General features: G+C 62.8%; 48 protein-coding genes and 1 pseudogene (1 of these 49 running past the window's edge). 30 read left to right on the top strand and 19 right to left on the bottom strand.

Features of this window, described 5'->3' with window-relative positions; translation table 11 throughout:
- A protein-coding gene (locus BLU85_RS13115; RefSeq protein ID WP_003200706.1) for a LysR family transcriptional regulator crosses the window boundary here: on the bottom strand, nt 1-747 show its 5' portion. It extends 144 nt beyond the left edge of the window; only the first 747 of its 891 coding nucleotides appear in the window; it begins with the start codon at nt 745-747; the stop codon falls past the left edge of the window.
- Nucleotides 748-915: 168 nt separating this feature from the next.
- Between BLU85_RS13115 and BLU85_RS13110 the strand changes: the two genes are divergently transcribed.
- From BLU85_RS13110 to BLU85_RS13090, 5 genes are all read left to right on the top strand, one after another.
- A complete protein-coding gene (locus BLU85_RS13110) occupies nt 916-1998 on the top strand; it encodes a 4-oxalomesaconate tautomerase (RefSeq protein WP_092203580.1) in 1083 nt (360 codons plus the stop codon).
- A gap of 42 nt (nt 1999-2040) precedes the next feature.
- Nucleotides 2041-3366, top strand: coding sequence for a C4-dicarboxylate transporter DctA (gene dctA / locus BLU85_RS13105; RefSeq protein ID WP_092203582.1), 1326 nt, complete (start codon nt 2041-2043; stop codon nt 3364-3366).
- 142 nt (nt 3367-3508) lie between these two features.
- Complete coding sequence (locus BLU85_RS13100; protein ID WP_060742757.1) at nt 3509-4813, top strand: CitMHS family transporter; 1305 nt, start codon at nt 3509-3511, stop codon at nt 4811-4813.
- 93 nt (nt 4814-4906) lie between these two features.
- The gene (locus BLU85_RS13095; protein ID WP_092203584.1) at nt 4907-6160 is read left to right on the top strand and encodes an OprD family porin; all 1254 of its coding nucleotides are present in this window, start codon (nt 4907-4909) and stop codon (nt 6158-6160) included.
- Nucleotides 6161-6526: 366 nt separating this feature from the next.
- The gene (locus tag BLU85_RS13090; protein ID WP_092203656.1) at nt 6527-7783 is read left to right on the top strand and encodes an MFS transporter; all 1257 of its coding nucleotides are present in this window, start codon (nt 6527-6529) and stop codon (nt 7781-7783) included.
- A gap of 171 nt (nt 7784-7954) precedes the next feature.
- On the opposite strand, the gene BLU85_RS13085 is transcribed toward BLU85_RS13090, so the two are convergent.
- The 3 genes from BLU85_RS13085 to BLU85_RS13075 form a co-directional block, all read right to left on the bottom strand.
- Nucleotides 7955-8173 (bottom strand): tautomerase family protein, encoded by a 219-nt coding sequence (locus BLU85_RS13085; RefSeq protein WP_003200762.1) that lies wholly within the window; start codon nt 8171-8173, stop codon nt 7955-7957.
- Nucleotides 8174-8310: 137 nt separating this feature from the next.
- The gene (locus BLU85_RS13080; protein ID WP_092203586.1) at nt 8311-10095 is read right to left on the bottom strand and encodes an IlvD/Edd family dehydratase; all 1785 of its coding nucleotides are present in this window, start codon (nt 10093-10095) and stop codon (nt 8311-8313) included.
- A 47-nt stretch (nt 10096-10142) separates the two neighbouring features.
- Entirely contained in the window at nt 10143-11324 is a 1182-nt protein-coding gene (locus BLU85_RS13075) for a fumarylacetoacetate hydrolase family protein (RefSeq protein WP_092203588.1), read from the bottom strand.
- 115 nt (nt 11325-11439) lie between these two features.
- On the opposite strand from BLU85_RS13075, the gene BLU85_RS13070 reads away from it, so the two are divergent.
- The 4 genes from BLU85_RS13070 (at nt 11440) to BLU85_RS13055 (ending at nt 15680) form a co-directional block, all read left to right on the top strand.
- Nucleotides 11440-12378, top strand: a complete 939-nt coding sequence (locus BLU85_RS13070; protein ID WP_092203590.1) for a LysR family transcriptional regulator — start codon at nt 11440-11442, stop codon at nt 12376-12378.
- A 306-nt stretch (nt 12379-12684) separates the two neighbouring features.
- Nucleotides 12685-14064, top strand: a complete 1380-nt coding sequence (locus BLU85_RS13065) for an MFS transporter (RefSeq protein WP_092203592.1) — start codon at nt 12685-12687, stop codon at nt 14062-14064.
- Nucleotides 14061-14801, top strand: a complete 741-nt coding sequence (locus tag BLU85_RS13060; protein ID WP_092203594.1) for an SDR family oxidoreductase — start codon at nt 14061-14063, stop codon at nt 14799-14801. The genes BLU85_RS13065 and BLU85_RS13060 overlap by 4 nt, the downstream gene beginning before the upstream one ends.
- A 30-nt stretch (nt 14802-14831) precedes the next feature.
- Complete coding sequence (locus BLU85_RS13055) at nt 14832-15680, top strand: ureidoglycolate lyase (protein ID WP_092203596.1); 849 nt, start codon at nt 14832-14834, stop codon at nt 15678-15680.
- A 206-nt stretch (nt 15681-15886) separates the two neighbouring features.
- Here the strand turns inward: BLU85_RS13055 and BLU85_RS13050 are convergent, their stop codons facing one another.
- From BLU85_RS13050 to BLU85_RS31700, 4 genes and pseudogenes are all read right to left on the bottom strand, one after another.
- Complete coding sequence (locus tag BLU85_RS13050) at nt 15887-18982, bottom strand: efflux RND transporter permease subunit (RefSeq protein WP_092203598.1); 3096 nt, start codon at nt 18980-18982, stop codon at nt 15887-15889.
- Between the two features lie 3 nt (nt 18983-18985).
- On the bottom strand, nt 18986-20155 hold the full coding sequence (locus BLU85_RS13045; protein ID WP_092203600.1) for an efflux RND transporter periplasmic adaptor subunit: 1170 nt from the start codon (nt 20153-20155) through the stop codon (nt 18986-18988).
- Nucleotides 20156-20256: 101 nt separating this feature from the next.
- A complete protein-coding gene (locus BLU85_RS31705; RefSeq protein ID WP_371914237.1) occupies nt 20257-21012 on the bottom strand; it encodes a methyl-accepting chemotaxis protein in 756 nt (251 codons plus the stop codon).
- Between the two features lie 102 nt (nt 21013-21114).
- Nucleotides 21115-22308, bottom strand: a pseudogene (locus tag BLU85_RS31700) (HAMP domain-containing protein); the annotation flags it as partial.
- Between the two features lie 370 nt (nt 22309-22678).
- Between BLU85_RS31700 and BLU85_RS13035 the strand changes: the two are divergent.
- The 4 genes from BLU85_RS13035 to BLU85_RS13020 all read left to right on the top strand — a co-directional run bounded on the left by BLU85_RS13035 (nt 22679) and on the right by BLU85_RS13020 (nt 28400).
- The gene (locus BLU85_RS13035) at nt 22679-24127 is read left to right on the top strand and encodes an APC family permease (RefSeq protein ID WP_092203603.1); all 1449 of its coding nucleotides are present in this window, start codon (nt 22679-22681) and stop codon (nt 24125-24127) included.
- A gap of 82 nt (nt 24128-24209) precedes the next feature.
- The gene (locus BLU85_RS13030) at nt 24210-25631 is read left to right on the top strand and encodes an aldehyde dehydrogenase family protein (protein WP_092203605.1); all 1422 of its coding nucleotides are present in this window, start codon (nt 24210-24212) and stop codon (nt 25629-25631) included.
- 11 nt (nt 25632-25642) lie between these two features.
- Nucleotides 25643-26992: an aminotransferase class III-fold pyridoxal phosphate-dependent enzyme gene (locus BLU85_RS13025; protein ID WP_092203607.1), complete on the top strand. Its 1350-nt coding sequence runs from the start codon at nt 25643-25645 to the stop codon at nt 26990-26992.
- 82 nt (nt 26993-27074) lie between these two features.
- The gene (locus BLU85_RS13020) at nt 27075-28400 is read left to right on the top strand and encodes an alginate export family protein (RefSeq protein WP_092203609.1); all 1326 of its coding nucleotides are present in this window, start codon (nt 27075-27077) and stop codon (nt 28398-28400) included.
- A gap of 215 nt (nt 28401-28615) precedes the next feature.
- Here BLU85_RS13020 and BLU85_RS13015 read toward each other — a convergent pair whose 3' ends face one another.
- Complete coding sequence (locus BLU85_RS13015) at nt 28616-29368, bottom strand: IclR family transcriptional regulator (RefSeq protein WP_092203611.1); 753 nt, start codon at nt 29366-29368, stop codon at nt 28616-28618.
- Nucleotides 29369-29642: 274 nt separating this feature from the next.
- On the opposite strand from BLU85_RS13015, the gene BLU85_RS13010 reads away from it, so the two are divergent.
- From BLU85_RS13010 to BLU85_RS12965, 10 genes are all read left to right on the top strand, one after another.
- Nucleotides 29643-31184, top strand: a complete 1542-nt coding sequence (locus tag BLU85_RS13010; RefSeq protein WP_092203613.1) for an acetolactate synthase large subunit — start codon at nt 29643-29645, stop codon at nt 31182-31184.
- Nucleotides 31185-31194: 10 nt separating this feature from the next.
- Entirely contained in the window at nt 31195-32685 is a 1491-nt protein-coding gene (locus BLU85_RS13005) for an aldehyde dehydrogenase family protein (RefSeq protein WP_092203615.1), read from the top strand.
- Between the two features lie 26 nt (nt 32686-32711).
- Nucleotides 32712-33506, top strand: a complete 795-nt coding sequence (locus BLU85_RS13000) for an SDR family NAD(P)-dependent oxidoreductase (RefSeq protein WP_060742718.1) — start codon at nt 32712-32714, stop codon at nt 33504-33506.
- A gap of 12 nt (nt 33507-33518) precedes the next feature.
- Nucleotides 33519-34559 carry a VPS10 domain-containing protein gene (locus BLU85_RS12995; RefSeq protein ID WP_092203617.1) on the top strand — a complete coding sequence of 347 codons (1041 nt, stop codon included), beginning with the start codon at nt 33519-33521 and terminating at the stop codon, nt 34557-34559.
- 11 nt (nt 34560-34570) lie between these two features.
- Complete coding sequence (locus BLU85_RS12990) at nt 34571-35020, top strand: VOC family protein (RefSeq protein WP_060742716.1); 450 nt, start codon at nt 34571-34573, stop codon at nt 35018-35020.
- Between the two features lie 13 nt (nt 35021-35033).
- Entirely contained in the window at nt 35034-35636 is a 603-nt protein-coding gene (locus BLU85_RS12985) for an amino acid synthesis family protein (protein WP_092203619.1), read from the top strand.
- A gap of 26 nt (nt 35637-35662) precedes the next feature.
- Complete coding sequence (locus tag BLU85_RS12980; RefSeq protein WP_092203621.1) at nt 35663-36526, top strand: alpha/beta fold hydrolase; 864 nt, start codon at nt 35663-35665, stop codon at nt 36524-36526.
- A 2-nt stretch (nt 36527-36528) separates the two neighbouring features.
- Nucleotides 36529-38136, top strand: coding sequence for a bifunctional 3-(3-hydroxy-phenyl)propionate/3-hydroxycinnamic acid hydroxylase (locus tag BLU85_RS12975; protein ID WP_092203623.1), 1608 nt, complete (start codon nt 36529-36531; stop codon nt 38134-38136).
- Entirely contained in the window at nt 38133-38894 is a 762-nt protein-coding gene (locus tag BLU85_RS12970) for a 2-keto-4-pentenoate hydratase (protein ID WP_092203625.1), read from the top strand. The genes BLU85_RS12975 and BLU85_RS12970 overlap by 4 nt, the downstream gene beginning before the upstream one ends.
- Before the next feature lie 208 nt (nt 38895-39102).
- A complete protein-coding gene (locus BLU85_RS12965) occupies nt 39103-40044 on the top strand; it encodes a helix-turn-helix domain-containing protein (RefSeq protein ID WP_092203658.1) in 942 nt (313 codons plus the stop codon).
- Between the two features lie 117 nt (nt 40045-40161).
- On the opposite strand, the gene BLU85_RS31390 is transcribed toward BLU85_RS12965, so the two are convergent.
- The gene (locus BLU85_RS31390) at nt 40162-40284 is read right to left on the bottom strand and encodes a hypothetical protein (protein ID WP_256326622.1); all 123 of its coding nucleotides are present in this window, start codon (nt 40282-40284) and stop codon (nt 40162-40164) included.
- Between BLU85_RS31390 and BLU85_RS12960 the strand changes: the two genes are divergently transcribed.
- From BLU85_RS12960 to BLU85_RS12940, 5 genes are all read left to right on the top strand, one after another.
- The gene (locus BLU85_RS12960) at nt 40283-40951 is read left to right on the top strand and encodes a GntR family transcriptional regulator (protein WP_060742710.1); all 669 of its coding nucleotides are present in this window, start codon (nt 40283-40285) and stop codon (nt 40949-40951) included. The genes BLU85_RS31390 and BLU85_RS12960 overlap by 2 nt on opposite strands.
- A 76-nt stretch (nt 40952-41027) precedes the next feature.
- Nucleotides 41028-41834: an ABC transporter substrate-binding protein gene (locus BLU85_RS12955; protein ID WP_092203627.1), complete on the top strand. Its 807-nt coding sequence runs from the start codon at nt 41028-41030 to the stop codon at nt 41832-41834.
- 12 nt (nt 41835-41846) lie between these two features.
- The gene (locus tag BLU85_RS12950) at nt 41847-42623 is read left to right on the top strand and encodes an amino acid ABC transporter permease (RefSeq protein WP_060742708.1); all 777 of its coding nucleotides are present in this window, start codon (nt 41847-41849) and stop codon (nt 42621-42623) included.
- A 2-nt stretch (nt 42624-42625) separates the two neighbouring features.
- The gene (locus BLU85_RS12945; RefSeq protein WP_092203629.1) at nt 42626-43405 is read left to right on the top strand and encodes an amino acid ABC transporter ATP-binding protein; all 780 of its coding nucleotides are present in this window, start codon (nt 42626-42628) and stop codon (nt 43403-43405) included.
- A gap of 63 nt (nt 43406-43468) precedes the next feature.
- Complete coding sequence (locus tag BLU85_RS12940; RefSeq protein WP_092203631.1) at nt 43469-45079, top strand: gamma-glutamyltransferase family protein; 1611 nt, start codon at nt 43469-43471, stop codon at nt 45077-45079.
- Nucleotides 45080-45099: 20 nt separating this feature from the next.
- Here the strand turns inward: BLU85_RS12940 and BLU85_RS12935 are convergent, their stop codons facing one another.
- From BLU85_RS12935 to BLU85_RS12925, 3 genes are all read right to left on the bottom strand, one after another.
- Nucleotides 45100-46116 carry an NADP-dependent oxidoreductase gene (locus BLU85_RS12935; protein ID WP_092203633.1) on the bottom strand — a complete coding sequence of 339 codons (1017 nt, stop codon included), beginning with the start codon at nt 46114-46116 and terminating at the stop codon, nt 45100-45102.
- Between the two features lie 99 nt (nt 46117-46215).
- A complete protein-coding gene (locus BLU85_RS12930) occupies nt 46216-47004 on the bottom strand; it encodes an SDR family NAD(P)-dependent oxidoreductase (protein ID WP_060742704.1) in 789 nt (262 codons plus the stop codon).
- Nucleotides 47005-47080: 76 nt separating this feature from the next.
- Entirely contained in the window at nt 47081-48175 is a 1095-nt protein-coding gene (locus BLU85_RS12925) for an alkene reductase (protein WP_092203635.1), read from the bottom strand.
- A 166-nt stretch (nt 48176-48341) separates the two neighbouring features.
- Here BLU85_RS12925 and BLU85_RS12920 point away from each other — a divergent pair, with 166 nt between their 5' ends.
- A complete protein-coding gene (locus BLU85_RS12920) occupies nt 48342-48929 on the top strand; it encodes a TetR/AcrR family transcriptional regulator (RefSeq protein ID WP_092203638.1) in 588 nt (195 codons plus the stop codon).
- 16 nt (nt 48930-48945) lie between these two features.
- Here the strand turns inward: BLU85_RS12920 and BLU85_RS12915 are convergent, their stop codons facing one another.
- The 6 genes from BLU85_RS12915 to BLU85_RS12890 all read right to left on the bottom strand — a co-directional run bounded on the left by BLU85_RS12915 (nt 48946) and on the right by BLU85_RS12890 (nt 55781).
- Nucleotides 48946-49938, bottom strand: coding sequence for a LacI family DNA-binding transcriptional regulator (locus BLU85_RS12915; protein WP_092203640.1), 993 nt, complete (start codon nt 49936-49938; stop codon nt 48946-48948).
- 75 nt (nt 49939-50013) lie between these two features.
- The gene (locus BLU85_RS12910; RefSeq protein ID WP_170847620.1) at nt 50014-51516 is read right to left on the bottom strand and encodes a glycoside hydrolase family 32 protein; all 1503 of its coding nucleotides are present in this window, start codon (nt 51514-51516) and stop codon (nt 50014-50016) included.
- A complete protein-coding gene (locus BLU85_RS12905) occupies nt 51513-52652 on the bottom strand; it encodes an ABC transporter ATP-binding protein (RefSeq protein WP_092203644.1) in 1140 nt (379 codons plus the stop codon). Before BLU85_RS12905 ends, BLU85_RS12910 begins: the two co-directional genes overlap by 4 nt.
- A gap of 31 nt (nt 52653-52683) precedes the next feature.
- Nucleotides 52684-53526 carry a carbohydrate ABC transporter permease gene (locus tag BLU85_RS12900; RefSeq protein ID WP_092165535.1) on the bottom strand — a complete coding sequence of 281 codons (843 nt, stop codon included), beginning with the start codon at nt 53524-53526 and terminating at the stop codon, nt 52684-52686.
- Complete coding sequence (locus BLU85_RS12895; protein ID WP_092203646.1) at nt 53523-54485, bottom strand: carbohydrate ABC transporter permease; 963 nt, start codon at nt 54483-54485, stop codon at nt 53523-53525. The genes BLU85_RS12900 and BLU85_RS12895 overlap by 4 nt, the downstream gene beginning before the upstream one ends.
- Before the next feature lie 21 nt (nt 54486-54506).
- Complete coding sequence (locus BLU85_RS12890) at nt 54507-55781, bottom strand: ABC transporter substrate-binding protein (protein ID WP_092203648.1); 1275 nt, start codon at nt 55779-55781, stop codon at nt 54507-54509.
- A gap of 169 nt (nt 55782-55950) precedes the next feature.
- Between BLU85_RS12890 and BLU85_RS12885 the strand changes: the two genes are divergently transcribed.
- The gene (locus BLU85_RS12885) at nt 55951-57507 is read left to right on the top strand and encodes a carbohydrate porin (RefSeq protein ID WP_092203650.1); all 1557 of its coding nucleotides are present in this window, start codon (nt 55951-55953) and stop codon (nt 57505-57507) included.
- The last annotated feature ends 164 nt before the right edge of the window (nt 57508-57671 follow it).

Below are 57671 nucleotides of genomic sequence, written 5' to 3'. Positions count from 1 at the left end.
GGCCGGCATGGCCAGGCTGGGCATCGCCGACACGCCCAGGCCGGCCTCGACCAGTCCCAGCGACGTAGACAAGTGCTGCACTTCGTAGAACCACTGTGGGCGCCAGCTCAGGCCCGACAGCGCGTGGTCCAGCAGCATGCGGTTGCCGCTCAGGCGCCCGACCCCGATCAGCCGGTAGTCGCTGAGTTCCGACCAGGTGACCGCACTGCGTTCAGCCAGTTCATGGTCGCGTCGGCAGGCCAGCACAAAGGGTTCGTTGACCAGGGGCACGAATTCGATGTCCGGGTGCTGGCCGCTCATCATATTGATGCCGAAGTCGGCTTCGCCGCGCAGCACGGCTTCAAGCCCTTCGTTGGCGCTGAGGTCGAGCAGGCGGATGCGGATTTTCGGGTAGCGCTCGTTGTAGAGGCGGATCACCGAAGGCAGGAAATAGAACGCCGCCGTGGGGATGCACGCCAAGGTCACCCGGCCGATCTGCCGCTCCGCCAGCTCGCGGATGTTGAGAATCGAGTCGTCGAAATCATCCAGCAGGCGCCGCGCCTTGGGCAGGAAGTCACGGCCGACACTCGTCAGGCTGACCTTGCGGGTCGTGCGATCAAGCAAAGCGGTTCCCAGGCCTTCCTCGAGTTTTTTCATCCGTCGGCTCAGGGCCGGTTGTGACAGATGCAGCGCATCGGCAGCTTCGTGGAAACTGCCCAGTTCGGCGATTTTCACGAAAGATCGTATGTCCTGGAGCTCATATTCCATGTTCTACCTCACCGGAGAGGGGGATGCGCGGTGCAAATCATCGTAAATTAATTCATTTGTTAAACGCAATAATCTCTCTGATCTTTGCATTGGAAACACTTTTCAAATTTTGCCACTCTTGTGTCCAGAGCATCAATTATTCAGATTGATCAACAAGAGTTAGTGAACATGCAGCGAATTCCTTGTGTGCTAATGCGCGGCGGTACATCCAAAGGCCCGGTGTTTCTCGCCTGGGATCTGCCGGTCGCCATCGCCGAACGTGACGAGCTGCTGCTCAACCTGATGGGCTCCGGCCACGAGCTGGAAATCGACGGCATCGGTGGTGGCAGCCCACAAACCAGCAAAGTGGCGATCGTCAGCCCATCGCTGCACCCAGACGCGGATGTCGATTATTTGTTCGTCCAGGTCATGGTTTCCCAGCGTCGTGTCGATACCGCCCCCAACTGCGGCAACATGCTCTGTGCCGTCGGCCCCTTTGCCATCGAGCAGGGGCTGGTCAAGCCTTCTGGCAATCTGACCCGGGTGCGCATTCGCAACCTCAACACCGGGACTTTCGTGAATGCCGAAGTGCAAACCCCGCAAGGCAAGGTCAGCTATGAAGGCGACACCGCCATCGACGGCGTGCCTGGCACCGCCGCTCCGGTACAACTGACGTTTCTCGATGCGGCGGGCAGCAAGACGGGGAAACTCTTCCCGACCGGGCAGACCCAGGACCTGATCGACGGTATCCCGGTGACCTGCATCGACATGGCGATGCCGATGATGATCGTCGAGGCCAGCCAGCTCGGCAAACGCGGTGACGAAAGCCCTGCCGAACTGGACGCCGATAAAGCCTTCCTGCAGCGGCTGGAGTCCTTGCGGCTGAAAGCCGGCCTGGCGATGGGCCTGGGTGATGTCAGCGACAAGGTCATTCCCAAGCCGGTGCTGGTGTCTCCGGCCAAGTCTGGTGGGACGATCCAGGTGCGCTACTTCATGCCGCACAACTGTCACCGCGCCCTGGCGATCACCGGCTCCATCGGCCTGGCCACGGCGTGCGTAACCGAAGGCAGCGTCGTTGCACAGTTGCTCGGCAACGTCAGTAAACCGCGCTTGCAACAGGTTCGGATCGAACACCCAAGCGGCGGTATTGATGTCGTACTGTCCTACACGGGTGAAAAGGGTGAGACCATTCAGGCTTCGGTAGTACGTACCGCGCGCCGGCTTTTCTCGGGTTACGTCTACGCCACGGCGTCCCAACGTCTGGCCGGATAGCCCTGGGCCGCCAGGGTCTTTTGCATCAGAACAATTCTAAAAATGGGTGATGCCATGAAAGTTGTTAAATCGCTCTACTTCCAGATCATCTGCGCCGTGCTGCTGGGCGTGGTCGTCGGGCACTTCTGGTCGCAACAGGCAATTGCCTTGAAGCCGCTGGGCGATGCCTTCATCAAGCTGATCAAGATGATGATCGCGCCGGTGGTGTTCTGCACCATTGTCACGGGCATCGCCGGTATGAGCGACAAGCGCTCGCTGGGGCGCTTGTTGAGCAAGACCCTGCTGTTGTTCCTGGCGCTGACGGTGATTAGCCTGATCATCGGCCTGGTGTCGGTCTACCTGTTCAAGCCCGGCGCGGGCATGAACATCGACCCGACGCAGTTGAGCACCCAGGGGTTGTCGCAGTACACCGAGTCCGCCGCGAAACTGAGCGTGGTGGACTTCTTCATGCACATCATTCCCGACACCTTCATCGGCGCCTTCAATAAAGGCGAGGTGCTGCCAGTGCTGTTTATCGCGGTGCTCTGCGGTTTTGCCCTGTCGTCCCTGGGCGAGCGCGGCAAGCCTGTGCTGGAGGTCCTGGAATCGGCTTCGCACATGGTGTTCAAGATTTTCTCCTACCTGATGCGTTTCGCTCCGATTGGCGCTTTCGGGGCCTTGGCCTTCACGGTAGGGCAGTACGGCATCACGTCGCTGGGCTCGCTGGCCAAGTTGATCATGACCTTGTACATCGCCTGCGCTTTCTTCGTCTTCGTGGTGTTGGGCAGCCTTTGCCGCGCCCACGGTTTCAGCCTGTGGAAGCTGTTGCGTTACCTGCGTGAAGAGTTCCTGGTGGTGCTCGGCACGTCCTCGACCGAGCCGGTAATGCCGCGGATGTTGGAGAAACTCCAGGCCCTGGGGTGCAAGAAAGGGGTCGTGGGGCTGGTGCTGCCGACCGGCTACTCGTTCAACCTCGACGGCACGGCGATCTATCTGTCGCTGGCGGCGATCTTCATTGCCCAGGCCTGCAACATCGACCTGACGCTGACCCAGGTCATCACCATGCTGGCGATCATGCTGCTGTCGTCAAAGGGGGCCGCGGGTGTGACCGGCAGCGGGTTTGTCGCCCTGGCCTCGACCTTGACGGTCATCCACGACATTCCCCTGGCGGGCCTGGCCCTATTGATCGGGATCGACCGATTCATGTCCGAAGCGCGGGCGTTGACCAGCCTGGCGAGCAATGCCGTCGCCACCGTGGTGATCTCCCTCTCGGAGAATGCCTGTGACCGCGAAGTGCTGTTGCAGACCCTGGACGGCAAACCCGTCCTGACACAGACCCCGGCAACGGACTCGAGCTGGGACGGCACAAAGGTCGTCAAACACATCTAGCCGCTCACGGCTGACTCGACAGCACCGCGCAAGCTCACTCGATACCTCTGCGCCAGGCACACTTGAGCGTGTTGCCTGGCGGGTGGGAGGGCGTGCGCCTGGGTGTCTGCCAAGCTACTCATAACAACAAGAGATCTGACATATGCTCGCTTTACTTGGCTTGGCCATGGTGGTGGTCTTCACCTTCCTGATAATGACCAAACGCTTGTCCCCGATCGTCGCCCTGACGGTAGTGCCCATCGTCTTCGCCGTGCTCGGCGGCTTTGGCGGGACCACCGGCAAGATGATGCTGGACGGCCTGAAAATGGTTGCGCCCTCGGCGGCACTGCTGTTGTTCGCGATCCTGTTTTTCGGCCTGATGATCGACGCCGGTCTGTTCGACCCGCTGATCCGCAAGATCCTCAAACGGGTCAATGGCGACCCGATGAAGATCGCCGTGGGCACCGCGCTGCTGTCGCTGTTGGTGGCGCTGGACGGTGACGGTACGACGACCTACATGATCACCTGTGCCGCGATGCTGCCGCTGTACAAGCGCATCGGCATGAACCCGATGATCCTGGCGACTATTTCCATGCTCTCCTTGAGCATCATGAGCGGCATGACCCCTTGGGGCGGCCCGGCGACTCGTGCGATCGCAGCGCTGGGCCTGGATGCCGGTGAGTATTTCGTACCGTTGCTGCCGACCATGATCGGCGGTGCGATGTGGGTGGTGTTCACGGCCTTCCTGCTGGGCCGTGCCGAGCGCAAGCGTATCGGCAACGTCCAGCTGCAAAGCGGTGGCGGTGACTGCTACATCAACGCGATCATCGAGGACACGCCACACAAGCGCCCGAAACTGGCCTACGTCAACCTGCTGCTGGTGGTCGCGGTGATGGTCGCGCTGGTGATGGGGCTCATGCACTCGGCGATTCTGTTCCTGATCGGTTTCGTCCTGGCGCTGATGATCAACTATCCGCAGCTGGATATTCAGAAGGAACGCATTCTCGCCCATTCGGGCAACGCCATGACCGTGGTCCTGCTGGTGTTTGCCGCGGGCATCTTCGCCGGGATCTTCTCCGGAACGAAAATGGTCGATGCCCTGGCACAGACCCTGGTCGATTGGATTCCGCCTTCCTGGGGCCATCTGTTCCCGCTGGTGGTGGCGATTACCAGCATGCCGCTGACCTTCGTATTGTCCAACGATGCCTACTACTTCGGTGTCGTGCCAATCCTGGCCAATGCCGCGGCTGCCTACGGGATCGATCCGGTGGAAATTGCCCGGGCCTCCATTCTCGGCCAGCCGGTGCACCTGATGAGCCCGCTGGTGGCCTCGACCCTGTTGCTGGTGGGCATGGTCGACCGCGACTTGGGCGACTTCCAGAAAGCCACCGTCAAATGGGCGGTGCTCACCTCCCTGGTGATTACCGCATTGGCCCTGCTGACCGGTGCACTGACGCTGTTTTCCTGATTCACCCGACAACCTTGTTTTCCTGCCTGGTACGCCCCCGCAAGCGGGGGTGCGCAGGCGTGCGTGTCCAATAACAACAACGAGTAGCCAGACATGACCATTTTGCTGACCCGCGGGGCTTTGTTTCCAATCCTTGGCCTGTTGCCCCTGGCCACGGCCAGCGCCGAAGGTTTCATCGATGACAGCAAGCTGAAGCTGCAATTGCGCAACGTCTACTTCAACGAAAATTTCCGCGACGAGCACGGTATGAGCGCCCGGGCGGCAAGGACCGCCAAGAGTGAGCGCACCGAATGGGCCCAGGGCTTCCTGCTGGATTACCAGTCAGGCTTTACGCCGGGCACCCTCGGCTTCGGGGTCGATGCCTTGGGCCTGCTCGGGGTCAAGCTCGACTCCGGGCGTGGCCGCAGCGGCACCGGCCTGCTGCCGGTGCATGACGACGGTCGCGCCGCCGACGAGTTCGCCAGTGCGGGCATGACTGCCAAGGCCCGGTTGGCCAAGACCACGCTCAAATACGGCACCTTGCTGCCCAAGACCCCGGTGCTGGTCTACAACGATGCGCGGCTGTTGCCCCAGACTTACCAAGGCACCCAGATCAGCAGCAATGACATTGACAACCTCACCGTCACCGGCGGGCACCTGGAGCGTTTCAAGCTGCGGGATTCGAGCGACAGCATGCCCATCGTGCCGGACGGCTACGGCGGCGATAAGTCCGGTGACTTCAGCTATGCCGGTGCCGACTACAAGCTGGGCAAGCAGATCCGCCTGAGTTACTTCTACGGCGAGCTGGAGAATTTCTATCGACAGAACTTTGTGGGCATCCAGCATGATCTGCCCCTGGGCGCCGGGGTATTGACCAGCGACCTGCGCTACTTCAACAGCGTCGATTCGGGGTCGGCCTACGGCGGCAAGGTCGACAACGACATGCTCAGCGGGTCGCTGTCCTACGCCGTGGTCGGCCACACACTGAGCGCCGGTTACCAGACCCTCAGCGGCGAGGCGGGCCTGCCTTACATCAGCGGCGCCACGGTGTACTCCTTCAGCAACGTCGGGATCGGCAAGTTCATTGAGGAAGACGAGAAGACCTGGATGCTCGGTTATGGCTACGACTTCGCTCGCCTCGGTGTGCCCGGCCTGACGTTCTCCACCCGCTACCTGAGCGGTAACGACGGTAAGTCCAACACCACGGTCAAAGAGTGGGAACGTGACGCAGAGATCGCTTATGTGGTGCAGCAGGGTACGTTCAAGGGGATGGGGGTGAAGTTGCGAAACTACGTCTATCGCTCGGACTTTTCCCGTGGCCGTGACAGCAACCGGGTCTACTTTACCTACGACATCGCTCTTTGGTAGGGGCATGCAGTTCACCTAAGAAACAACGATGGACCTGTGGCGAGGGAGCTTGCTCCCGCTCGGCGCTGTAGGAGCTGGCGAAGCCTGCGATCCTTTGATCTTTCGCTTGAGATTCAAGTGTCAGGGGAAAGATCGCAGCCTCGCTTCGCTCGACAGCTCCTACAGGCGCGACCCAGCGGGAGCAAACTCTGGCTCCGGTTTTCTCAATGGCCCCGCGTCATCGCAGTGGCTCGGATCGATGCTTTGCGACATCATGACGCGTCCCGTCACGACGCGTGGGTGACGGACGGAACAGACCGTGTCGTCTTGTGTGGCCGCACACCTTGGCGCCAATCACCTTTGGGCAAAGCCCCCGTCGAGGCCGCTGTGGATCGAAACCGAGAGCGACGCAACAACCTTTCCCTGGATGGCCTGAATTTTTTCCTCGCGGATGTGCGCGATGGTTTGGGGCCTTACCTGGCGATCTACCTGCTGGCGGTGCATCACTGGAATCCGGCCAGCATTGGCGTGGTGATGACGGTCGCGGCCATGGCCGGGCTCGTCGCCCAGGCGCCCGCCGGCGCGCTGATCGACCGGGTACGCAGCAAGCGTGCCGTGGTGGCCGTGGCCGCCTTGGTGGTGACGCTGGGTTGCCTGATACTTCCGTTCACGTCGTCCTTTGGCCTGGTGGCATTGACCCAGGCCATCGGCGCCGTGGCAGCGTCAGTCTTTGCGCCGGCTATCGCGGCGATTTCCCTGGGCATTACCGGCGCCAAGGCTTTTACACGGCGTACGGGGCGCAATGAAACATTCAATCACGCGGGCAATGCCTGCGCCGCGCTGCTGGCGGGTGGGTTCGCCTGGCTGTTCGGTCCCATCGCGGTGTTCTACCTGATGGCCGCCATGGCATTGGCCAGCATCGTGGCGGTCGGTTGCGTGTCCGCCGAGGCCATCGATCATGACGTGGCACGGGGCCTGGAGGCGGGGCAGTTGGTTCACGGCCCTGTACCCTCGACGCTGCGGGTCCTGCTGGATAACCGTACGCTGTTGTTGTTCGCCATTTGCTGCGGACTGTTCCACCTGGCGAACGCGGCGATGCTCCCGCTGGTCAGCCAGAAGCTCGCCCAGGCCAATGTGCACCTGGCCACGCCGCTGACGTCGGCTTGTATCGTTGCGGCGCAACTGGTCATGGTGCCCATGGCGTGGCTGGTGGGCGTCAAGGCCGATGCCTGGGGCCGCAAGCCGTTGCTGCTGGCCGGCTTCCTGATCCTGCCCATCCGCGGTGTGCTGTACGTGCTCTCGGACGACCCCTACTGGTTGGTGGCGGTGCAACTGCTGGACGGTATCGGTGCCGGGTTGTTTGGCGCGCTGTTTCCCCTGGTGGTCAAGGACCTGACCCAGGGCACCGGGCGCTTCAACGTCAGCCTCGGGGTGTTGTCGACGGTGTTCGGGCTCGGTGCCGCGTTGAGTAACAGCCTGGCCGGCTTCGTGGTGCAAGGGGCTGGCTACAGCGCGGCGTTCCTGACCCTAGCGGCGATTGCCGCGCTGGCATTCGGCCTGTTGTTGGCGATGCCCGAGACCTTCAGGCCAAGCCGCGTGACCCAGGCCGCCCCCCTTGCGGTGCCCGACGGCGGGGTCGCCTAGGTCGTCACAGTGTTTGCCTACGTCGGTGGTCGCTCGGACGTCAAGCGGATGTCCGACCAGATGCCAGAAATCCTCAACAACGCTGGCGATATCAGCAACTCGTCGGGGTATTGCCAATTCAACGTAGAACGTTCGACAACCGATATGGGGGGCGTGGGGTGTTCGACGGCATTATTGGCCTTTGGCAGGCAGCCCCATCTTCGCCAGCGTCAGCGTTTCATCGGCGCGCCCCCAGCCACCGTCTGCCACCTCTTCGACCAGGACCATGGTGAATGGACGCACCCCTTCGCCGAAATATTCGACGAACATTTCCGTGGTGCGATGGATGATCTCTTCCTTGCGGGCGTGGTCCAGGATTCCTTCGGGAAATTTGTAGTTGGCAAATGGCATGGATCGACTCCGTGGGTGTGAAAGATTCGGCAGGGGCGACGGCCCCTGGCGCGCATCTTTCTCCTTTAAGTCCGTGGAATAAACCCTTCTGGATTGGCATCTGAATTCAACGGGCGTGAACAATCGGCCGCTTGGACTCAGTGCGAATGACGCGGCTCGCCACTGCGGGCGATCACGCGCAGATGCAGCGTGGCAGGCTCCAGGCAGCCCCCGGTGGACAATTGCCCGACCAGTTGCCGGTACAGTTCCTGCCAGGGCGTTTGCGACGGTGGGATGTTCGGTGTCCATTCGAGTCGGCGCCGGGCCATTTCTTCGTCGTCGATCAGCAGGTTCACGGTGCGGGTGTTCAGGTCCACTTTCAGCCGGTCGTTGGTCTGCAGCAACGCCAGGCCGCCGCCCACGGCTGCTTCAGGGGACATGTTGAGGATCGATGGGCTCGCCGAGGTGCCGCTCTGGCGCCCGTCGCCCAGGCAGGGCAGGGAGTCGATGCCTTTTTTGATCAGCGCGGCCGGTGGGGCCATGTTCACCACCTCGGCACTGCCGGGATAGCCCACGGTGCCGACACCGCGAATGACGAGGATGCAGCGCTCATCGATGTCCAGCGCCGGATCATCGATGCGGGCGTGGTAATCCTCCGGTCCTTCGAACACGATGGCCCGGGCTTCGAAACTGTTCTCGGCGCCGGGCTCGGAGAGGTAGGTCTTGCGAAACGCTTCGCCCACCACCGACATCTTCATGATCGCGCTGTCGAAGAAATTGCCGCTGAGCACGATGAAGCCGGCACGGTGCTTGAGAGGCGTGTCGAAGGGATAGATCACGTCGGCGTTGCTGGTCAGGCTGCCGCTGACGATTTCGCCGATGGTCCTGCCGCTGACCGTGGCGCAGTCTTCGTGCAGGCGTCCGGCTTTTTGCAGCTCATGCATGACCGAGGGCACACCGCCGGCCCGATGGAAACCTTCACCCAGGTACTTGCCGGCGGGCATGCAATTGACCAGCAGCGGCACGTCCTCGCCAATCCGCTGCCAGTCATCCAGGCTCAGTTCGACGCCCATGTGCCGGGCGATGGCGATCAGGTGCGGCGGGCAGTTACTCGACGCACCCAGGGCCGAGGCGACGGCGATGGCGTTCTCGAAGGCCTGGCGGGTCATGATCTGTGACGGACGAATGTCTTGCAGCACCAACTCGCAGATGCGTTTGCCGGTGGCATAGGCCATTTGCCCGCGCTCGCGATAGGGCGCCGGAATACTCGCGCAACCGGGCAGCGACATGCCCAGGGCTTCGGCCAGGGCGTTCATCGACAAGGCGGTGCCCATGGTGTTGCAGTGACCCACCGAAGGCGATGCCGCGGTGGTCATTTCCATGAAGCCTTCGTAATCGATCTCGCCGGCGGCCATCAGGTTGCGCGCATGCCAGAGCACGGTGCCCGAGCCGATCAGCTCGCCCTTGTGATGGCCGTCGAGCATCGGCCCGCCGGACAAGACAATGGCGGGCAAGTCGGTGGTCGCCGCCGCCATCAGGCAAGCGGGCGTGGTCTTGTCGCAACCGGTGGTGAGCACCACGCCGTCCAACGGGTAGCCGTGGAGGATTTCCACCAGCCCCAGGTAGGCCAGGTTGCGGTCCAGGGCAGCGGTGGGGCGCCGTGACTGTTCGGCGATCGGGTGCACCGGGAATTCCATGGGGATGCCACCGGCGTCGCGGATGCCGGCCTTGACCCGCTGGGCCAGTTCCAGGTGATGACGGTTGCAGGGGGTCAGGTCGCTGCCGGTCTGGGCGATGCCGATGATCGGGCGTCCCGATTGCAGCTCTTCGCGGGTCATGCCGTAGTTCATGTAGCGCTCGACATACAGGGCGGTCATGTCCGCGTGAGTCGGGTCATTGAACCATTGCTCGCTGCGCAGGCGGCGTTCAGGCGTGTCACTCATGATTCATGTCTCTCTTGTAATTGGATGAATCGGTCACGGTCGTAGCGTCAGCGGCCCAGCAGTCCGCGGGCGGCGAGGTTGCGCAACAAGGCGCTGACGCCAAAGGTCCAGGGGGCGGCGTCGCAGCTGTGGGTCACCTGATTATGCAGGCTGCCGAGCAAGGGGCTGCTGATGCTGACCCGGTCCCCGCGCTTGTGGGTGAAACCGCTGCCGGGATGGTCGCGGTCTTCGGTGGGGGCGAACAGGGTACCGAGAAACAGCACAAAACCATCCGGATATTGGTGGTTGGCGTTGAGTGTCTGGCTTGCCAGGTCCTGCGGGTCACGGCTGATCTGGCTCATGGAGCTCGAACCGTGCAGGCGGTAACCATCTTCGCCTTGTACCTGGAGGTCGACCACGCAGGCGCGTACGTCATCCAGGCTGAAGTGTTCGTCGAACAGGCGAATGAACGGCCCGATGGCGCAGGACGCGTTATTGTCCTTGGCCTTGCTCAGCAACAGCGCGCTGCGACCTTCGATGTCGCGCAGGTTGACGTCGTTGCCCAGGGTGGCGCCGTGGATCTGGCCACGGCTGTTTACCGCCAGCACCACTTCCGGTTCCGGGTTGTTCCATTGCGATACCGGATGAACACCGATTTGGCTGCCGCTGCCCACGGCGGCCAGGACCGGTGCCTTGGTGAAAATCTCCGCATCCGGGCCGATGCCGACTTCCAGGTACTGCGACCACATGCCCTGTTCGATGAGCAAGGCTTTCAGGCGCATGGCTTGTTCGGAGCCCGGCACGATCGCCCGCAGGTTATCGCCGATCACGTTGTGCACGGTGGCGCGTACCGCCTCGGCCCTTGCCGCGTCGCCGCCTGCCTGTTCCTCGATCACCCGCTCGATCATGCTGGCGGCGAAGGTCACGCCGGCGGCCTTGATCACTTGCAAGTCCAGCGGCGGCAACAGAAACGGCTTGGCCGGGTCGGCATGAAGGCCGGTGTTGGCCAGCAGCGCTTCGACGCTGGCGATGAAAGTGCCGGGCGTTTGCCTGACCGCCGCCAACGGCGAGGACGTTTCCAGCACATCGCTCAAGGTCGCGAAACGATCCGACAGGTCGAACACCCCATCACTGCGCAGCACGACGGGTGAAGGCCCGGCGACACGGCCAGGCACCCAGGCACGACCGATCAGGGTGCCGGCGACGCCATCCACTGGCAGGGTGTTCTCGGGAGTAAGCATCAGCGACATGGGCAGTTTTCCTGGGTTCGTAAAGCTTTCAAGCTAGGGCGCGCGGTTGATGAACTCCAATGAGATATATTCAGTATCCGATAACGTCCGGTTATTGCATCGCCGAGGATTGCCCATGTCCGATCTGTCTTTTTCCAGCTTCTGCGGCTGGCTCAAATTCCGCCATCTGCTGTTGATCGATACTTTGGGGCGCACCTGCAACATGCATCTGGCGGCCGAGCAGATGAACCTCAGCCAGCCCGCCGTGAGCAAGATGCTCAAGGAAATCGAAAGCCTGCTCGGCTTCGCCCTGTTCGAGCGCCGCCCCCGGAGTATGCCGCCCACCGCGTTGGGCGAACCTGTGCTGCGTTACGCGCAGATCGCCTTGAACGATGCACGTTCGTTCGTCGAGCAAATCAGCAGCCTGCGCGAAGGCGGCCATGGCTACCTCAAGGTCGGCGGTATCTTTGCCGCGACGGCGGTGGCCTTGCCCGAGGCGATCCTGCAGATCAAGCAGCGCTGGCCCTTGCTGTCCATCGAGGTGGTAGAGCAGACCAGCAACCATTTGATGAAAATGCTTGAAGAGAAAAAACTCGACCTGGCGGTGGCCCGGTTTACCGAGCAAAGCCAGCAACAGCGCTACGACTTCCAACCCCTGGCCCCGGAACCGTTCTGCATCGTGGTCAATGACCGCCATCCCTTGGCGAACGCCGGGCCGACATCCCTGCAGCAACTGGTGGACCTGCCATGGATTCTCTACCCGGTCGGCACGCCGATCCGTGCACGCATGGAACTGGCCTTCGCCGAGGCCGGGGTGGGGATGCCACGCAATACCATCGACACCATTTCCATGCAGACCTTTCTCCAGGTGCTGCAGCGCGGGCCCATGATCGGCATGTTGCCCAATGCCATGGTCGATCCGCTGCTCGAAAGCGGCCAGCTCAAGACCCTCGACACCCCACTGCACCTGGTGCCGCAGGACTACGGCATCCTCACGCGAAAGGACGAACCGCTGGTAGGCGCGGCGCTGGAGTTCGCCGAGATTCTCAAGGACAACGCCCGTCTGAGCGGTTGAATGTGCTGCCGCCATCGCGAGCAAGCTCGCTCCCACAGTTGTTTGGTGTTGACTGAACGATCCGCGACACTCCCGCCCCTATGGGAGCGAGCTTGCTCGCGATGGCGGCGCATCAGCCTGCACTGAACCCTATGGCGAGTACACAGCAGTCCCGCTTGCCAAACCAAGCCTCGATAACAATACGTTATCGACTAATCCAAAAATGCCATTGGGAAAGAATCGATCCCCGACAGTAGAGTCCTCGTTCAACCGCCGGATGAGTCGCTCATTCGACGTGACCCAATAAAAACAATCAGGGGTTACCTCATGCAAACCATCTCCGAGCCGTTGCCCGCCCAGGCAGCCTGCGAACCGGATTTCGAAGACCGGACCTACCGCAAGGTGATCTGGCGGATCCTGCCCGTGTTGCTGTTGTGCTACATGGCGGCGTACCTCGATCGGGTGAACATCGGGTTCGCCAAGCTCGACATGCTCAACGAGCTGCAATTCAGCAACACGGTGTATGCCTTGGGCGCCAGTATGTTTTTCTGGGGCTATTTCCTCTTCGAAGTGCCCAGCAACCTGTTGCTGCATCGCTTTGGCGCACGGTTCTGGATCGCCCGGATCATGCTCAGTTGGGCGGTGATCTCCATGGCCGTGGCCTACACCGTGCCGCTGGCGGCTTTCTTCCACATCGAATCGAGCACGATGTTCTATGTGCTGCGCTTTCTGTTGGGCATCTGCGAAGCGGGTTTTTTCCCTGGGGTGATCCTCTACCTCAACTACTGGTTTCCGACCCACCGGCAGAGCCGGGTGATGTCCGGGTTCCTGCTGGCGCTGCCCGTCAGCCTGACCCTGGGCGGCATACTTTCCGGCTGGCTGATGAACAGCATGCAAGGGGTGCATGGCCTGTCTGGCTGGCAATGGATGCTGCTCATCGAAGGCATCCCGTCGATCATCATGGCGTTCGTCGTGATCGTCTGCCTGGCCGACAACATCGACAAGGCCAAATGGCTGACGGTCGCGGAAAAAGCCCTGCTCAAGGCCAATCTGCAAACCGACAACCAGGGCAAGGCCACGCGCTTGAGCGAAGTGTTCTTCAACCCGCGGGTGTGGTTGCTGGTATTGATCCTGCTGACCTTCAATACCGGTTTCTACGGCCTGGCGTTCTGGATGCCTTCGATCATCAAGAGCACCGGCATCACCAACAGCTTGCACATCGGTTTGCTCACCGCCATCCCGTATTCGGTGGCGGTGGTGGCGATGCTGCTCAACGCCCGGCACTCCAACCGCACCGGTGAGCGGCGCTTGCATGCGGCGATCCCGGCGTTCATTGGCGGCGTCGGCCTGATCCTCAGCGCCTTCTTCGCTGACAACCTGGTGTTGTCCGTGCTCTTTCTCAGCGTCTCCGCTTCGGGGATCCTCAGCCTGATGCCGATTTTCTGGACCCTGCCAGGCACCGTGCTGTCGGGGGTCGCCGCGGCAGCCGGCATCGGCATGATCAACGCCATCGGCAACCTGTCGGGCTTCACCGGCTCGATGATCACTGCTGTGGCCGAAACCCTCACGGGCAACATCAACAACGGCACTTATGTGCTGGCCTTGTGTCTTTTGGTCAGCGGCGGGCTGATCCTGGCCATCCCCGCTTCGATGCTCGGCAGGACCCCCAAGCACGCCGCCACGGCAGCGCAACTGGAGACCGCATGAACCTGCAGAACAAGCGCGTGCTGGTGACGGCAGCGGGGCAGGGCATTGGCTTGGCCAGCGCCATTGCCTTCGCCCGGGCCGGTGCCGAGGTGATCGCCACGGACATCGATATCCATGCATTGGCGGGCCTCGAAGAGGTCACCGCCATGCCCCTGGATGTCACTTCGACCGCTGCCATTGGTGCCGCCTGCGAGCGCATCGGCGGGCTGGATGTGCTGTTCAACTGCGCAGGCTACGTGCACAGCGGCAACATACTGCAATGCGATGAAGCGGCCTGGGCGCGTTCGATGGACCTCAATGTCACGGCCATGTATCGGATGATCTACGCTTTCCTGCCGGGCATGCTGGCCCGTGGCGGCGGCTCGATCATCAACATGTCGTCGGTGGCCTCCAGCGTCAAGGGCGTGCCCAATCGCTTCGCCTATGCCACCAGCAAGGCGGCGGTGGTGGGCCTGACCAAGGCTGTCGCCATCGACTTCGTCAACCAGGGCATCCGCTGCAACGCGATATGCCCGGGCACCGTGGACTCGCCTTCGCTGCGCCAGCGCATCGCCGCCCAGGCCGTGCAACAGGGCGTCGATGAGGCGCAGGTCTATCGGCAATTCCTCGACCGTCAGCCCATGGGACGCATCGGCAGCACCGAAGAGATCGCCCAGTTGGCGGTGTACCTGGGCAGCGATGCATCGGCCTACACCACGGGTGCCATTCACGTCATCGACGGTGGCATGAGCCTCTGAACCCGGTCTTCACTTAAGCAGGAGCACGACATGAAACTATTGCGCTACGGCGAAAAAGGCTCGGAAAAACCCGGGCTGTTGGATAGCGACAATCAGCTACGCGATCTCTCCGGCCATGTGCCGGACATCGCCGGTCAGGTCCTGGGCGCGGACAGCCTGGCAGCGCTCGCCGCCCTCGACCCGCGCAGCCTGCCGCTCGTTGCCGGCCAGCCGCGCATCGGTGCCTGCGTCGGCCAGGTCGGCAAATTCATCTGCATCGGCCTGAACTACGCCGATCATGCGGCCGAGTCGAACATGGCGGTGCCGAAAGAGCCGATCATCTTCAACAAATGGACCAGTGCCATCTGCGGGCCGAACGACGACATTCAGATCCCGCGCGGCTCGCTCAAGACCGATTGGGAAGTCGAGTTGGGCGTGGTCATCGGTAAAGGCGGGCGCTACATCGACGAAGCCAATGCCATGGAGCATGTCGCTGGCTACTGCGTCATCAACGATGTGTCCGAGCGCGAGTGGCAACTGGAGCGCGGCGGCACCTGGGACAAGGGCAAGGGCTTCGACACCTTCGGTCCACTTGGCCCCTGGCTGGTGACCCGGGATGAAATCGCCGACCCGCATACGCTGGATCTGTGGCTGGAGGTTGACGGACACCGCTATCAGAACGGCAATACCCGAACGCTGATCTTCAGCGTGCCGCAACTGATTGCCTACCTCAGTCGCTGCATGAGCCTGCAACCGGGGGATGTGATCTCCACCGGCACGCCGCCCGGCGTCGGCCTGGGCATCAAGCCCGACCCGGTGTTTCTGCGGCCGGGCCAGACCATCCGCCTGGGGATCGAGGGCTTGGGCGAACAGCGTCAGGTCACGGTGCAGGCGGACTGATGGGCTGGGCTCGCTGCCCCCTCAGGGCCCTGTGGGAGCGAGCTTGCTCGCGATAGCGGTGTGTCTGCCGGCATCCATTCAACTGACCTGACGCCATCGCGAGCAAGCTCGCTCCCACACTGTTCCGAGGCGCTACACATATTGATGCCTTACCAATACCCCTGTGGGAGCGAGCTTGCTCGCGATAGCGGTGGTCCGGCCTGGCCTCACTTCGGATCAACACGCTTGACACGCTTCATCACCACCACGAAAAACACCGGCACGAACACCACCGCCAGCGTGGCGGTGATCATCCCGCCGATCACCCCGGTGCCGATGGCCTGCTGGCTCGCCGAGCTGGCACCGGTGGCAATCGCCAGCGGTACCACCCCGAGGATGAACGCCAGCGAGGTCATGATGATCGGTCGCAGGCGCAGGCGTGCGGCCTGGAGCGTGGCATCGATCAGGTCGTGGCCTTCGTCGTACAGGCTCTTGGCGAACTCGATGATCAGGATCGCGTTCTTCGCCGACAGGCCGATGATGGTGATCAACCCGATCTTGAAGAACACATCGTTGGGCATGCCGCGCAACGACACGGCCAATACCGCGCCAAGCACACCCAGTGGCACCACCAGCAGCACCGAGGTCGGGATCGACCAGCTCTCGTACAGCGCCGCCAGGCACAGGAACACCACGAGCAACGACAGGCCCAACAGGATCGGTGCCTGGCTGCCGGACAAGCGTTCCTGCAAGGACAACCCGGTCCATTCCTGGCCCAGGCCCGTCGGCCCCAGGGCCACCAGCCGTTCGATTTCGGCCATGGCTTGGCCGGTGCTGTAGCCCGGTGCCGGTTCGCCGGAAATGCTCACCGCCGGATAACCGTTATAGCGGGTCAACTGCGCCGGCCCCTGGGTCCAGCGGGCCTGGACGAATGCCGACAACGGGACCATTTTCCCGCTGTTGTTGCGCACGTGGATTTTCAGCAGGTCCTCGACCTGGCTGCGCTGGTCGCCCTCGGCCTGGACCACCACCCGCTGCATCCGCCCCTGGTTGGGGAAGTCGTTGATGTAGGCCGAACCCACCGCCGTGGACAACACGCTGCCGACATCGGCAAAGGAAATGCCCAGGGCATTGGCCTGCTTGCGGTCGACCTCCAGTTGCACCTGCGGCGCTTCCGCCAGGGCGCTTTCGCGCACATTTATCAGCATCGGGCTTTTTTCGGCGGCGGCGAGCAGTTCGCTGCGGGCTTGCATCAAGGTGGCATGGCCGAGTCCGCCACGGTCCTGCAAACGGAACTCGAAACCGCTGGAGGTGCCCAGGCCATCCACGGGCGGCGGCAGCACTGAGAACGCCATGGCATCCTTGATTCGACCCAGGGCCAGGTTGGCGCGGTCGGCAATCGACGCCGCCGAATCCTCGGCGCCGCGTTGCGACCAGTCCTTGAGGGTGGTGAAGGCCAGGGCGGCGTTCTGCCCGCTGCCGGAAAAGCTGAAACCGAGAATGACCGTGCTGTCGCCGACCCCCGGCTCACCGGCGTTGTGGGCTTCGATCTGCTCCACCACCTGCACCGTCCGGTTTTTGCTCGCACCCGGCGGCAGCTGGATGTCGGTGATGGTATAGCCCTGGTCTTCCACCGGCAGGAACGAGGAGGGCAGGCGACTGAACAACAGGCCCATGCCCACCAGCAGCACGCCGTAGATCAGCAGATAACGGCCGCTGCGTTTCACCGCATAGGCCACCCACCCCTGGTAGCGGTCGCCGAAGCGGTCGAAGCCACGGTTGAACCAGCCGAAGAAACCGCTTTTGGCGTGGTGATCGCCTTGGGCGATCGGCTTGAGCAAGGTCGCGCAAAGCGCTGGGGTCAAGGTCAGGGCGAGAAAGGCCGAGAACAGGATCGACGTCGCCATCGACAGCGAGAATTGCTGGTAGATCACCCCCACCGAGCCCTGCATGAACGCCATCGGAATGAACACCGCCACCAGCACCAGCGTGATGCCGATGATCGCACCGGTGATCTGCCCCATGGCCTTGCGCGTGGCCTCCTTGGGCGACAAGCCTTCCTGGGCCATGATCCGCTCGACGTTCTCCACCACGACGATGGCATCGTCCACCAGGATACCGATGGCCAGCACCATGCCGAACATGGTCAGCACGTTGATCGAGAACCCCAGCGCGAGCATCGTCGCGAAGGTGCCCATCAATGCCACCGGCACCACCAGGGTCGGGATCAAGGTGTAGCGGATGTTCTGCAGGAACAGGAACATCACCGCGAACACCAGCAACATCGCCTCGCCGAGGGTATAGATCACCTTGGTGATCGAGACCTTGACGAACGGCGAGGTGTCGTAGGGGATCTTGTACTCCACGCCGGCCGGGAAATAGCGCGACAGCTCGTCCATCTTGTTGCGCACCAGGGTCGCGGTGTTCAAGGCATTGGCGCCCGGCGACAGTTGCACCGCCACTGCGGTGGACGGCTTGCCGTTCAGGCGCGTGGAAAACTGGTATTCCTGGCTGCCGATCTCCACCCGTGCCACGTCGGCGATGCGCACCGTCGAGCCATCGGGATTGGCCTTGAGCACAATGTCGGCGAACTCTTGTGGCGTGTTGAGCTGGCCTTTGACGACGATGGTCGCGGTGATTTCCTGGGTGCTACGGCTCGGCAATTCCCCCAGGCTACCTGCCGACACCTGGGCGTTCTGCGCCACGATGGCGGCATTGACATCGGCCGGGGTCAGGTTGAAGCCGACGAGTTTCTGCGGGTCGATCCAGATCCGCATGGCTCGCTCGGCCCCGTACAGCTGGGCCTTGCCGACACCGTCCAGGCGCTTGATCTCGTTCATCACGTTGCGCGCCAGGTAATCGCTGAGGGCCACGTCGTCGAGCTTGCCGTCGCTGGAGGTGAGGGTGATCAGCAGCAGGAAGCCGGCGGAGACTTTGTCCACTTGCAAGCCCTGCTGCGTGACCGCTTGCGGCAGGCGCGACTCCACCGCCTTGAGACGGTTCTGCACGTCGACCTGGGCCAGTTCCGGGTTGGTACCGGGTTGGAAGGTCGCGGTGATGGTGGCGCTGCCCAGGCTGCTCTGGGATTCGAAATACAACAGGTTGTCGGCGCCGTTGAGTTCTTCCTCGATCAGGCTGACCACGCTTTCGTCCACGGTTTGCGCCGAGGCGCCCGGGTAGACGGTGTAGATCTCGATCTGTGGCGGGGCCACCACCGGGTATTGCGCCACCGGCAGTTGTGGGATGGCCAGGACACCGGACAACAGGATGAACAAAGCGACGACCCAGGCGAATACCGGACGGTCGATGAAAAATTGCGGCATGGCTTAGTGTCCTGCCTGTGGCCCGGGAACCTGGGCGAGGGGGAGTGGAGAGTCGTCGATCCGGACGTGCTCGCCGGGACGGGCGTGTTGCAGGCCTTCGATGACGATGCGGTCGCCGGGTTTCAAACCGTGGGTGACGACCCAGCGATCGTTTTGCGCGGCGCCCAGTTGCACCGGTTGCTGGCTGACCTTCTGCTCGGCGTCCAGCAGCAACACCTGGGCGATGCCGGCGCTGTCGCGCAAGATGGCCCGTTGCGGCACGGTGATGCCTTGGCTGTTGACCGCCTGTTCCAGGCGCACGCGGATGAAACTGCCTGGCAGCAGGTCCAGGTCGGGGTTGGGGAACTCGCTGCGCAGGGTGATCTGGCCGGTGCTCGGGTCGACGCTGAGGTCGGTGAACAGCAACTTGCCGGGCAGCGGATAAGGGCTGCCGTCGTCCTGGATCAAGGTGGCCTTGGCTTGGCCCTGGCCGACCGCTTGCAAAAGCCCTGCGCGGAAGGCGCGGCGCAGGTCATTGAGTTCGCGGGTCGATTGCGTGAGGTCGGCGTGGATCGGGTCCAGTTGCTGGATCAACGCCAACGGTGTGCTTTCGTTCTGCCCGACCAAGGCACCTTCCGTCACCAGGGCGCGGCCGATGCGCCCGGATATCGGCGCGGTCACCGTGGCATACCCGAGGTTCAGTTTCGCCCGTTCCACCGCGGCCTTGTTGGCGGCGACGTCCGCGGCCGTCTGGCGCACGTTGGCCCTGGCGTTGTCGTAGTCCTGGCCACTGATCGCCTTGTCGTCGATCAACTGAGCGTAACGTTGTGCCTGCAAGCGGGCCTGGAACGCATTGGCCTCGGCCTTGCGCAATGCCGCCTCGGCACTGTCCAGGTCGGCCTTGAACGGCGCCGGATCGATGCGAAACAGCACCTCGCCCTGTTTGACGTCGCGGCCTTCGTGAAACACCCGCTGCAAGACCACGCCGGCGACCCGCGCCCGGACTTCGGCGACCCGTGGCGCGGCGATCCGGCCGCTCAGCTCGTTGCTGATCGACAGTGGCCGGGCCTGGACCGTTTCGACACGCACGCTTGCCAGCGGGGCGGAGGCTTGCGGGTTCGAGGCGCTATCACAGCCACTGAGCAACAGCGCGCCGACCAACAGGCCCAGTGTGACGAAAGGAATCTTGGACATGGTGCTTCCCCAATATTGAGCCGCCCATGGTAGGGATCGAGGCCAATGCCAGGGGTGAAGCTTTGTAGGCGCTCTGTGAAATTGTGTAAGCGCACAGGCCACTAGATCCGAAAATGCCCCACCAACTGCTGTTGATGGTTGGCCATGGCATGCAACGAATGGCTCGCCTGCGACGCTTCTTGCATCCGGCTGGTCAAGGTTTCGCTGATTGCGCGAATGTCGCTGACGCGATGGCTGATGTCTTCCACGACAGTGCTTTGCTCCAGGGCGGCACTGGCGATCTGTTGGTTCATGTGTTCGATCACTTCCACGGCGTCGGTGATGTGTTGCAGCGCCACATGGGTCTTTTCGACTTGGGCGACGCTGTCCCTGGCCTGTTCGCGGCTCAGTTGGGTGCTGTGCACGACCTCCTGGCTCAGCTGTTGCAACGCTTCGATCACCTCGCGTATCTGCTCGACCGAGTTCTGGGTGTTGCTGGCCAGATGGCGAACTTCGTCGGCCACCACGGCAAAGCCGCGCCCCTGTTCGCCGGCCCTGGCCGCTTCGATAGCGGCATTCAAGGCCAGCAGATTGGTCTGCTGGGCAATGGCACAAATTACGTCCAGCACCTGGCCAATGTGTTGGCTGTTGCCGGCCAGCGCCTGCACTTGCTCGAGCGTGGTTTCCAGGCGCCGGTCGAGGCTGTCAATGCTGGTGACCGCGCTGGCGAATAATTCCCGCCCCGATCGGCTGGCGTTTTCGGCAACGGTGGCGGCATCGGCCGCCTGGTGGGAATGGCGAGCCACTTCCTGGGCGCTGGTGCTCATTTCATGCAAGGCGGTCGCTGCCAGCTCGACTTCCCGGTACTGCGTGTGCATGCCGGCGCTGACTTCCCGGGCCACCCGCGCCGACGTATCGGCGGTGTTGCGGGTGTCCAGGGAGGCTTGCTGGATATCGCGGATAATGGGCTGCAACTTGTCGAGAAAACGGTTGAAGCCCCTGGCCAGATGGCCCAATTCATCGTGGCGATCGTTGGGCAGGCGCCGGGTGAGATCGCCGTCGCCTTCGACAATCGCATCGAGCATATGCGCCACCCTCAGCAGCGGCCGGGTCACGCCGTAAGCGGTGAGCCAGATGAGCGACAGTCCCAAGCCGGCAGCCAGCAAGCCCAGGCTGAGGTTGAGCCAGTTGGCCTGGCGATGCTTGTCGTCCAACTGCGCCTGCATGTGCAGGGCTGGCGCTTGCACAAGCGCTTCAGGTACGCGTATCTGCAATTGCCAGGGGGTATTGGCGGCAACGGTTTGCACGGCTTGCCGAACGTCGACCGAGGGGCCGCCAACCGTGCCGCTATGGCCGGCAACTTGCCCTGACGGGGAAAGAATGTTGATCTCGCTGTGGCCGGGATACAGGTCGTTGGCCAGGCTGGCGGCCAGTTGCTGGAGGGTATCGAGGCTGATGTCCATGCCTACCACACCGATGACGTTGCCCTGGTCCAGCAGCGGTATGGAGATGCTGCTCATCAACGTCTTCTGGCCTTCGACCTCGATCGCGTAGGGCTCTGTCACGCAGGTGCGCCCCAGGGTCTGCGGGCAGACGTACCAGGCGTTGGCCGGCTCGCTGCCCGGTGGTGCGGTGTTGGCGCTGATCTGGGCTTCGCTGAGCACCTCCTGCACCAGGTGGCCGGGTTGGCTTTGCGACCAGTACAAGGCGAAGCGACCTTTTTCATTGCCGGCCAGATCGCGTTGGCCAATGAAACCGGCATCTTCACCGACCAGCGCGTCGGGGAACAGCACCACGTAGAAACCGAGGACTTTTTCGCGGTTCTGAAGGGCTTGGCGGGTCGCGGCGATCAGGTCGCGGCGCAGTTGCCCTGGCGTCAGTCGCCCGTTCCACGCCTGGGCGCGCAGTTGCAGGACCTGCTGGGCAAAACCTTCCCCATAGATCGCGGTTTCGCTGAAAAAGCGCTCCACCCGCTGACCGTGTGCCAGGCCCTGTGCCTGCAGGCCTTCCAGGGCCGAGCGCCCGAGCAGTTGGCTGCTTTGCTGCTTGAGCAGCGTTGCGCCTTGCTGGTTCTGATACAGGGAGGCACCGGTCAATGCCCCGACGACGGCCAGCAGGCACAGCCCACTCAGGAGCGTGATCCGCCATTGGATAGAGAGACGAGCGAAGAACATGCCGAGATTTTCCTGCGCTTAGGGATTTTATTGTTCTGTGCCCAGCACTGTTTGAACGACGGGCAAGGCTATCTTGCGGCAGGAAGCGTCTGCCGGTTATCCCGAATCGGCAGCTTTTGCAGGCATTGGGCTAATGCGAGTCACTTAGGGCGACGACGTCCCTGTGGCGAGGGGATAAATCCCCTCGCCACAGAGGCTGACCTGTTTTGGGGCGCCGCCTCGGATGCTGCCGTTTTGGGATAGCGAAGGGTTTTGGCAAGGGCCTAGCATCGAATCCAGCGTGCAAGCAGAACAATAAGCTTTTGGACGTCGGCGAAACTGGCCGTCTCCGATCCAGCAACAACTGCCTCATACAATAAGGTCAAGAACAATGAGTGTATCTTTCCCGATCAGCAGCTCGACGGAGTTGAAGCGCGGCGCCCTGGGCGTCGGCTTCATCATCTTCTTTGTGATTTCGGCGGCGAGCCCCTTGAGCGTCATCGCCGGCGGTTTCCCCATCGGCATCATGCTGGGCAACGGCGCGGGTACGCCGGCGTTGCTGCTCCTGGCGCTGTTGGTGTTGCTGGCCTTCTCGGCGGGCTACACGGCCATGTCCCGGCACGTGACCAACGCCGGTGGTTTCTATGCCTTCACCTCTCGCGGTTTGGGTGGCCTGGCCGGCGGCGCGGCGGGGGTGCTGGCGATGTTCGCCTACAACATTCTCCAGGTCGGGCTGTACGGCATGTTCGGCGGCGTGGTCAGCGGCACGATGGCCAGTGTCTTTGGCCTGGATTTGCCGTGGTGGACGTATTCGCTCCTGGCGATGGCGAGCGTCGCGATTCTCGGTTATCGCAAGATCGACCTGTCGGCCCGGGTGCTGTCGGTGGTGGTCATTGCCGAGTACCTGGCGATCCTGACGCTGGATTTCGCCATTCTCAAGACCGGCGGCGACAGCGGTATCAATCTCGATTCGTTCGATCGCAGCCATGTGTTCAGCGGCACGCCGTCCATCGGCTTGCTGTTCTGCTTCGCGGCGTTCATCGGCTTCGAGGCCACCACCATCTACGGCGAGGAGGCCAGGAACCCGCACCGTACGATTCCCATCGCCACCTACAGCTCGGTGCTGCTGATCGGTGGTTTCTATGCCCTGTCGGTCTGGGCGATGGTGGTTGGCGTAGGCGCGGACAAGATCGTACCGACCTTGCAGGCGCTCCAGGATCCCACCACGTTCATCTACGGCATGTCCGATCACTTTGTCGGCCCGCACCTGACCCAGGTCATCCGTGTGCTGTTCATGGTCAGCATCTACGCCGGCCTGCTGGCGTTCCACAACGCCGCGGCGCGTTACTTCTATGCCATCGGGCGTGACGGTTTGCTGCACAGCCGGTTGGGCACCACCCACCGCGTGCATCAGAGTCCGCACATGGGCTCGGTCCTGCAGAGCCTGATCGCAGCGGTGGTGGTGCTGATCTTCGCCGCGCTGGACGCCGATCCGATCCTGCAATTGTTCGCCTGGTTCTCCAACCTGGCCACGTTGTGCGTGATCTTGCTCATGGCCCTGACCTCGGCGGCGGTATGGGCCTATTTCCGCTCGCACCCGGAGTTGAAGCTGGGGCTCTGGCGCGGTCGGATTCTTCCGGGCTTTTCGTGCCTGGCATTGCTGGCGGTCCTGGTCCTTGCAGTGATTCATTTCGACGTGCTGACCGGCGCCAGCCAGCTCTTGTCCTACGGTCTTTGCGCCGTCATTCCCGTCGCGCTGATTGTTGGCGTGTTCCTCGCCGCCCGATTGCGCAAGTCCTCGCCGGAGCGGTTCGTGGCGTTGGGCAGCCACAAGCTCTAGGGCGCCACGCGACCACGTCAAACCACACAAAAAACTGCGCTGTCGTTCGGGACGGTCCGGCAGCGCGTGAAAGGAAGATGCTATGCACGATTATCAAATGCTCATCGATGGAGCCCGGGTCGACGGCGAAAACGGCCACTTCGATGTGGTCAATCCGGCGACCGGCACCGTGTTCGCCCGTTGCGCGGCCGGTTCCCTGGCCCAGTTGGACCTTGCCGTCGAAGCGGCGCAGTCGGCCTTTATCGAGTGGCGATACAGCAGCCATGAAGATCGCCGCCAGCGCCTGCTGAGTATCGCGGCGGACATCGAGCAGGACGTCGAGTCGTTGGCCCGGCTGATTGTCCTGGAGCAGGGCAAGCCGCTGGAACTGGCGTTCTCCGAAGTGATGGGCGCGGTGGCCTGGACGCGTTACGCCGCCGAACAACAGATCCCTGTGGAGCTGGTGGAGGAGACCCCGAGCCAGCGTATTGAATTGCACCGCAAGCCGTTGGGCGTCGTCGCATCGATCACGCCCTGGAACTGGCCATTCATGATCGCCGTCTGGCACATCATGCCGGCGTTGCGGGCCGGCAACTGCGTGATCAGCAAACCGTCGAGCCTGACCCCTCTCAGCACGTTGCGCCTGGTGGAGATCATCGCGCGGCATGTCCCTCGGGGCGTGATCAATAGCGTGACCGGCGAACAAGGTTTCGGCAGTGCGATCACTGCCCACGCCGGCATCCAGAAGATCGTCTTCACCGGCTCGACCGCCACCGGCCAAAGCGTGATGCGCGGCGCCGCGGGCAACCTCAAGCGCCTGACCCTGGAGCTGGGCGGTAACGATGCCGCCATCGTGCTGCCCGGTACGTCGGTCGAGGCGGTGGCCGAAGACATTTTCCAGGCGGCCTTCCTGAACATGGGGCAGACCTGCGCCGCCCTCAAGCGTCTGTACATCCACCAATCCCAGTACGAAGCCTTTGCCGAGGCCCTGGCCGTTATCGCCAGGCGCCAGGTGGTGGGTGACGGCCTGGCGCCTGGGGTCACGTTTGGCCCGGTGCAGAACCTCGAACAGCTGACGCTGGTTGAGGAATTGGTGGCGGACGCCCGTGCCCAGGGCGCGCGGGTGTTGTGCGGCGGTGCCCGGCTGGACCGCCCGGGTTTTTTCTATCCGCCGACGCTGGTCGCCGATGTGACCGACGGACAGCGCCTGGTGGACGAGGAACAGTTCGGTCCGGTGTTGCCCCTGATCGCCTATCAGGATGTCGAGGATGTCCTGCGCCGCGCCAATGCCGGCGACATGGGCCTGGGCGGGTCGGTCTGGGGCCGCGACAGCGAGCAGGCACAGGCATTGGCCAGTCGCTTGGAATGTGGCATGGCCTGGGTCAATTGCCATGCGCAGATCCAGCCGAACACGCCGTTTGGTGGCAGCAAGATGTCCGGGTTCGGCGTCGAGTTCGGCCTTGAAGGGCTGTTGGAGTTTACCGGCCAGCAGCTGTTGTACGTACGCAAGCGTGAAACAGAGTGAGGACTGAAACCATGTACGAGCACTACAAGACAGCACAGAAAAAGTTCTGGCACCCGATGAGTTCTTCGGCGCCAGCCAACCGCTCCAAGACCTTGATCATCGCCCGTGGCGACGGCAACTACATCACCGATATCGAGGGCCATCGCATGCTCGATGGTGTGGGCGGCCTCTGGAACGTGAACGTGGGCCATAACCGGCCTTCGGTGAAGGCGGCCATCGCCGCGCAACTGGACGAACTGGCTTATTACCAGACCTTCGACGGCATCGCCCATCCGCGGGTGTTCGACCTGGCCGAGCGGCTGACGTCGATGTTCGCCCAGGAAAACATGGCGCGGGTGCTGTTCAGTTCCGGCGGTTCCGATGCGGTCGAGACGGCCCTGAAAATGGCCCGCCAATACTGGATCGCCAGCGGCGAGCCAGGGCGCACGCGTTTCCTGTCGTTGCGCAATGGCTACCATGGCGTGCACGTGGGCGGCACCTCCGTGGGCGGCAACGGGGTCTATCACTACAACCACGGGCCACTGTTAGCCGGCTGTCATCTGCTCGATACGCCGTGGCTGTACCGCAACCCATGGGACTGCCGCGATCCGGAGGAGTTGACCGTTCACTGCATTCGTCAGTTGGAAGACCAGATCGCGCTGCTGGGTCCGCAGACCATTGCCGCATTGGTCGCCGAGCCGGTGCAAGGTGCCGGTGGCGTGATCGTGCCGCCGGCGCATTACTGGAAGAGGCTGCGTGAAGTCTGTGATCGCCACGGCATCTTGTTGATCGCCGATGAAGTGGTCACGGGGTTCGGCCGCACCGGCTGCATGCTCGGCAGCCGGGGCTGGGGCGTCGCGCCCGATGTGCTGTGCCTGGCCAAGGGCATCACCGCCGGCTACATCCCCATGGGTGCGACGGTGTTCAACCAGCGTATCGCCGATGCCATCGAGAACGGTCCGGGTTTCAGCAGCGTGATCATGCATGGCTACACCTACAGCGGTCACCCGACGGCGTGTGCGGCGGCCCTGGCGGTGCTGGACATCGTCGAAGCCGAGGACTTGCCGGGCAATGCCGGGAAAGTCGGTGCCCAATTGCTGGAGCAACTGCAGCCGCTGACCGAGCGTTATGCGGTGGTGGGCGAAGTGCGCGGCAAGGGCTTGATGATCGCCGTGGACCTGGTGGCGGACAAGGTCACCCGCGAGCCGCTGGACCCGGCCAACGGCCTGGCCTCGCGCATCGCCGAGCAGGCGCGCCGCGCCGGCGTACTGGTGCGCCCGATAGGCAACAAAATCGTGATGTCGCCACCGCTGACCCTCACCTCCGACGAGGCCGCCATGATGGTCGCTGCGTTGGACGGCGCGCTCGCCGATTGCCGCTAGCCCGACCCGCCGGCGCAGCGTGCTGCGCCGGCTCCTGAGTATAAAGACAGCCTTCGAAGGCGCACCACAAGGAGCTCCAGCCATGCGGAACCTGTCGCGTATGGAATTTTTCGGCAGTGGCCTTGCCTGTACGTTGGCGCTCTGCGCCGCGAGTCAGGTCCAGGCCTATGCGTTGTATGCCGATGACGACACTCACCTCAACGCCGACATGCTGGCGGTGTTCGGCCATTTCAACAGTCGCAAGAACTACGACGGCAGGCCTGGCGGTTCAACCTGGCGCGAAGGCTTCATCAAGTATGGCGTCAGCGGCGACCAGGGGCTGGCCGGCCGTGGCAGCGCCTACGGTGCGTTCAGCCTGGTCAGTTCCGCCACCTGGGGCGATGGCGACGCGGCCGGCAATACACTGGGCAGCGAGCGCACGACGAAGATCGAAGACGCTTACCTGGGCTGGCGCTCCGCCGATCTGTTTCCTTTGCTGGGGCAGGACGGTGTCGATATCTCCGGCGGCCGCCAGGTGGTCAAGCTGGGCAGGGGGTTCTTGATCAACGATGACGGGCCGAACCTGGGCAAAGGGCCTGCCGATGGGCGCTTGAATCGCGGGGGTGCCTATTACCTGGCCGCCCGGCACGCCTTCGACCAGACCGCCGTATTGCGTCTGGGCGGGCAGGAGGGGCTGCATGGCAGTGCGGTCTGGCTCAAGTCCGACAACCGTGCCCAGGCCGAAACCGAATTGGCCGCTGGCACGCTGGACTACACCGCCAAGGCCGGGACCTTGGGCTTGACCTGGATCCATGGCCTGGATGTGAGCGACCAGTGGGCCAGCGCTTTCCAGAAGCAACGCGAGGGCATGGATGTCTACAGCATTCGTGGTGAAGGCGACGCGGGCATCGAGAACGCCAGCCTGGCATTCGAATACGCCTGGCAGGACAAGGACGCGGGCCCGCAGAACGCTTGGTACGCCGAGGCCGGCTACACCTTTGCCGATCTCGCCTGGGCACCCAAGCTGACGTATCGCTACACCCGCTATTCGCAGAAGTGGGATTCGCTGTTCACCGGGCAAAGCACGGGTTATGGCACGTGGTTCCAGGGTGAGGTCGCGGGCAATTATGCCGGGCCCTTCAACAGCAACACGGGCATTCATCATGTCGGCCTGACAGCCACGCCGTTGGAGAACCTGACCCTCGGTGCGTTGTACTTCGATTACAACACCGTACGTAAAGACAACGCCCTGAACCTGGATGCCCGTGAGCTGGATGTGTATGCCGAGTGGGCCGTCAACGAGCATCTGATCGTCACACCGCTGATCGGCCTCTACAAGCCGGATCGGGATGCGACGACGGGGGGCAATCAAGTGACGGGCAATGGCACCAACGTGTACAGCCAGGTGACGGTGGCCGTGCCGTTCTGAGGCAGGAGTTGTTCGATAAACCCTGTGGGAGCGAGCTTGCTCGCGATGACGGCGGCCCAATCAACATCCATCTCAACTGATCCACCGCAATCGCGAGCAAGCTCGCTCCCACAGGGAATTTGGGGGGAATTCAAATCCTGCGGTCATCCCGAAAATCGGCCCAGAGCGGTTAGCTCCCTCGCCGTAGGGCACTGGTATGGCTGCACCTCCGGTTTCTAGCCGACGGCAGGCTGGGTATGCATCCGCTCGGCAATCCGCCGGGTGGTGTCCATCACCATTTCAACCACGGTTTCCTGGCGCAGCAGCTTGAAGCTTTGGGTGCTGCCCACGGCCGAAAGGCTGCCCACCACCTCCTCGAGCTCCGGGTTGACGATCGGCGCGGCGATACCGGTGAGGCCCAGGTTGAGTTCGTCGTGGGTCATGCAATAGCCATCCTTGCGGATTTTTTTCGTGGCCTTGGAAAAGCTTGCCCAGTCATGGTCGCTGTCGGGGTCGTTGGCCAGGTGTTCTTCGAACAGGCGTTGCAGGCGCCGACCCTTCTGGAAGGCGATCAATACCTTGGATTGCGCACCGCGAAAAAACGGCAGTGGTTGGCCGCGGCCGAATGAGAACTGGTAGGTGTCACTGGGTTCGGCGATGTAGGTATTGATGATACGGCCGTCGTAGAAAACGCTGGCGAACACCGCCAGGCCAGTGGCGTCGGACAGCTCGTGCATCAACTCGCGGCCTGCCACGAGGATCGGGTCGTACTGCCGCATCATCCAGTCCAGCTCAATGATGCGTGGCCCCAGGCCATAGCTGCCGGCATCCACCCGCACCAGCAGGCCGGCATCGCACAAGTCCTTGACGTAGCGGTACACGGTCGCCCGTGAGAGGCCCATGCGCTCGGCGATGGTCTCGGGGTCGATCTTCAATGTGGCCGGGCCGAAGAGGTCCAGCACACTCAGCATTTTGCTCAGACTGCTCATTTCGCTCCTAAAGGGGGGAATGGCGCGTAGGGGGTCGTTGGGTGAGCACTATAGGTAGCCGCGGCGCTGATGAAAAGCCCGCCCGCTCGCTCAGGAGCGCGTCGCCACGGTAACTCAATGCTTGAGAAATACAAGCGGATTTTCAGTCGTTTACCTTCACAAAATATGCATTAATCTCAAAATATGATTTTAATGCAGAAAAATAGCTTGTTTTGTCGATTGTGCTGTGTGATAAATCTCAGCCACTGCAAACGCTCGATGAAGAGGGCTGGAAATGAATGGTGCGCAACTGATAGTGAAGGCGGCGGTGGCAAGCGGTATCGAATACTGCTTCGCCAATCCCGGAACGACTGAAATTCCCCTGGTGGCAGCCATGGCCAGCGCGCCAGCCCTCAAGCCGGTGTTGTCCTTGTTCGAAGGGGTATGCACCGGTGCGGCGGATGGCTACGGCCGGATTGCCGGCAAGCCGGCGATGACCCTGACTCACCTCGGCCCAGGCTTTGCCAATGGCATTGCCAACCTGCACAACGCACGTCGCGCCAACACCCCGATCGTCAACGTCATCGGCGATCATGCGTCCTGGCACGTCAATTACGATCCACCGCTGGCCAGTGACATCCAGGCGTTGGCCGGCAGCGTTTCCAAGTGGGTACGGACCTCGCGCACGGCGTCGGGCGTCGGTGAGGATTTCCAGGAGGCGGTGCGTGCCGCCTGGCAAGCCAACGGCCAGATCGCCAGCCTGATCCTGCCGATGGACCTGCAAGCCAGCACCGTGCAGCACGAGAAAACCTTCACGGCATTGCAGGCTCCGGTCCGGCGTTTTGCCGGTGACCGGGTCGAGGCGGTCGCCCAGGCACTGCGTGATGGTCGGCGCCTGGTGTTTATCGTCGGCGACCAAGGCTTGTCCGTCGCCGGCCTGGAAGCGGCGGGGCGCCTGGCGCAACTGCCGGGCGTGCGGCTGTTCGCCGAAACCTTTCCGCGCCTGAGTTATCGCGGTGGTGGCCTGCCAGACCTGGATCGCCTGCCTTACTTCCCCGAAGTGGCCATCGAGATCCTTGACCAATACGACGCGGTGGTCTGCGCCGGCGTCCCCGAGCCCATCAGCTACTTCGGCTACGAAGGCATTGCCTCCCGGCTGGCAGAGCGTGAACGCCTGCTGTGTCTGGCCGAGGTGGGGGACGACGTTGCCGGGGCGCTCACTGCGCTGGCCGATGCGCTCGAGGCGCCGGCTTACGTGCCCACGCCAACCGGTATCGAACTGCCGCCCGGCGAAGCCGCGTTGACACCGCAGTCGGTGGGCCAGGTGCTGGCCGCATCGTTGCCGGACGACTGCATCGTTTCGGTGGAAGGCGGCACGTGCGGCTATCCGTTCTTCACCGCCTCGGCCCATGCCGCACGGCATCGGGTCCTGACCAACACCGGTGGGGCCATCGGCCAGGGCATCCCGGTGGGCTTTGGCGCCGCCATGGCCGAGCGTGGCAACAAGGTGTTCTGCCTGCAATCGGACGGCAGTGCCCAGTACACCATCCAGACCTTATGGAGCATCGCCCGCGAGCAACTGCCGGTAGTGATCCTGATCGCGGCCAACCACCGCTACGCCATCCTGCAGAACGAGTTGCGCCGCTTCGGCATGACCGAGCTGGGCCCCGAGGCCCTGAGCCTGACGGTACTGGACCGCCCACGTATCGATTGGAAGGCCCTGGCCAAGGGCTACGGCTTGCCGGCCAGCACTGTGCACACCAACGGTGAGTTGCAACGCGCCTTGGCCAACGCCAAGGCCGACGGTGGTCCTTGCCTGATCGAAATGGCGCTGTGAAGGAGCGGATATGAACCCGATTCAATTGTTACCTGCGGTCGAGAAGTTCCTGTCGCAACCGGGGCGTCTGTTTATCGGCGGCACTTGGCAGGACGCCGCCGATGGCCGCCGGTTTGCCGTGGAAAACCCGGCCACTGAACAGACCCTGGCTGAAGTCGCCGAAGGTGGCGAACGCGACGTGGATGCCGCCGTCGCTGCCGCCCGCGTGGCCTTCACGGGGACCTGGGCGCAGCAGTCCCCGGCCCAGCGCGGGTTGCTGCTGTTTCGCCTGGCGGAACTGCTCGACCAGCACCGCGAAGAGCTGGCGCAACTGATCACCCTGGAAAACGGCAAGCCAATCGGCGCGGCCCGGGGCGAAGTGGCCAGCGCGGCCAATATCATTCGTTACTTCGCCGGTTGGCCGACCAAGATCGAAGGCAGCACGCTGCCGGTGTCGCCCTCCAGTGGCGCGCCGATGCTCAATTACACCTTGCGCGAGCCGGTGGGCGTCTGCGCGTTGATCGTGCCGTGGAACTTCCCGCTGACGATGTGCGTGTGGAAGCTCGGCCCGGTGCTGGCGACCGGTTGCGTCGCGGTGCTCAAGCCCGCCGAGCAGACGCCCCTGGTTGCCATTCGCCTGGTGCAGTTGATCGAGGCCGCCGGTTTCCCGGCCGGGGTGGTCAACCTGCTCACTGGCCTTGGCGCGCAGACTGGGGCACCGCTGGCCCGGCACCCGGACGTGGACAAGATCGCCTTCACCGGCTCGACCCAGGTGGGACGACTGATCGCCCAGGCGGCCACGGGCAACATGAAGAAGGTCTCCCTGGAACTGGGGGGCAAGTCCCCCAACATCATCCTGCCGGACGCCGACATCGTCCGGGCCGCCAAAGGCGCCGCCGATGGCATTTTCTACAACCAGGGCCAGGTTTGCACCGCCGGATCGCGTCTGTATGTGCACGCCAGCGTCCTCGACCAGGTGCTTGAAGAACTCCAGCGCCACGCGGCCGCTCATGTGCTGGGGCCAGGCCTGGATCCGGCCAGCAGCATGGGCCCGCTGGTTTCGGCCCGGCAATTGGGCGCGGTGCGCGGCTACCTGCAACGGGGCCAGGAAGAGGGCGCCGAACTGATCTGCGGCGGTGACCGGCCGGCCCACCTGGAACGCGGCCACTTCATCCGCCCCAGCGTGTTTCTCGACCGCGCCGAGCGCGCCTGTGTCGCCCGGGAAGAAATCTTCGGCCCGGTACTGACCGTCATGAGCTGGACCGAAATCGATGAACTGGTGCTGCGCGCCAACGACTCGCCTTACGGCCTGGCGGCGGGTCTCTGGACCCGTGACTTGCGCTCCGCCCATCGCGTGGCGGCGCAGTTGAAGGCCGGCTCGGTGTGGATCAACTGCTGGAACGTCGTCGACCCGGCCTCGCCATTTGGCGGCTACAAGCAGTCCGGCTGGGGTCGGGAAATGGGTAAGAACGTGATCGATGCCTACACCGAAACCAAAAGTGTCTTCGTCGATCTGGCTTGAACCGAATAATCACAAGAGGAACTGCTATGGATCTGGAATTGCAAGGCCGCGTGGCGATCGTCACCGGCGGCGGTATGGGCATCGGCAAGGAAGTCGCGCGCTTTTTGTCCCAGGAGGGTTGCAAGGTGGTGATCTGTGCGCGGCGCATGGAGTTTCTCCAGCAAGCCGCCGAAGAAATCACCGCCGAGACCGGCAACGAAGTACTGCCGCTGTACTGTGACACCAACCAGATGTCGGCGGTGTCCGACATGGTCGAGGCGGCCCACAAGCACTTTGGCCGCATCGACATCCTGGTCAACGGCGCCGCGGCACCGTCCGGCGTGGTGCGCAACGACATCGAACATGCCGGCGACGACGAATTGCTTTCGGACCTCAACACCAAGGTGATCGGCTATTTCCGTTGCGCCAAGGCGGTGACCCCGCACATGAAGGCCGGTGGCTTCGGTCGCATCATCAACATCGGTGGCTTGACCGGGCGTGGCAGCAAGGTCCTCTCGGGCATGCGCAACCTGGCCATCGCCCACATGACCAAGACGCTCTCCGACCAACTGGGCCCTTCCGGCATCACCGTCAACCTGATCCACCCCGGTGTGGTCGACACCCCGCATATCCAGGAGCTGTACGAGCGCGAAGGGGTCAAGCAGGGCAAGACGCCTGAGCAGGTGGAGCAGGGCTACATCGACGCGACGCCGATCCGGCGCACCCTGGCGCCCATCGAAATGGGCTGGCTGATCGGTTTCCTCGCATCCCCCAAGGCAGGTGCCGTGACCGGGGAATCCATTGGCATCGACGGCGGCTTGACCCGTGGCATCTTCATTTGAGGAGCAGCAGTGATGAGTAACGGAACCCTTTTGGTCGCCACCGTAGGGCAAGCGGTGATCCGCAGCGCCGACGATGGCCGTACCTGGCATCGCCTGGGCCTGGGCCAGGACCTGGAATTCGATGCGATCACCCGATCCCTGAGTTTCCATCCGGGTACGCCCGAGGTGATCTACGCCGGCACCGACGTCGGTCTGTGCATCAGCCGCGATACCGGCGGCCATTGGCAGCGGGTGGATTCGCCGTTCAACGGGCAGACCGTCTGGAAGGTGGCGGTGGATCCCCAGGATGCACAGCGTATTTTCGTGGGCACCGGTGCGCCCTCGCGCGCCGTGCTATGGCGCACCCTCGACGGTGGCCAGCACTGGGACCGTGCTCCCGTGGAGATCCCGGAGTTCTGCGATGGCGTCAGTCGTCCACGCCTGCTGGCTTTCGCCTACGACCCGACGGACCGCAACCAGCTCTGGTTCGGCCTGGAAGAGGGCGGGCTGTTCCACAGCCGTGACGGTGGCGAGAGCTGGACCCGCGTCGATGATCGCTTGCTGTGGGACTTCAACTCGGACGTGCACAACATCGTGGTCCTGCCCAACCATGGGCAAAAGGTCATCGTCGTGGTGTGCGTCAATGCTGTTTACCGCAGCCTCGACGAGGGGCAGACCTGGACCGGCATCGTCGCCCGGGAAGCCTTCGGTCTGTATTACGTGCGCGCCATGAATGCACCGTTGGGCGGCGAGGATACGCTCTACCTGAGCATCTCCGACGGCACCCCGGGCACCACCAGCAAGGTCCTGGTTTCCCGGGATGCCGCCCTCGGTTGGGAAGTGCTGCCGCTGCCGCAACAACCCAACTCCTGTGTCTGGGCGATTGCCTTGAACCCTGCCGACCCGCGCCAGATCGTCGCCGGCACCAAGTACGGGCATCTGTTCACTTCCGAAAATGGCGGTGACGGCTGGCAGAAGCAGTGGCGTGAATTCAGTGAAATCGCTGACGTGCTCTGGACCCCCGCCGTGGCGCAAATCAAGTCCGGGCATCAATCCATCATCAAGAAAAACTGAGGTATCGCGCGATGAAAGTCGAAGTCGTTCGTACTCACCTGTCGTTGTTCGTGAGCGACCCGGAAGTGTCGGCCCGTTGGTACGCCGATGTGCTGGGCATGCATGAAAGCGCCCGGGGTGAAAGCTGGATCATGATGGCGTTTGGTGCCAAGCATCATGACATCGCGTTGCTCCGCGCAGAGCCCGGGGCCCACCAGGGCGGCCTGGGGTTGCAGCACTACGGGCTGGAGATCGCGGGTGACATGACCACCCTGCGCAAGCTCTACGGCATGTTGCTGAACAAGGGCGTCGAGGTGGTGAAGATCACTGACCACGAGATCGGCAACGGCGTGTACTTCAACGACCCCGACGGCAATCGCATGGAGTTTTTCCTCGAGTCCGAACACGACGACGAGCGCGGCAAGGCCCGCTTCAAGGCCGCTGGGGCCCCCAGCCGGCATTTCGATCTCGACCCACTTTAAAGAGGCAAGTCTGATGAAAAACGCGAATTTCGCCAGTTACCACATCCGCAAATGGTACAGCTTCGTCGAGGAAACCCTGGCCAACGAAACCGGCCAGTTGGCCGATGGCGAGCCGCTGTTCAAGTACGCCATTGGGGCGGTGATCGCCAACCCTTACGCCGGACGTTTCAGCGAAAGCCTGGCCGAGTTGATAGAACCGTCACCCTTGCTCGGCCAGGAGTTTGGTCGGCGTATCCAAGCCTTGGCCGGCGAGCATGAGATTGTCAGTTACGGCAAGGCGTGCCTGGTGGGCAGCCAGGGCGAGTACGAGCACGGCAATGCGTTGCTGACCAATCCGGCGGCGGATCCGATCCGTGTCGCATTGGGCGGTGGCAAGTCCTGGGTGCCCTCCACCGGCAAGCGCGGCGGGCCTGGCGTGACCATCGACGTACCGCTGGCCCACAAGGACGCGCTGTATGTCCGCTCCCATTACGACAGCATTTCCCTGTCGTTCGGCGATGGTCCCTCGGCCGACGAGTTGATCATCATCTGGGCCTTCGCCACGCGCGGGCGTTTGCATGCACGCCTGGGTGGTCTGCGGGCCGCTGACGTCAAGGGCAATGACGGCCTGTATTGAGGTGCGCTGACGTGGGAAGCCAACGAATGTCTGCAAACAGCCAGTTCTTCACCAATCGTTCGGGGATGCGCCTGCACTACTTGTCATGGGGCAACGCGTCAGGCATTCCCGTGTTGCTGCTGCATGGGCTGCGGGCCTATGCCCAGACCTGGGCGTCCCTGGCCAATGTGTTGGGCGAGCGATTCTGTTGCCATGCCCTGGACCAGCGCGGCCGTGGCGACAGCGACTGGGCAGAGGCTTCCAGCTACCGGACCGAAGCCTATGTCAGCGATCTGGAGGATTGGGTCAAGCACCTGGGGCTGGAGCGTTTCGTGCTGGTGGGGCATTCCCTCGGCGGCACCAATGCGCTGGAGTATGCCCGGCTCAATCCTGGACACCTGCAAGCCCTGGTGATCGAAGACATCGGCCCCGGCTCGTCGATCAGCGGCGACGGTGCCGAGCGCATCCGTCGCGAGATGAGCCAGACGCCCCTGTCGTTTCCCGACTGGGAAAGTGCCGCGCAGTTCTGGCGCCGCTCACGTCCCGGTCTGTCCGCCCAGGGGCTGGCGTCCAGGCTGATCCATTCGATGAAGGAAACCCCGGCAGGCATCGGCTGGCGCCATGATCAGGCCGGCATTGCCCAGGCGCGCCTGAGCATCACCCCGACCGACCTGTGGCCGGCGGTCCGGGCGCTGGATTGCCCGACGCTGTTCATCCGGGGCGCGCGCTCCGATTTTCTGCCCGAGGCGACCCTGGAGGCGATGAAGGAGGCCAATCCGCGCGTGCATACAGCGCAGATCGCCGACGCCAGCCATTATGTCCATGACGACCAGGAGGATACGTTCAACCGTGTCGTCATGGATTACTTGCACGACCAATGCCTACAACCACAACAACAAAGCGGTGAATAACGATGAAGCAGGAGAAAACCCAGGTTGTCATCGTGGGCGGCGGCCCGAACGGGATCACGGCCGCTCATTACATGGGGCTGTACGGTATCGACTGCATCGTCCTTGAATTGGCTGACGGCGTCCTGCCGTATCCCCGCGCGGTGGGCATGGATGACGAGGCGCTGCGGGTGTTGCAGGGCATCGGCATCGCCGAACTGGCCGCGCGGGACATGATCTGCAACGTGCCCTTGCGTTACTACAATGCGCGAGGCGTCTGTTTCGCCGAGGTCAAGCCGAGCACGGCGAACTATGGCTGGCCGATGCGCAACATCTTCATGCAACAGTTGCTGGAAACGACATTGCGCGAGCAGTTGGGCAAACACGCCAGTGTCAAGTTGCGCCAGGGCCATGAAATGCTTGACCTGGAGCAGGATGCCGAGGGCGTGACCTTGCAGGTGCGTGATGCCCGGGGCGAGCTTTATCAGTTGCAGGCGCAGTACGTGATCGGTGCCGATGGCGGACGCTCCAGCGTGCGCAAGAAACTCGGCATCGAACTGCTGGGGCTGACCCACCCGCGCAAATGGGTGGTGATCGATACGGCCAACGACACCCTCGATGCACCGTATACCGCCTTGCACGCCGACCCTCAGCGACCTTTCGTCTGCATCTACCTGCCGTATCAGCAACGGCGCTGGGAGTTCATGCTCCTGGAGGGCGAAGACGAAACCCGGATGTGCGAAGAGGCGACGATCCGGGACTTGATCCGTGGGCATATCGGCGATGCGGTCGATCAACTGGAAATCATCCGGATCCGCGCCTACACCCATAATTCCCGGGTCGCGGCGCGCTTTGTCCAGGGCCGTGTGGCATTGGTGGGGGATGCGGCGCATATTTCCCCGCCCTGGGCCGGGCAGGGGCTCAATTCGGGCTTGCGTGATGTCGCCAACGTCAGCTGGAAGCTCGCCGCGATTCTCCAAGGGCGGGCGTCGCCGACGATCCTGGCCAGTTACGACCAGGAGCGCCGTGGACATGCGACCGATCTCATCGCGTTGGCCGACAACATGGGCGCCGTCCTGGGGCTGACCAACCCGTTGATGGCGGGGGTGCGGGACTGGTTGTTCCAGGCCGTCAACAGCGTCGACAACCTGCGTTCGCACTTGCTGGAGTTCAAGTTCAAACCCAAGGCGACCATCACCAAGGGCCTGGTGTATCACGAGCGCGCCGAGCTGCATGAGGATGATCTGGTCGGGCAGTTGTTCATCCAGCCGTCCATCGAAGATGCCCAGGGCCAGCGCCGACGCCTGGACGAGGTGCTGGGGCATTCCTATGCGGTGCTGGGGTATCGGGTCGACCCGAGCGAACCGCTCAGCGAAGAAACCGCCGCCTGGTGGGCGCGCTGGGAGACGCGCTTCATCCAGATCAATCGCTCGCGCAGTGGCGTGGGGCGCAACCAACCCTTGTCTGCCTGCGGGGCCATTTGTGTCGAGGACGTCGATAACCGCCTCGGCGAATGGTTTGCCAAGGTGCGTGATTGTGTCGTGGTGGTGCGGCCGGATCGGTTCGTGGCCGCGATCACCACGCCCGAGCGGCTTGAGGGCGTGTTGCGCAAACTGGCGGAGCAACTCTCATGAGCCGTGAAGATCATCTGTTGGTCCGGCTTCACGATGCCGCGCAGGCCGTGCACGCCTTGCCGTCGTTGGAACCAGAGGCCGTCGACCTGCCGACAGGCTACACCTTGCAGCGCGAGGCGCTGCGCCGGCGCCAGGTCGGTGGTGAGCGCTTGACCGGATGGAAAGTGGCCTTCGCCGGCCGTGCCGCCCAGGACCGTTTCGGTATTGATGAGCCGGTATTGGGCGCGCTGACCGATGCCATGGTGGTGGAACCCGATCGTGGGGTGTCGCTTGCGCGGCTGATCCAGCCGAAGTTGGAAATCGAGCTGGCGTTTGTCCTGGGGCGTACGCTGGTGCCCGGTTTCTACAGCGACGAGGACATCCTCGCCGCCGTGTCCGACGTCGCGCCGGCGTTCGAAATTGCCGATTGCCGCTGGCAGGGCTGGCGTTTCGGCGTCGGCGCGTTTCTTGCCGACAATGCCGCTGCGGGGCTGTATTGCCTGGGCGCGCGGGTCAGGTTCCATCCCGAGCGATTGGCCCACCTGAACTATCGCCTGGCGTGCGATGGGGTGTCCTGTGGCGAGGGCAACGCCCAGGCGCGCGAGGACACCCCCCAGTCCAACCTGTGCTGGCTGGTGCGGCGTTTGCTGGCTGACGGGCAGTGCGTTGAAGCGGGGCAGGTGGTGCTGTCCGGCGCTTTGTTGGCACCTTTGGAAATCAAGGCCGCCGAGTATCGGTTGGACATGCTTGGCATGGAACTGGCTTTGGTTTTCCGGTAGGAGCTGCCGAAGGCTGCGATCTTTTGATCTTTTGATCTTTCGCTTGGGATTCAAGTGTCTGGGGGAAGATCGCAGCCTCGTTGCACTCGACAGCTCCTACACAGCTCCTACACAGTTTCTATGCAGTTTCTATGCAGTTTCTACGCAGTTTCTACGCAGCTTTACGTAGCATCAGGGTTAAGTGCAGGGCCACCGAGGACCAATGATCATGTTCGCCGAAGTCCGTACCTTCAATGATCCTCAGCAACACGCCGGTTCGATCCTGGGCTGGCAGCAAGTCTATGACCAGCTCGGGCGCGGATGTCTTTCCAGCGAGCTGCGCCAGGTGTGCGCCGAACGTTTCCAGATTTTCCAGGAGGTGCTGGATAAACGCGTGGTGCAGCACGGTTGCGCGCCAAAAGGGCGCTTGTGCATCGCCATGTCGCTGGGCGGTGCGCCGGTGGTCCAGGGGCACCAGGTGGGCGCCCACAGCGTCGTGTTGTTGCGCGATGGCGAGGACTTCGTCTTGCACGCCCCGGAGGGCATGCATTTCTTCGCGGCCAATGTCGACACGGTGCGGTTCGCCAAGCTGGCGGCCTACGAACTGTCGAGCGAACAGCTCAAGCGTTTGAAAAACGTGTCCCAGGTCAGCGTGGATGAGGTGGTACTGCGCCGCGTGCAACAACACATCCACCCACTGTTTCGTCGCCTGTTGGAACAGGCGGACGCCGTCAATCCCGCCTCGGAAAAAGTCCTCGAAGACGTTCTGCTCAATGCCTTTCTCGACCTGTTCAGCCACGCCTCGGATGAGGTGCGTGGCCGACGCGGCAATTTTGCCGTCAGTGCCTACCTGGTCAAGCGTTGCCAGGAGTTGGTCGTCGCCAGTGCCGATGTGCCCTTGAGCATTCTCGACTTGTGCGAGCAATTGCGGGTCAGCCGCAGGACCCTGCAGAACAGCTTCCAGGCGGTGACCGGGATGCGCCCGGTGGAGTACCTGCGCAACCTGCGGCTCAATGCGGTGCGCCGCCGCTTGATCGCCACCCATGCGGCGGCGCAGAACGTCAGTGAGATCGCCGTGGAAATGGGGTTTTTCCACCTGAGCCATTTTGCGTTCCATTATCGGGCGCTGTTTGGCGAGTCACCTTCGGATACGCCCAGGGCGCCGGCCTGATGAGCCGCCGTTTGCGGTGTTACCGAAGCACCATCGCGCACTTATAAAGGGCAGCCTCTGAGCTGTTTGGTAGCACACGGCTGCAGCCCCGCCTGTGGCAGGGCTCACGGCAGCCAGTCACTTTTCCTCGGTAAATTCCTTCAAATCAAACGCTTGCATGATTGCGTGAGAAGTTGGCACGTATTCTGCCTTTTTGAATCCATGGATAATTGGATACAAAAATGCAGAAGGTGCTGCCATGCAATTTGCTCCGACATACGCTGAACGCCCGCCCATGACCGCCGAGGAGGAGGCCTACAACTTCTTGCTCGATGCCATTTGTGGTGGTCGGTTACGCAAGGGCGACCGGCTGATTGCCGAGGACATTGCCAACGAGATCGGCATGAGCCGGATGCCGGTGCGCGAGGCCTTTCGCCGTCTGGATGCCCAGGGCCTGGTGACCCTGCGACCCAATCGCGGGGCGGTTGTCAGTGGCTTGGACATCGATGAGTTGCACGAAGTCTTCGAAATGCGCAGCGCCCTGGAAGGCCTGGCGGTCCGTGTCGCGACCGCAAGAATTGGCGAGCGCCAGTTGGCCGCCTTGGAGCGCTTGCTGGACGAGATGGACGACTACCGCGAGGAAAGCGCCGAGTGGGTCAGCCGCCATCGCGCCTTCCATGAATACCTGTGCAGCCTCAGCGGTCGTCCGCGATTGCTCAAGCAGATCAGCGCGCTTTATTCCCTGATCGAAGCGCCCATGCGCCTATGGCTGCAGCATGTGGAAAAACCCCTGAGTGCGCGTCAGGAGCACATGCTGATCCTCGATGCCCTGCGTGCGGGCGATGCCGAGAAGGCCGAGGCGGTGGTGCGTGGGCACATCGAAGGCACCGTTCCTGAATTGATCGAGTTCCTGCAATCGAAAAAATAACGAGAGCAGGCCCCGAGCCTGCCCGTGTTCTGACTTTGAGTACTGCCCGTTACCTACTGAACTGGAGTGTCTGGTCATGCATAAGCCTCGCCTGTTGGTTGCCGCTTTATCCTTGGGTTTCTGTGCGCAGTGGGCGGTTGCCGCGCCCGTTGTCCCGGAGCGTTTGCTCAAGGTCGACAAACTCGTCTACTGCTCAGGCATGGATTCGCCGCCGCTGGTGTCTTTTGACGAGGCGCAGAAACCCAAGGGATTGACCGTGGACCTGGGGCTGGAAATCGCCAGACGCCTGGGTGACAAGAAGGTGGAGTGGCGGGTCATTCCCTTTTCCGGATTGCTCCCCGCGTTGCTGGCCCGCCAGTGCGACATGATCGTCGATCAGCTGTTCGACAAGCCCGAGCGCCGCGAGGTGATCGACATCGTCAACTACATGTATTCCAGCCAGGCGGTGGTGGTGCCCAAGGGCAATCCGAAGGGCCTCAAGACACTGCCGGATCTCTCCGGGCACAAGGTCGCGGTGCTCAACGGTTCCACCATCAAGACCCTGCTCGACGCCGAGAACGAAACCCTGGCCAAGGCCGGCAAGCCGGCGATGAAGCTGGTGGTCTACAACACCGACACCGATGCCTTCCAGGCCCTGCGCATCAGCCAGGTCGACGCCTACGGTACCACCGTGGAAACCGCCGGTTACTACGCGGCCATGGCGCCTGACCTGTTCGAGGAAGGCGTGCCGGCCTTCAGCCGGATTCTCACCGGCCTGGGCATTCGCAAGGACGATCCGCAACTGACCGCCGCCGTGCAGCAGGTGATCGGCGATATGCGCAGCGATGGCAGCTACAGCCAACTGCTTGGCAAATGGCATGTCGCCAGTGACACACTTGATTGAGGTGAACCATCGATGAATTTCAATTGGGATGTGTTCTGGCAGTACCTGCTGCAGCCCAGTGGGGTGTACCTCACCGGGCTCTGGCTGACCTGCCTGATCAGTGTGCTGGCGATGCTGCTGGGCTGTGCCCTGGGGCTGGCCGCCGCGTTGCTGCGGTTGTCGAGCAACCCCTTGCTGCATTTGCCGGTGCGCTTTTACGTGTGGCTGATGCGCGGCACGCCGTTGCTGGTGCAGATCGTCTTTCTCTACACCGCGCTGGCCGCCGGCGGGATTTTCCGCTTCGAAGACATCGACCTGTTCGGCCTGGTGATCCCCGGCAATATCCAGGCGGCGATCATCGCCCTGGGCCTCAACGAGGGGGCCTACATGGCCGAGATCATCCGCGCCGGCATTGGCGCGGTGGACAAGGGCCAATACGAGGCCGGGCGCTCCCTGGGCATGACCTTCGCCAAATTGATGCGCCGTATTGTCCTGCCCCAGGCGTTCCGGGTCATCGTTCCGCCGTTGGGCAACGAGTTCAACGTGATGCTCAAGAACACCACGCTGGTCAGTGTGATCGGCGTCCAGGAACTGTTGCTCAGTACCCAGATGGTCACGTCGGCGACGTTCCGGGTGTTCGAGCTGTACCTGGTGGTGGCGATCTACTTCCTGTTGCTGACCACGTTGTGGGGCTTTTTCCAGCGCTGGCTGGAGACCCGTTTCGGCCAATCGGATCGGCCTTCGTCGCCACCGCCGGCGTCGACGCGGATGTTCGGTCGCAGCACCTTGAACCTGCTGAGGGCACGTTAACCATGGCGCATAAAAGCGAAGAGCTGATCATCGAGGCGCTGGACGTGCACAAGTCCTTCGGCGAGCTGCAGATTCTCAAGGGCATTTCCCTGCAAGTGCGGCGTGGCGAAGTGGTGGTGCTGATCGGTGCGTCGGGCTCCGGCAAGACCACCTTCATTCGTTGCATCAATCTGTTGGAAGACATCCAGGGCGGACGCATCCGCGTCAATGGCCGGGCCATGGGGTATCGCGAGCGCGCCGACGGCAGCCTGGTGCGTGAGTCGGAGCGCAACATCGCCCGGCAGCGGCGGGACATCGGCATGGTGTTCCAACGCTTCAACCTGTTCCCCCACATGACCGCCCTGGAGAACATCATCGAGGCGCCCATCCAGGTGCTCGGTGTGCAGCGCGCCGCTGCTTTGGAACAGGCCCGCGGGTTGCTGGAGCGGGTCGGCCTGGCGGAAAAAGCCGATCACTTCCCGTCGATGCTTTCCGGCGGCCAGCAACAACGGGTGGCCATTGCCCGGGCCCTGGCCATGAAGCCCCAGGCCATGCTGTTCGACGAGCCCACCAGTGCCCTCGACCCGGAGACCGTCGGCGAGGTGCTGCAAGTGATGAAGGAGTTGGCCGAGGAGGGGATGACCATGGTCGTGGTGACCCACGAGATGGGCTTCGCCCGGGAAGTGGCCGACCGTGTGGTGGTCCTGGACCAGGGCGAGCTTATCGAGCAGGGGCCGCCGGAGCAGATCTTCTGTCACCCCGTTCACCCGCGGACCCGGGCTTTCCTCAGCCGGGTGCTATGACCCCTGCGAGGTTGTCTACCCCTGAGTCCGGTCAATCAATTCCTGTATTGAAGAGCTTTCGCCATGCTGACATTTTCTGCCCACGAATACCCTTATCCATCCCAGCGCCAGAGCGTTTTCGCCCGTCGGGGCATGGTCGCCGCGTCCCAGCCCCTGGCGGCCCAGGCGGGCATCGAGATCATGCAAAAAGGCGGCAATGCCATCGACGCCGCCATCGCCACGGCAGCGGCACTGACGGTGGTGGAGCCCACTGGCTGCGGCATCGGCGGTGACGCCTTCGCCCTGGTCTGGTGCAAGGGCCAGCTACACGGCCTCAACGGCAACGGTCATGCGCCGGCGGCCTTGAGCATCGAGGCGGTCAAGGCCGCCGGTCATGGGCAGATGCCGATCCATGGCTGGACCCCGGTGACCGTGCCGGGCTGCCCATCGGCTTGGGCACAGTTGTCGCAGCGCTTTGGCAAACTGCCCTTTGCCGAGCTGCTGCAACCGGCCATCAGCCTGGCCCGGGACGGCTTTGCGCTGTCGCCGGTGGTTGCCCATCAATGGCAGATCGCGCTGAACGAGTTCACGCCCCATCGCGATGCCGTCCTGGAAGCCTGGTTCGAGACTTTCCTGATCGAGGGCCGGGCACCACGGGCCGGGGAGATTTTTCGCAACCCGGCCCAGGCGCGCACGCTCCAGGAGTTGGCCGACACCGGCTGCGAAAGCCTCTATCGCGGCGCGTTGGCCGAGCGTCTGGACGCCCACTCCCGGGCCAGCGGCGGCTACCTGCGCGCCTCGGACCTCAGGGATTATCGCGCCCAGTGGGTCGACCCGATCCACGTCAATTACCGAGGCGTGGATGTCTGGGAAATTCCGCCGAGCGGACAGGGCCTGGTGGCCTTGATGGCGCTGAAGATTCTGGAAGGTTTCGACTTCGATCAGCGTGACAGCCAGCAGACCTGGCATCGTCAACTGGAAGCGATGAAGTTGGCCTACAGCGACGGCCTGCACTACATCACCGACCCCCTGCACATGCGCGTGGCGGTGGCTGACCTGCTCAGCGATGAGTACAGCGCCCGTCGGCGCGGGCAGATCGGCGAACAGGCCCGACCGCCCAAGCCCGGCGACCCCCACGCCAGCGGCACGGTGTACCTGGCCACCGCGGATGGGGAGGGCAACATGGTCTCGTTCATCCAGAGCAACTACCACGGGTTCGGCTCCGGCGTGGTGCTGCCCGACAGCGGAATCGCCCTGCAGAATCGCGGGCAGGAGTTCAGCCTCGATCCGAGCCACGCCAACTGCGTGGCCCCGGGCAAGAAAACCTTCCACACCATCATTCCCGGGTTCCTTACCCGTAATGGCGAGGCCCTCGGCCCCTTCGGCGTGATGGGCGGCTACATGCAGCCCCAGGGGCATGTGCAGATGGTCATGAACCTGGTGGATTTCGGCCTCAACCCGCAAGCGGCCTTGGATGCACCGCGTTGGCAATGGCTGGGAGACATGAAGGTCGGGATCGAACACGGGGCTTCACGGGACCTGGCCAATGCCCTGGCGCGACGGGGGCATGAGGTGCAGATCGCCAGCGACTTGACCGACTATGGGCGCGGCCAGATCATCCTGCGCGACCCGGTCAGTGGTGTGTTGTGTGGCGGGACCGAGCCCCGGGCGGATTCGCATATTGCGGTGTGGTGATGAGCGCCGGCAAACGGGTTTCACTCATCGGCCGCCCCTGAGTGGATCTTGATGACGACCTTGCCCTTGGACCGTCCTTGTTCGACATAATCCAGGGCATCGGCCGTCGCGTCGAAGGTGAAGGATCGGTCAACCACCGGCTTGATGCTGCCGGACTCGACGAGCGTGGCGATCTCACGCAGTTGAGGACCACTGGCGCGCATGAACACGAAGGCGTAGCTCACACCCTTTCGGCGCGCCTTGCGGCGTATGCCACTGCTCAGCAGGCCCATGATCAGCCGCAGAGGCCAGGAAAATCCCTGGGCCTGGGCGAACTGTGGGGTGGGTGGTCCCGAGATGGAAATGAGTTGGCCGCCGGGTTTGAGGATCTTCAGCGACTTCTCCAGTTCATCGGCGCCCAGGCTGTTCAACACGACGTCATAGTCCTGCAGCACGCTTGAGAAATCCTGCTGTTTGTAATCGATGACAACGTCCGCCCCCAGCGCCTTGACCCAGGGCACATTGGCGGTGCTGGTGGTGGTCGCAACGAAGGCGCCGAGGTGTTTGGCCAGCTGGATGGCGAGGGTGCCGACGCCACCTGAACCGGCGTGGATGAACACCTTTTGGCCTTTCTTCAACCGGGCGGTTTCAACCAGTACCTGCCAGGCCGTCAGGGCGACCAAGGGCAGGGCGGCGGCTTCCTCATGGCTGACGTTCGTGGGTTTCAGGGCCAGGGCATTTTCGTTCACTGCGATCTGCTCGGCGAAGGTGCCGATGTGCCCATCCGGGACGCGGGCATAGACTTCATCCCCCGGTTTGAACTGCTGGACACGGGATCCCACCCGCATCACGACCCCGGCCACGTCATGCCCCAATACCAAGGGAAACGAGTAGGGCAGGATCAGCTTGAATTCGCCTTTGCGGATCTTTGAGTCCAGGAGGTTGACGCTGGCGGCATGCACGCGGACCAGAACGTCGTGATCAGCCACTTCCGGGGCCGGGATGTCGTCAATACGACCGCTGTGCTTGGCGTAGCGGTCGATTAAAAATGCCTTCATGGTGCTTTGCTCTCATAAGGGATGCCGCGGACTGGTCACCCGGCCAGGCATCCAGGAATGCCAGCGCTGTCCTTCGCGCTGGCGCCCGCTGAACGATGGTTACGCCAGGTCTTGATAGCGCTCGGCAACCTGGGACTGCTTGATTTGCCCGAGCAGGCCTTGGCGCGCCGCCTGCAAGGCATCCCAGCGTGCCTCTTCCTGCAGCGGCGGGATGGTCACCGGCTCGCGACGGTCAAAACCGACCAGCGCGGCGTCGACCAGGTCACCGACTTCCATGACTTCATTCAAGGTGTTGATGTCGATGCCCGCGCGCTCCCAGATCTCGGTACGGGTCGCGGCCGGCAGGACGGCTTGTACGTAGACGCCTTTAGGCGACAGTTCCAGGCTGAGTCCCTGGGAGAGGAACAGCACGAACGCCTTGGTCGCGCCGTAGACCGACATGCCGAATTCCGGTGCCAGGCCGACCACGGAGCCGATGTTGATGATCGCGCCGTCACCTGCTTTGACCAGGCGTGGGGCGATGGCGCTGGCCAATCGGACCAGCGCGGTGGTGTTGAGCGAAACGAGGTTCGCGACGCTGTCGGTCGACTGCTCGATGAAAGTGCCGGACTGGGCGGCGCCGGCGTTGTTGACCAGGATACCGATGCTGGCGTCGTCCCGCAGCCGGGCTTCGACGCTCGTCAGGTCGCTGATCTGGGTCAGGTCGGCCTGGAGAATATCAATGGCAACAGTGTGTTCGCTGCGCAGCTTGGCGGCCAGGGCTTGCAGGCGCGCGCCGTCGCGGGCCACCAGGACGAGATTGTGGCCGCGTTGCGCAAAGCGCTGGGCATAGACGGCGCCGATGCCGGTGGAAGCGCCAGTGATGAGAACGGTTGTGCGAGTGTCCATGGGTGATTCTCTTCTTCAGGGATTGATGAGCGAATCGCGCGCTGTTGTCCAGGCGCTCAGTCGGGTCGGATCAGTGTTACCGCGCGCTGGATTGCGCGAGCGTCGGGTAGTCGATGTAGCCCACCGCACCGCCGCCGTAGAGGGTGGCGGGGTTGAACGCCGACAGCGGCGAGCCGGTTCTGAGTCGTTCCACCAGGTCTGGGTTGCCAATGAACGGCCGGCCAAAGGCGATCAGGTCAGCCTGGTCTTCGGCGAGTCGCGAAGTGGCCAGGTCAAGGTCGTAGCCGTTGTTGGCGATGTAGGTGTTATTGAAGCGCTGGCGCAACGCGGCGAAGTCGAAGGGCGCAACGTCGCGCGGCCCGCCCGTCGCGCCTTCGACCACGTGCAGGTAAACGATGTCCAGGGCGTTGAGCTGGTCGACCAGGTAGTCGAACTGGGCTTGTGGCGCGCTGCTGGACACGCCATTGGCCGGCGACACAGGCGAGATGCGCAGGCCGGTGCGTTCGGCGCCGACTTCTTTTACGACGGCCGCGGTCACTTCCAGCAGCAGGCGAGCACGGTTTTCAATCGAGCCACCGTAGGCGTCGGTGCGCACGTTGGCGCCGTCCTTGAGGAACTGGTCCAGCAGATAGCCGTTCGCGCCGTGGATCTCTACGCCGTCAAATCCTGCCGCAATGGCGTTCGCTGCCGCCTGGCGAAAATCGTTGACGATTCCGGGCAACTCGCTGATGTCCAGCGCTCGCGGTTCGGAAACGTCCTGGAAACTGTTGTTGACGAACACCTTGGTCGCCGCACGCAAGGCGGAGGGGGCCACGGGCGCGGCGCCGTTCGCTTGCAGGTCGACATGGGAAACCCGACCGACATGCCACAGTTGCAGGAAGATCCGCCCGCCTTTGGCATGCACGGCGTCGGTCACCTTGCGCCAGCCGTCGATCTGCGCCGATGTGTAGATCCCAGGCGTGTCCTGATAACCCTGTCCCTGCTGGGAAATCTGTGAGGCCTCGGAGATCAGCAGGCCGGCGGACGCTCGCTGGCTGTAGTAAGTGGCCGCGAACTCGCTCGGTACAAAACCTTGCCCCGCACGGTTACGCGTCAGCGGTGCCAGGACCACGCGGTTGGAAAGCGTGAGACTACCCAGCTTGTGAGGTGTGAACAGATTCCGGTCGGTCATGGCGTCTTGTTTCCGTAGGGTTGGATAAGAATTGCGTGCAGCTTGCCGGGGTGAGCGCGGCTTTTCATTAGGATGATGACCGAAATCTAAACTGTCAACGAGTTTGATTATGTTCGACATCTATGTATGATGTGAGGGTGATTTCGAGCAGCACGAGGAGTGGAAAATGCGGGTGACCAAGGCCCAGGCCCAGGCAAATCGGGAGCACATCGTCGAGACGGCGTCTGTCTTGTTTCGCGAGCGAGGCTTTGACGGCGTGGGTGTGGCGGATCTGATGGCGGCCGCCGGGTTCACCCACGGCGGTTTCTACAAACATTTCGGCTCCAAGGCCGACCTGATGGCCGAAGCGGCCGCGCGCAGCCTTGCGCAATCGCTGACCAACAACGCGGGTCTCGATGTGCCGGGGTTCGTCAACCTCTACGTGTCCCGCAATCACCGTGACGCCCCGGGTGGCGGTTGCACCATGGCGGCACTGTGCGGGGACGCTGCCCGTCAAACGCCCGAGCTGAAGGCGACTTTTTCCAGCGGCATCGAAAATATGCTGGCGGCGCTCGCGAGCCGGTACGAGAGCGGGCAAGACGCGCCGCAGGCAGAGGTCAGGGAGAAAATGCTCGACATGTTGGCCCATGTCGTCGGCGCGATCATGTTGTCGCGGGCCTGCCCGGACGATTCCGCCCTGGCTGATGAAATCCTCGAGGTCTGCCGCGCCCGGATCATCGCATCACTGCCGCCATCGCCCGCGCAGCAGCCTTGACGGATACCGATTGGCCTTAGAGCGACGCCCTGACCACCAGTGGGCAATCCACCGGCTGGGCGCCCGTCAGTTCGAGGGTCTCGATCAGGTGCCGGGCGGCCTGGCGACCGATCTCGTAGTACGGCAGTTGGACCGTGGTCAGCGGCGGCATGAACAGTTCTGCGATGCCGATCATGTTGTCATAGCCCAGCACTGCGACATCGTCAGGGATTTTCAAGCCGCGGCCCAACAGCAGTTGATAGGCGCAGAAGGCGATGCGGTCGTTGCCGCAGACCAGGATGTCGAATTGCGGACGGCCGTCGACGATATGCCGGTCGAGAATGGCGGCGGTCTCACCGTAGGCATCGTGATCGGAAAGGTCGTATTGCAGGAGTGTTTCAGGCGCCAGCCCGAAGGCCTGGCAGGCGCGTTGCAGACCTTGTTGGCGCAGCTTCCAGGCAACACTCTTCCTGGGCAAGTTGATACACAGCGGGCGCCGATAGCCTTGGCTCAAGGCATGATGCACGGCGCGGTACTGCCCGGCTTCATCATCCGGCACGTAGCTGACCAGTTGGCTGTCATCGGCCAGGCAATTGGCGAGTACCAGCGGCTTGCTCTTGAGTCGCTCGGGAATGCTCACCTGGCGCAACCCCATGGCACTGAAGATCAACCCATCGGGGCGATGCGACAGCATCAGGTCGATGTTCTGGTCGGTGGGCGGGTTGCTCAGCAGGTTGAGGATGAAGACGTTCCAGCCAGCCTGCTGCGCGGTCTGTTCGATGGACAGCAGCAACTCGACGGCGAACGGCGTGGTCGCGGTGTCCAAGGCGAACACACCGATGGTGCGCGCCTGCAAGTTGTCGCCGCGCATCCTGCGCGCCGACAGGCTCGGTACGAATTGCAGTTCATCGATGGCGCGGCGTACCCGCTGAAGGGTCTCGGGGCTCAGTTTTTCCGGCGTGTTGAGCGCGCGCGAAACCGTCATCAGGGATACGCCGGCCAGCTGTGCAACGTCTTTCACGGAAGTCATGCGAAGTGCGGCCAGTCAGGTTGACGCAGAATCATGACACAGCGCCCGGGCTTCTCGCGACTCGAATGACGCGACTCACAGCCAACCCGAGGCCAGGGGCCAGGCGTTGGAAATTGCGACGTGTCCGCCAGTCCCGCTCGCCAACAGCTTCACCCCGAGGCTGTCGGGCCGTGGATAGAGGCGACTGCTGAGGCTGAAGCGGCCGCTTTGCTCAAACACCTCGATGGATGAACGATCGAGAAACACCCGCAGATGCAGTTGCGTCTGCGCCTGCTCTATCGGCACGCTGCGCTGGCCGCTCACTTGCGCACCCGAGTGGCTGCGATCGAGCACCAGGCGTCGCAGTGACGCGTCGTAGTACAGCAGGGTCTGTTCCTGCTCATCGGCACTGCAGCGCAAGGCGATGCCCAACTGACCTTCGGTGCAGTCGAACAGGTCCAGATGCACATGGATCTCCAGTCGGTCGCCACTCACTTGCGGCACCCAGCGGCTGCCCGACTCGCCCCACGGCGCAATGCTTGGCAACGGCGCCTGACGCAGCGCAACCAGTTCCCGCGCCGGAAACACGCCAAGGCGATCGCCCTGCAGTTCCAGCTCCCGTGGCAAACCGAGCATGCCGCACCAGTGATGGGCCTGGCTCGGCATCGGGCTTTCCCACATGTCCAGCCAGGCCCACACCAGGCGCCGGCCATCAGCGGCCACCAAGGTTTGCGCGGCGTAGAAATCATGGCCGTTATCCAGCTCGATGAACGGCCCGCCGTTGAAGTGCCATTCGCTGTCGAGGTGGCCAATGCGATAACCGGTCTGATACTTGTTCAGCCGTTCGTAACCCGCCGGTGGCATGCCTTGGGGGGAGTACAGCAGTACGTCGCGCCCGTCGAGGCGAAACAGGTCCGGGCATTCCCACATGTAGCCGTCGCCGTCAGTGCCCCTGGACACGTAATCGAGAAACTCCCAGGCGCGCAGGTCCGTGGAGCGGTACAGCGGCAGCAGCGGCGTGTCGCCCAGGCGCGCCCCGGCAATCAGGTACCAGTAACCTCCCTCCTGCCAGACCTTGGGGTCGCGAAAGTGCATGATCGCCGCTTGCGGTGCGTTCTCGATGACGGCGCCATGCTTGACGAAGCGGACGCCGTCGACACTGGTGGCCAGGCACTGGACCTGGCGGATCAGGCGTTCGTCGCCCACCTCTCCCAGCCAGGTGTGCCCGGTGTAGATCAGCGCCAGGGTGTCGCCACACACCACCGCGCTACCGGAAAAGCAGCCGTCGCGGTCGAAGTCGTCACCCGGTGCCAGGGCAATGGGCAGATGTTGCCAATGAACCAGATCGGCGCTCTTGGCGTGGCCCCAGTACATCGGGCCCCATTTGGCGTCGAAGGGGTGGTGTTGGTAGAACACGTGGTACTCGCCCCGAAAAAACACCACCCCGTTAGGGTCGTTCATCCAACCCGTTGGCGGGGCCAGATGATAGTCGGGTCGATAGTCGTGGATCAGGCGAGACAGGCCATCACGCAGGGCCTGCTGTGCATGTTCGAGAGAGGCGGGCATCGGATTGCTCAGGCTATTCAAGGATACAGTCATAGGGCGCCCGCATGGGCCGGGCGCAGGGCGACGTCATCGGACAGGCTGTCGATGGCATGGCGTTTCAACGCCGCGCCGTGTGTGTCGAACACATGCAGATTGTCGATATCCAGTTGCAGTTCGACCCGATCATCCACTCGCCATCCGGCGTTGACCTCACAGCGACAGACCATGGGGGCGTCCTGGCCAGTGTCGAGGTGCACATAGGTTTCACTCCCCAGATATTCGACCCCGCTCACCGCGATGCCGGCCGTTCCCTGGGCCGCCTTGAGGGCGATATGTTCCGGACGAATCCCCAGGCTCAGTTGCGTATTCGCGGCCAGGCCCGAGCTGTCGAAGGGCAGGGACGTCATGCCCAGCACCAGGCTTTCAACCTGGCTGGTTTCGCCTGGCGCATGCAGGAACGCGGCAAGGAAATTCATCCTGGGTGAGCCCAGGAAACCGGCGACAAAGCGGCTGGCCGGGCGCTCATAGAGTTCCCGTGGCGAGCCGACCTGCTCGATGCGGCCGCCATTGAGCACGACAATCTTGTCGGCCAGGGTCATCGCTTCAACCTGATCGTGGGTCACGTAGATCATGGTCGAGCCCAGTCGCCCATGCAGCCGGGCGATTTCGTTGCGCATCTGCACGCGCAGGGACGCGTCGAGGTTGGAAAGTGGCTCGTCGAACAACAGAATGTCCGGCTCCCGCGCCATGGCCCGGCCCATGGCCACGCGCTGGCGCTGGCCGCCCGACAGTTCCCGTGGCTTGCGTTGCAGCAGTTTGTCCAATTGCAGGATCTGCGCGGTTTTCAGCACCCGCTCGCGCAGGCTGTTTTTTTCGGTCTTGGCCAGCTTGAGGCCAAAGCTGATGTTGTCGTAGACGCTCATGTGCGGATACAGCGCATAGGACTGGAACACCATGCCGACGCCACGCTCGCGCGGCTCCAGGTCGTTTACCCGGCGCCCGTCGATCAGCAGGTCACCGGCACAGATCGAATCCAGCCCGGCGATCAGCCGCAGCAGGGTCGACTTTCCGCAGCCCGAAGGGCCGACGAAGACCACGAATTCGCCTGCCGAGATTTCCAGGCTGACGTCGCGAAGAATGCGTGCGCCGCCCAATTGTTTGTTCACGTTGTCCAGCTTCAACTTGATCACGATGCTGTTCCTTTCTTGTCTGTGTTGGGCCTCAACCCTTTAACGCACCGGCAGTGAGGCCGGAAACGATGCGGCGCTGGAAGATCAGCACCAGAATCACCAAGGGCACCGTGACCAGCACCGACGCCGCCATCAACAGGCCCCAAGGCAGCTCATGGGGGCTGCCGCCGGAAATCAGCGCGATGGCGACCGGGACCGTGCGTTGCGAGTCGGTCAGGGTGAAGGTCAGTGCGAAGAGGAACTCGTTCCATGCGGCGATGAAGGCCAGAAGGCCGGTGGTGACCAGTGCCGGCCAGAGCAGCGGCAACAGCACGCGGGTCAGCGTGACCCAAGGTGACGCACCGTCCATGATGGCGGCCTCTTCCAGCTCATGGGGCAGTTGCCCCATGAAGGTGGTCAGCACCCAGACAGTGAAGGGCAGGGTGAAAATCGTGTAGCTCAGGATCAACGCCCAGGAGGTGTTGTACAGGCCCAGGGCACGGATCACCTCGAACAGCCCCGACAGCACTGCGACTTGGGGAAACATCGAGACGCCCAGGACCATCATCAACACCGGACCGCGTCCGCGAAATTTCACCCGGCCCAAGGCATAGGCGGCGGTCAGGCTGAGGAACAGCGCCAGCGCGACCACGCACAGCGCAACCACCAGCGAGTTGCCGATAGCCCGCAGGAACGAGGCCTGGTTGAGTACGGCGGCGTAGTTGGAGAAGTCGGGGTGGTCAATCCAGTAGCTCACCTGGAACAAGGCGCTGGACGGTTTCAGCGACGTTACGATGGCGTAGTAGAAAGGGAAGACCGCATACACCAGCAAGATAGCGATCAGGCACCAGAACCCGAGGCGCAACAGGGCTTTTTTCAGTAGGCGAGGGCTCATGGGCGGACCTCCAGCTGACGGCGTCCGAGGTACAGATAAACCAGGGCGATCACCGCGACGACCAGGAACAGCAAGGTCGAGGCGGCGCTGCCATAACCCACGTCCTGGAATTCCACCAAGTGCTGGCGGGCATAGACCGACATGCTCATGGTGCTCGACGAGTTCGAGGTCAACACATAGATGACGTCGAAGACCCGCAGGGAATCGAGGATCCGGAAGATCGCCGCCACCAGCAAGGCTGGCATCAGCAGTGGCAGGGTGACCCGCCAGAACACGTTCACCGGGTGAATGCCATCGACCCTGGCGGCTTCGTAGCAGTCGCTGGGCAGCATCTGCAAGGCCGCCAGCATCAGCAGGGTGACGAAAGGCACGGTCTTCCAGACGTCGACGATGATCACCGCCCACATCGACAGGTCCGCGTCGGCGGTCCAGGCCAGGGGCGCGTCGATCAGGCCGAGGCCGAGCATCAGGTGATTGATGATGCCGAACTGGTCGTTGAGCATCCATGACCAGATTTTCGCCGAGACGATGGTCGGGATCGCCCAGGGGATCAGGATCAACGCCCGCACCAGGGCGCGTCCGCTGAACCGGACGTTGAGCAGCAACGCCACCAGCAGCCCCAGGACGATTTCCAGCCCCACCGAAACCACGGTGAAATGCAAGGTGTTGCGCACCGCATTCCACCACTGTGGATCGACGAGCAGGCCTGACCAACCGGCACTGCTGTGGAACAGATAGTTGCTCAAGCCAACAAAGGTTGCATCCCCCGTATCGGCGAGGCTGGCGTCGGTCAGGCTGAACCAGAATGTACGCAACAGCGGCCAGGCCGCCACCAGCGCCAGGCACAGCAGCATCGGGGTCAGGAACAGCCAGGCGGCGCGAACGCGACGGCGTTGTACCGGCGTTTCCCGGGCGGGCAGGTACTCGTCGTCGGGGACGAGTGTGGTGGAGACAGACATGGTGATTTCCTTCCTTGTGGCTTACCAGTTCCGGCGTTTGATCCGCGTGAGTTCGCTTTCCAGCTCGGCCAGGGCCTGATCCACCGGCCGCTCGCCCGCCAGCACGCCGTGCACTTGATCGAAGAAGGCATTGGAGACCCGTGGGTAGCGATCGGCGGTGATCGAGGCGGGGCGCATGACCCCATCGTTGAGAATGCTGTGCAGTTGGCTGTAGTAAGGCATGGCCGCGAGCAACTCGGGATCCTGGTAGAGCGACTCGATCACCGGGTTGTAGGCGCCGACCAAGGCGCGATGTTTCTGTTGTGGGGCGCTGCTCAGGTAGCTCACCAGTTCCGCGGCGAGCTTGGGGTTGGCGCTGTAGCGTGACACCGCCAGGCCCCAGCCACCGAGGGTGGACGCATGAGTGCCTGTCGCACCGCCGCGGGGCAGGGGCGCGACAGCGACCTTGTCTTTGACGGCGCTGTCCTGGCTTTGCACCAGGGCCCAGACATAAGGCCAGTTACGCATGAATAGCGCATTGCCCGACTGGAAGACGCCGCGTCCTTCTTCCTCGGTGTAATTGAGCACGCCACGGGGGGCGATGTCTCCGACCCAGCTCTTGGCCAGGGTCAACGCCGCCCGTGAGGCCTGGCTGTTGACCACGATATCGCCTTGGGCGTTGACCAGCCCGCCTTGCGGTTGGCTGCTGATCCACTCCAGGGCATTGCACGTCAGGCCTTCGTAGGCGCGTCCCTGGAATACATAACCCCAGGCATTGGCATTACCGGCAACGCGCTCCGCCTGCTGGACAGTCCTGGCGGTGGCCGTCATTTCTTCCCAGGTCTGGGGCACGGGCTTGTTGTATTTCTCGAGCAAGTCCTTGCGGTAATACAGCAACCCCGAATCGGTGAACCACGGCATGGTCACCAGGCGCCCGTTCACCGTGGCGTTATCCACCTGGGCCTGGAAATACCCCTGGGTGGCGTCGGCCGCAAGCACCTGGCGCAAGTCCAGCAAGTGTTTGGCCAACATGCCCGGCCACACCATGTCGATCTGGATGATGTCGATGTCGCTGGATTGCGCACTGAGGATCTGTTGGTAGAACGACAACCGTTCGGTCGCCGAGTTAGGTGTGGAAACCACTTCGACACTGTTGCCGGTCTGCTTCGACCACGCCTCGACGGCCTCTTTGCACAGTTGCAATTCGGCACCCACGGCACCACAGGAAATCGTCAGGTTGGCGGCAGTCGACAGGGCCGGAAACCCGACGCAAAGGCCGAGCAGCGCCGCTGGCAGGAGCGATTTGAGCTGTTTCATAAAGCCCTCTTTATTTTTGTTTTTAGAAAAGTTAACGTTAACATCGCCAAATGTAGCAGCGTATTTGCGATGAGGCATCCTTTTTTTCCTCTGCTTTGACAATTCAGAACCTGGGCGGAAAAGGTCGGTCGCGGCAACAGAACAATAAAAACAAACAGGGAAAATCCACATGCAGAAAGCATCAAGCTGGCTACTCGCAAGCGTGCTCGGCGCCTCGGCGGCCACCTCTCAGGCCGCGACTCTGGAAGAGCGCATGGCAGCGTTCGAAGCCCGTGCCAGCGCAGCGGAAAAGCGTGCAGCCGCCGCCGAACAACAAACCCAGGCACTCGCCAGGGAACTGCAGCAAATCAAGCTCGCCACACCCACCGCGCAACCGACCGTGTCCACCGTTGCGACACCCACGCTCGATGCCCGCCTGGCAAAACTCGAAGCCCGCCAGCAAAGCACGGAAAAGCAGGGCGGTAGCGCTCACCTCACTGACGGCTTCAGCTTCAAGGGCTACGCCCGCTCCGGGTTGCTGATCAACGATGGGTTGGGTGGCGGGCGTGGCGGTCCGTACACCACCCCGGCCGGTTCTGTCGGCGGCGCCGTCGGGCGACTCGGGAACGAGGACGACACCTACATGCGCATCGACCTGTCGAAAGAGCTGTACGCGCAGAACGGCACCCGCTCCAAATTCACGGTGTCCATCGCCGATGGCGTAGAAAGCTCCAACGACTGGACTGCCGAGGAAAGCAATCTGAACGTACGCCAGGTGTTTACCGAACTCGATCACCTCGCGGCATTCAAGGGCAACTCGATGTTCGAGCATTCCACCTTGTGGGCTGGCAAGCGCTTCGACAGGGACAATTTCGACATCCACTGGCTGGACTCCGACGTGGTCTATCTGGCCGGCACCGGGGGCGGTGTCTACGACGTGCAGATGACCAAGGAATGGCGCTCGAACTACTCGTTGATCGGGCGTAACTACGGGGATTTCAGCGAGGGCGGGGTCAATGCCGATGTGGAAAGCTACATCCTGACGTCCAACCAGTTTTTCGACGGCGGGCAGTGGCAGTGGATGTTCAACGCCATAGGCGCGAAGAAAAACGACTTCGGCACTCGCACCAATGAAGCGGGACTGGCGCCGGCCGATTCCGGTTTGCACAGCATGGTCGCCAATCACCAGAAAACCTTTTTCGGGCGCGAAGGCTTCTTCAAGACAGCGTTGCTCTATGGGCAGGGGTTGGGGGCTGAAGTCAAGAACGTCGGCGCCGATGGCGAATTGATCGACGATGCCCGGGCTCTGCGTGTGGCGCTGTACGGCGAAACGCCCCTGGCCTCCGACTGGCGCATCGGCCCGAGCCTGCTGGCCGAGCGAAGCAAGGATCGCTACGTCAAGGGTGACGACTACCGTTGGATGACCCTGAACGTGCGCTTGGCCAACGAAATCAACAGCAATTTCGAGATGGCCTACGAGATGAGTTGGCAAACCATGCAGCTCGATCCCAAAGGCTACCTGCAACGCAATGCGGTCGACGGCGACTTCTGGAAGTTCACGGTTGCCCCGACCTTCAAGCCCGATTTGGGCGATCTGCTTACGCGCCCCGAGCTGCGTCTGTTCGCCAGCGTCATGAACTGGTCGTCGGACCTGGACAGGTACAGCTCCACAGACGCCTTCGGCAAGACGGACTTCAACGCCGGCGGCACCTGGCAGTACGGCCTCCAGATGGAAACCTGGTTCTGAGACCCGCCAGTCGAGACCTGTGGGAGCGAGCTTGCTCGCGATGGCAGTGGATCAGCCTGGACAGGCGTTGGATGTGCCGCCGTCATCGCGAGCAAGCTCGCTCCCACAGTTTTGCCGGGCGTTCACAGACTTCGCAGTCACCACCCACCCTCTGTGGGAGCGAG

Source organism: Pseudomonas sp. NFACC14 (genome assembly GCF_900106885.1).
GTDB lineage: Bacteria > Pseudomonadota > Gammaproteobacteria > Pseudomonadales > Pseudomonadaceae > Aquipseudomonas > Aquipseudomonas fluorescens_AA.
This window is presented reverse-complemented; position numbering and strand designations above follow the sequence as displayed.

Coding starts and splice junctions, on each gene's coding strand:
- BLU85_RS12955 (WP_092203627.1), top strand. CDS start 41,028: ATGCATAAGCCTCGCCTGTTGGTTGCCGCTTTATCCTTGGGTTTCTGT.
- BLU85_RS13050 (WP_092203598.1), bottom strand. CDS start 18,982: ATGCCGCAATTTTTCATCGACCGTCCGGTATTCGCCTGGGTCGTCGCT.
- BLU85_RS13015 (WP_092203611.1), bottom strand. CDS start 29,368: ATGAGCAGTCTGAGCAAAATGCTGAGTGTGCTGGACCTCTTCGGCCCG.
- BLU85_RS12895 (WP_092203646.1), bottom strand. CDS start 54,485: ATGTCTGTCTCCACCACACTCGTCCCCGACGACGAGTACCTGCCCGCC.
- BLU85_RS31705 (WP_371914237.1), bottom strand. CDS start 21,012: ATGCACACGCAGTACCGGGAAGTCGAGCTGGCAGCGACCGCCTTGCAT.
- BLU85_RS13095 (WP_092203584.1), top strand. CDS start 4,907: ATGACCATTTTGCTGACCCGCGGGGCTTTGTTTCCAATCCTTGGCCTG.
- BLU85_RS12950 (WP_060742708.1), top strand. CDS start 41,847: ATGAATTTCAATTGGGATGTGTTCTGGCAGTACCTGCTGCAGCCCAGT.
- BLU85_RS12985 (WP_092203619.1), top strand. CDS start 35,034: ATGAAAAACGCGAATTTCGCCAGTTACCACATCCGCAAATGGTACAGC.
- BLU85_RS13025 (WP_092203607.1), top strand. CDS start 25,643: ATGTACGAGCACTACAAGACAGCACAGAAAAAGTTCTGGCACCCGATG.
- BLU85_RS12890 (WP_092203648.1), bottom strand. CDS start 55,781: ATGAAACAGCTCAAATCGCTCCTGCCAGCGGCGCTGCTCGGCCTTTGC.
- BLU85_RS12970 (WP_092203625.1), top strand. CDS start 38,133: ATGAGCCGTGAAGATCATCTGTTGGTCCGGCTTCACGATGCCGCGCAG.
- BLU85_RS13070 (WP_092203590.1), top strand. CDS start 11,440: ATGTCCGATCTGTCTTTTTCCAGCTTCTGCGGCTGGCTCAAATTCCGC.
- BLU85_RS12900 (WP_092165535.1), bottom strand. CDS start 53,526: ATGAGCCCTCGCCTACTGAAAAAAGCCCTGTTGCGCCTCGGGTTCTGG.
- BLU85_RS13060 (WP_092203594.1), top strand. CDS start 14,061: ATGAACCTGCAGAACAAGCGCGTGCTGGTGACGGCAGCGGGGCAGGGC.
- BLU85_RS13010 (WP_092203613.1), top strand. CDS start 29,643: ATGAATGGTGCGCAACTGATAGTGAAGGCGGCGGTGGCAAGCGGTATC.
- BLU85_RS13000 (WP_060742718.1), top strand. CDS start 32,712: ATGGATCTGGAATTGCAAGGCCGCGTGGCGATCGTCACCGGCGGCGGT.
- BLU85_RS12915 (WP_092203640.1), bottom strand. CDS start 49,938: ATGACTTCCGTGAAAGACGTTGCACAGCTGGCCGGCGTATCCCTGATG.
- BLU85_RS12975 (WP_092203623.1), top strand. CDS start 36,529: ATGAAGCAGGAGAAAACCCAGGTTGTCATCGTGGGCGGCGGCCCGAAC.
- BLU85_RS12935 (WP_092203633.1), bottom strand. CDS start 46,116: ATGAAGGCATTTTTAATCGACCGCTACGCCAAGCACAGCGGTCGTATT.
- BLU85_RS31390 (WP_256326622.1), bottom strand. CDS start 40,284: ATGGCAGCACCTTCTGCATTTTTGTATCCAATTATCCATGGATTCAAA.
- BLU85_RS13075 (WP_092203588.1), bottom strand. CDS start 11,324: ATGTCGCTGATGCTTACTCCCGAGAACACCCTGCCAGTGGATGGCGTC.
- BLU85_RS13110 (WP_092203580.1), top strand. CDS start 916: ATGCAGCGAATTCCTTGTGTGCTAATGCGCGGCGGTACATCCAAAGGC.
- BLU85_RS13035 (WP_092203603.1), top strand. CDS start 22,679: ATGAGTGTATCTTTCCCGATCAGCAGCTCGACGGAGTTGAAGCGCGGC.
- BLU85_RS12925 (WP_092203635.1), bottom strand. CDS start 48,175: ATGACCGACCGGAATCTGTTCACACCTCACAAGCTGGGTAGTCTCACG.
- BLU85_RS12980 (WP_092203621.1), top strand. CDS start 35,663: ATGTCTGCAAACAGCCAGTTCTTCACCAATCGTTCGGGGATGCGCCTG.
- BLU85_RS12930 (WP_060742704.1), bottom strand. CDS start 47,004: ATGGACACTCGCACAACCGTTCTCATCACTGGCGCTTCCACCGGCATC.
- BLU85_RS12940 (WP_092203631.1), top strand. CDS start 43,469: ATGCTGACATTTTCTGCCCACGAATACCCTTATCCATCCCAGCGCCAG.
- BLU85_RS13080 (WP_092203586.1), bottom strand. CDS start 10,095: ATGAGTGACACGCCTGAACGCCGCCTGCGCAGCGAGCAATGGTTCAAT.
- BLU85_RS13005 (WP_092203615.1), top strand. CDS start 31,195: ATGAACCCGATTCAATTGTTACCTGCGGTCGAGAAGTTCCTGTCGCAA.
- BLU85_RS13100 (WP_060742757.1), top strand. CDS start 3,509: ATGCTCGCTTTACTTGGCTTGGCCATGGTGGTGGTCTTCACCTTCCTG.
- BLU85_RS12910 (WP_170847620.1), bottom strand. CDS start 51,516: ATGACTGTATCCTTGAATAGCCTGAGCAATCCGATGCCCGCCTCTCTC.
- BLU85_RS13065 (WP_092203592.1), top strand. CDS start 12,685: ATGCAAACCATCTCCGAGCCGTTGCCCGCCCAGGCAGCCTGCGAACCG.
- BLU85_RS12990 (WP_060742716.1), top strand. CDS start 34,571: ATGAAAGTCGAAGTCGTTCGTACTCACCTGTCGTTGTTCGTGAGCGAC.
- BLU85_RS12965 (WP_092203658.1), top strand. CDS start 39,103: ATGTTCGCCGAAGTCCGTACCTTCAATGATCCTCAGCAACACGCCGGT.
- BLU85_RS12920 (WP_092203638.1), top strand. CDS start 48,342: ATGCGGGTGACCAAGGCCCAGGCCCAGGCAAATCGGGAGCACATCGTC.
- BLU85_RS13085 (WP_003200762.1), bottom strand. CDS start 8,173: ATGCCATTTGCCAACTACAAATTTCCCGAAGGAATCCTGGACCACGCC.
- BLU85_RS13020 (WP_092203609.1), top strand. CDS start 27,075: ATGCGGAACCTGTCGCGTATGGAATTTTTCGGCAGTGGCCTTGCCTGT.
- BLU85_RS13030 (WP_092203605.1), top strand. CDS start 24,210: ATGCACGATTATCAAATGCTCATCGATGGAGCCCGGGTCGACGGCGAA.
- BLU85_RS12995 (WP_092203617.1), top strand. CDS start 33,519: ATGAGTAACGGAACCCTTTTGGTCGCCACCGTAGGGCAAGCGGTGATC.
- BLU85_RS13055 (WP_092203596.1), top strand. CDS start 14,832: ATGAAACTATTGCGCTACGGCGAAAAAGGCTCGGAAAAACCCGGGCTG.
- BLU85_RS13045 (WP_092203600.1), bottom strand. CDS start 20,155: ATGTCCAAGATTCCTTTCGTCACACTGGGCCTGTTGGTCGGCGCGCTG.
- BLU85_RS12885 (WP_092203650.1), top strand. CDS start 55,951: ATGCAGAAAGCATCAAGCTGGCTACTCGCAAGCGTGCTCGGCGCCTCG.
- BLU85_RS12960 (WP_060742710.1), top strand. CDS start 40,283: ATGCAATTTGCTCCGACATACGCTGAACGCCCGCCCATGACCGCCGAG.
- dctA (WP_092203582.1), top strand. CDS start 2,041: ATGGGTGATGCCATGAAAGTTGTTAAATCGCTCTACTTCCAGATCATC.
- BLU85_RS12945 (WP_092203629.1), top strand. CDS start 42,626: ATGGCGCATAAAAGCGAAGAGCTGATCATCGAGGCGCTGGACGTGCAC.